This is a genomic window from Streptomyces canus (genome assembly GCF_030816965.1).
Classification (GTDB): domain Bacteria; phylum Actinomycetota; class Actinomycetes; order Streptomycetales; family Streptomycetaceae; genus Streptomyces; species Streptomyces canus_E.
Genome location: NZ_JAUSYQ010000002.1, coordinates 1,080,338 through 1,138,008, shown reverse-complemented (window position 1 = coordinate 1,138,008; position 57,671 = coordinate 1,080,338). Strand labels below are relative to the sequence as shown.

42 protein-coding genes and 1 pseudogene (2 of these 43 running past the window's edge) are annotated in these 57,671 nt (G+C 70.6%); 15 read left to right on the top strand and 28 right to left on the bottom strand.

The features are described from left to right. On the bottom strand, nucleotides 1–704 hold the start of the coding sequence (locus QF027_RS49525; RefSeq protein WP_373432075.1) for an NlpC/P60 family protein. Its footprint begins 1,057 nt before the window's first position; 704 of the gene's 1,761 nt are visible here — the first part of the coding sequence; it begins with the start codon at nucleotides 702–704; its stop codon lies off the left edge, out of view. Nucleotides 705–841: 137 nt separating this feature from the next. Next, complete coding sequence (locus tag QF027_RS06155; RefSeq protein WP_307073176.1) at nucleotides 842–1,897, bottom strand: NAD-dependent epimerase/dehydratase family protein; 1,056 nt, start codon at nucleotides 1,895–1,897, stop codon at nucleotides 842–844. Nucleotides 1,898–2,102: 205 nt separating this feature from the next. On the opposite strand from QF027_RS06155, the gene QF027_RS06150 reads away from it, so the two are divergent. Beyond that, entirely contained in the window at nucleotides 2,103–3,341 is a 1,239-nt protein-coding gene (locus QF027_RS06150) for an MFS transporter (RefSeq protein ID WP_306986794.1), read from the top strand. A 122-nt stretch (nucleotides 3,342–3,463) separates the two neighbouring features. Here the strand turns inward: QF027_RS06150 and QF027_RS06145 are convergent, their stop codons facing one another. Genes QF027_RS06145 through QF027_RS06125 form a run of 5 tightly spaced genes read right to left on the bottom strand, consistent with a single transcriptional unit; the run spans nucleotide 3,464 to nucleotide 8,842 of the window. Then, nucleotides 3,464–4,717: a glucarate dehydratase family protein gene (locus tag QF027_RS06145; RefSeq protein WP_307073174.1), complete on the bottom strand. Its 1,254-nt coding sequence runs from the start codon at nucleotides 4,715–4,717 to the stop codon at nucleotides 3,464–3,466. Further along, a complete protein-coding gene (locus QF027_RS06140; RefSeq protein ID WP_307073172.1) occupies nucleotides 4,714–5,622 on the bottom strand; it encodes a 5-dehydro-4-deoxyglucarate dehydratase in 909 nt (302 codons plus the stop codon). The genes QF027_RS06145 and QF027_RS06140 overlap by 4 nt, the downstream gene beginning before the upstream one ends. Before the next feature lie 27 nt (nucleotides 5,623–5,649). Next, complete coding sequence (locus QF027_RS06135) at nucleotides 5,650–6,594, bottom strand: carbohydrate ABC transporter permease (RefSeq protein WP_307073170.1); 945 nt, start codon at nucleotides 6,592–6,594, stop codon at nucleotides 5,650–5,652. Then, nucleotides 6,591–7,511 carry a carbohydrate ABC transporter permease gene (locus QF027_RS06130; RefSeq protein WP_306985226.1) on the bottom strand — a complete coding sequence of 307 codons (921 nt, stop codon included), beginning with the start codon at nucleotides 7,509–7,511 and terminating at the stop codon, nucleotides 6,591–6,593. The genes QF027_RS06135 and QF027_RS06130 overlap by 4 nt, the downstream gene beginning before the upstream one ends. Continuing rightward, a complete protein-coding gene (locus QF027_RS06125) occupies nucleotides 7,508–8,842 on the bottom strand; it encodes a sugar ABC transporter substrate-binding protein (RefSeq protein ID WP_307073167.1) in 1,335 nt (444 codons plus the stop codon). The genes QF027_RS06130 and QF027_RS06125 overlap by 4 nt, the downstream gene beginning before the upstream one ends. Nucleotides 8,843–9,219: 377 nt before the next feature. On the opposite strand from QF027_RS06125, the gene QF027_RS06120 reads away from it, so the two are divergent. Both QF027_RS06120 and QF027_RS06115 read left to right on the top strand, forming a co-directional pair. After that, on the top strand, nucleotides 9,220–10,446 hold the full coding sequence (locus QF027_RS06120) for an RNA-guided endonuclease InsQ/TnpB family protein (protein ID WP_307082300.1): 1,227 nt from the start codon (nucleotides 9,220–9,222) through the stop codon (nucleotides 10,444–10,446). Between the two features lie 108 nt (nucleotides 10,447–10,554). Then, complete coding sequence (locus QF027_RS06115; protein WP_307073166.1) at nucleotides 10,555–11,421, top strand: fructosamine kinase family protein; 867 nt, start codon at nucleotides 10,555–10,557, stop codon at nucleotides 11,419–11,421. 263 nt (nucleotides 11,422–11,684) lie between these two features. Here QF027_RS06115 and QF027_RS06110 read toward each other — a convergent pair whose 3' ends face one another. Continuing rightward, nucleotides 11,685–13,856, bottom strand: coding sequence for a hypothetical protein (locus QF027_RS06110; protein ID WP_307073163.1), 2,172 nt, complete (start codon nucleotides 13,854–13,856; stop codon nucleotides 11,685–11,687). A 75-nt stretch (nucleotides 13,857–13,931) separates the two neighbouring features. Further along, nucleotides 13,932–14,315, bottom strand: coding sequence for a DUF5997 family protein (locus tag QF027_RS06105; protein WP_306985234.1), 384 nt, complete (start codon nucleotides 14,313–14,315; stop codon nucleotides 13,932–13,934). 58 nt (nucleotides 14,316–14,373) lie between these two features. On the opposite strand from QF027_RS06105, the gene QF027_RS06100 reads away from it, so the two are divergent. Further along, the gene (locus QF027_RS06100; RefSeq protein ID WP_307073161.1) at nucleotides 14,374–15,162 is read left to right on the top strand and encodes a LysR substrate-binding domain-containing protein; all 789 of its coding nucleotides are present in this window, start codon (nucleotides 14,374–14,376) and stop codon (nucleotides 15,160–15,162) included. Nucleotides 15,163–15,180: 18 nt separating this feature from the next. Here the strand turns inward: QF027_RS06100 and QF027_RS06095 are convergent, their stop codons facing one another. Together QF027_RS06095 and QF027_RS06090 are read right to left on the bottom strand one after the other, a co-directional pair. Then, nucleotides 15,181–16,350 (bottom strand): GDSL-type esterase/lipase family protein, encoded by a 1,170-nt coding sequence (locus tag QF027_RS06095; protein WP_307073159.1) that lies wholly within the window; start codon nucleotides 16,348–16,350, stop codon nucleotides 15,181–15,183. A gap of 4 nt (nucleotides 16,351–16,354) precedes the next feature. Beyond that, on the bottom strand, nucleotides 16,355–16,936 hold the full coding sequence (locus QF027_RS06090; protein ID WP_307073157.1) for a TetR/AcrR family transcriptional regulator: 582 nt from the start codon (nucleotides 16,934–16,936) through the stop codon (nucleotides 16,355–16,357). Nucleotides 16,937–17,006: 70 nt separating this feature from the next. Between QF027_RS06090 and QF027_RS06085 the strand changes: the two genes are divergently transcribed. The 3 genes from QF027_RS06085 (at nucleotide 17,007) to QF027_RS06075 (ending at nucleotide 21,969) form a co-directional block, all read left to right on the top strand. After that, nucleotides 17,007–17,504 (top strand): FBP domain-containing protein, encoded by a 498-nt coding sequence (locus QF027_RS06085; RefSeq protein WP_307073155.1) that lies wholly within the window; start codon nucleotides 17,007–17,009, stop codon nucleotides 17,502–17,504. A gap of 270 nt (nucleotides 17,505–17,774) precedes the next feature. Then, entirely contained in the window at nucleotides 17,775–20,453 is a 2,679-nt protein-coding gene (locus QF027_RS06080) for an ATP-binding protein (protein ID WP_307073153.1), read from the top strand. A 100-nt stretch (nucleotides 20,454–20,553) separates the two neighbouring features. Next, on the top strand, nucleotides 20,554–21,969 hold the full coding sequence (locus QF027_RS06075) for an FAD-binding oxidoreductase (RefSeq protein ID WP_307073151.1): 1,416 nt from the start codon (nucleotides 20,554–20,556) through the stop codon (nucleotides 21,967–21,969). A 40-nt stretch (nucleotides 21,970–22,009) separates the two neighbouring features. Here QF027_RS06075 and QF027_RS06070 read toward each other — a convergent pair whose 3' ends face one another. Both QF027_RS06070 and QF027_RS06065 read right to left on the bottom strand, forming a co-directional pair. Then, a complete protein-coding gene (locus tag QF027_RS06070) occupies nucleotides 22,010–22,699 on the bottom strand; it encodes an HAD family hydrolase (RefSeq protein WP_307073150.1) in 690 nt (229 codons plus the stop codon). A gap of 20 nt (nucleotides 22,700–22,719) precedes the next feature. Further along, nucleotides 22,720–23,196: an Lrp/AsnC family transcriptional regulator gene (locus QF027_RS06065; protein ID WP_057609780.1), complete on the bottom strand. Its 477-nt coding sequence runs from the start codon at nucleotides 23,194–23,196 to the stop codon at nucleotides 22,720–22,722. Between the two features lie 199 nt (nucleotides 23,197–23,395). On the opposite strand from QF027_RS06065, the pseudogene QF027_RS06060 reads away from it, so the two are divergent. Together QF027_RS06060 and QF027_RS06055 are read left to right on the top strand one after the other, a co-directional pair. Beyond that, nucleotides 23,396–24,885: pseudogene (locus tag QF027_RS06060) on the top strand (FUSC family protein). 112 nt (nucleotides 24,886–24,997) lie between these two features. Further along, nucleotides 24,998–26,029, top strand: coding sequence for a lactonase family protein (locus QF027_RS06055; protein ID WP_307073147.1), 1,032 nt, complete (start codon nucleotides 24,998–25,000; stop codon nucleotides 26,027–26,029). Between the two features lie 79 nt (nucleotides 26,030–26,108). Here the strand turns inward: QF027_RS06055 and QF027_RS06050 are convergent, their stop codons facing one another. Further along, a complete protein-coding gene (locus QF027_RS06050) occupies nucleotides 26,109–27,032 on the bottom strand; it encodes a sirohydrochlorin chelatase (RefSeq protein ID WP_306985257.1) in 924 nt (307 codons plus the stop codon). Nucleotides 27,033–27,127: 95 nt separating this feature from the next. Beyond that, nucleotides 27,128–28,120 (bottom strand): N-acetylglucosamine kinase, encoded by a 993-nt coding sequence (locus QF027_RS06045; RefSeq protein ID WP_307073145.1) that lies wholly within the window; start codon nucleotides 28,118–28,120, stop codon nucleotides 27,128–27,130. A gap of 151 nt (nucleotides 28,121–28,271) precedes the next feature. On the opposite strand from QF027_RS06045, the gene QF027_RS06040 reads away from it, so the two are divergent. Continuing rightward, entirely contained in the window at nucleotides 28,272–28,949 is a 678-nt protein-coding gene (locus QF027_RS06040) for a uracil-DNA glycosylase (protein WP_057609776.1), read from the top strand. 93 nt (nucleotides 28,950–29,042) lie between these two features. On the opposite strand, the gene QF027_RS06035 is transcribed toward QF027_RS06040, so the two are convergent. The 11 genes from QF027_RS06035 to QF027_RS05985 all read right to left on the bottom strand — a co-directional run bounded on the left by QF027_RS06035 (nucleotide 29,043) and on the right by QF027_RS05985 (nucleotide 50,858). Beyond that, nucleotides 29,043–32,141, bottom strand: coding sequence for an alpha-N-acetylglucosaminidase (locus QF027_RS06035; RefSeq protein ID WP_307073143.1), 3,099 nt, complete (start codon nucleotides 32,139–32,141; stop codon nucleotides 29,043–29,045). Nucleotides 32,142–32,161: 20 nt separating this feature from the next. Then, on the bottom strand, nucleotides 32,162–33,067 hold the full coding sequence (locus tag QF027_RS06030) for a beta-glucosidase (RefSeq protein ID WP_307073141.1): 906 nt from the start codon (nucleotides 33,065–33,067) through the stop codon (nucleotides 32,162–32,164). After that, complete coding sequence (locus QF027_RS06025) at nucleotides 33,064–34,008, bottom strand: hypothetical protein (RefSeq protein ID WP_307073139.1); 945 nt, start codon at nucleotides 34,006–34,008, stop codon at nucleotides 33,064–33,066. The genes QF027_RS06030 and QF027_RS06025 overlap by 4 nt, the downstream gene beginning before the upstream one ends. Nucleotides 34,009–34,013: 5 nt before the next feature. Then, entirely contained in the window at nucleotides 34,014–35,462 is a 1,449-nt protein-coding gene (locus QF027_RS06020) for an alpha-L-fucosidase (RefSeq protein ID WP_307073137.1), read from the bottom strand. 26 nt (nucleotides 35,463–35,488) lie between these two features. Next, nucleotides 35,489–37,636, bottom strand: a complete 2,148-nt coding sequence (locus QF027_RS06015; protein ID WP_307073135.1) for a GDSL-type esterase/lipase family protein — start codon at nucleotides 37,634–37,636, stop codon at nucleotides 35,489–35,491. A 9-nt stretch (nucleotides 37,637–37,645) separates the two neighbouring features. After that, on the bottom strand, nucleotides 37,646–38,866 hold the full coding sequence (locus QF027_RS06010) for an SGNH/GDSL hydrolase family protein (protein WP_307073133.1): 1,221 nt from the start codon (nucleotides 38,864–38,866) through the stop codon (nucleotides 37,646–37,648). A gap of 10 nt (nucleotides 38,867–38,876) precedes the next feature. Continuing rightward, nucleotides 38,877–40,895 carry a glycoside hydrolase family 31 protein gene (locus QF027_RS06005; protein ID WP_307073132.1) on the bottom strand — a complete coding sequence of 673 codons (2,019 nt, stop codon included), beginning with the start codon at nucleotides 40,893–40,895 and terminating at the stop codon, nucleotides 38,877–38,879. Beyond that, on the bottom strand, nucleotides 40,895–44,551 hold the full coding sequence (locus tag QF027_RS06000; RefSeq protein WP_307073130.1) for a beta-galactosidase: 3,657 nt from the start codon (nucleotides 44,549–44,551) through the stop codon (nucleotides 40,895–40,897). Before QF027_RS06000 ends, QF027_RS06005 begins: the two co-directional genes overlap by 1 nt. Beyond that, nucleotides 44,548–46,416, bottom strand: a complete 1,869-nt coding sequence (locus QF027_RS05995) for a DUF4091 domain-containing protein (protein WP_307073128.1) — start codon at nucleotides 46,414–46,416, stop codon at nucleotides 44,548–44,550. The genes QF027_RS06000 and QF027_RS05995 overlap by 4 nt, the downstream gene beginning before the upstream one ends. 153 nt (nucleotides 46,417–46,569) lie before the next feature. Further along, on the bottom strand, nucleotides 46,570–49,542 hold the full coding sequence (locus QF027_RS05990; protein ID WP_373432492.1) for a TIM-barrel domain-containing protein: 2,973 nt from the start codon (nucleotides 49,540–49,542) through the stop codon (nucleotides 46,570–46,572). Nucleotides 49,543–49,958: 416 nt separating this feature from the next. Next, entirely contained in the window at nucleotides 49,959–50,858 is a 900-nt protein-coding gene (locus QF027_RS05985) for an SIS domain-containing protein (protein WP_306985285.1), read from the bottom strand. 173 nt (nucleotides 50,859–51,031) lie between these two features. On the opposite strand from QF027_RS05985, the gene QF027_RS05980 reads away from it, so the two are divergent. From QF027_RS05980 to QF027_RS05970, 3 genes are read left to right on the top strand one after another with little or no spacing between them, the layout of a single operon-like run. Further along, nucleotides 51,032–52,312, top strand: coding sequence for an extracellular solute-binding protein (locus QF027_RS05980; RefSeq protein ID WP_306985287.1), 1,281 nt, complete (start codon nucleotides 51,032–51,034; stop codon nucleotides 52,310–52,312). A 5-nt stretch (nucleotides 52,313–52,317) separates the two neighbouring features. After that, entirely contained in the window at nucleotides 52,318–53,283 is a 966-nt protein-coding gene (locus QF027_RS05975) for a carbohydrate ABC transporter permease (RefSeq protein ID WP_307073126.1), read from the top strand. A 56-nt stretch (nucleotides 53,284–53,339) separates the two neighbouring features. Next, nucleotides 53,340–54,167 carry a carbohydrate ABC transporter permease gene (locus QF027_RS05970; RefSeq protein ID WP_307073123.1) on the top strand — a complete coding sequence of 276 codons (828 nt, stop codon included), beginning with the start codon at nucleotides 53,340–53,342 and terminating at the stop codon, nucleotides 54,165–54,167. A gap of 62 nt (nucleotides 54,168–54,229) precedes the next feature. Here the strand turns inward: QF027_RS05970 and QF027_RS05965 are convergent, their stop codons facing one another. Beyond that, nucleotides 54,230–55,018: a DeoR/GlpR family DNA-binding transcription regulator gene (locus tag QF027_RS05965; RefSeq protein WP_266377085.1), complete on the bottom strand. Its 789-nt coding sequence runs from the start codon at nucleotides 55,016–55,018 to the stop codon at nucleotides 54,230–54,232. A gap of 158 nt (nucleotides 55,019–55,176) precedes the next feature. On the opposite strand from QF027_RS05965, the gene QF027_RS05960 reads away from it, so the two are divergent. Beyond that, on the top strand, nucleotides 55,177–56,064 hold the full coding sequence (locus QF027_RS05960) for a class II fructose-bisphosphate aldolase (RefSeq protein WP_307073121.1): 888 nt from the start codon (nucleotides 55,177–55,179) through the stop codon (nucleotides 56,062–56,064). A gap of 129 nt (nucleotides 56,065–56,193) precedes the next feature. Here QF027_RS05960 and QF027_RS05955 read toward each other — a convergent pair whose 3' ends face one another. Then, nucleotides 56,194–57,336 carry a WD40/YVTN/BNR-like repeat-containing protein gene (locus QF027_RS05955; protein ID WP_306985297.1) on the bottom strand — a complete coding sequence of 381 codons (1,143 nt, stop codon included), beginning with the start codon at nucleotides 57,334–57,336 and terminating at the stop codon, nucleotides 56,194–56,196. Between the two features lie 229 nt (nucleotides 57,337–57,565). Between QF027_RS05955 and QF027_RS05950 the strand changes: the two genes are divergently transcribed. Next, a protein-coding gene (locus tag QF027_RS05950) for an Rv1733c family protein (protein ID WP_307073119.1) crosses the window boundary here: on the top strand, nucleotides 57,566–57,671 show its beginning. Its footprint extends 482 nt past the window's final position; only the first 106 of its 588 coding nucleotides appear in the window; it begins with the start codon at nucleotides 57,566–57,568; the stop codon falls past the right edge of the window.

Genomic DNA, 57,671 nt, shown 5'->3' with positions numbered 1-57,671 from the left:
GTCACAGGCTGGGTGGTGTACTCGGGGACCCCGGCGACGGATCGCGGCGTGTACTCAGGCACCCCGGTGACGAGTTGGGGGCTGCCCAAGGCGGGCATTTCGCCGGTGCCGGTGAGGTTCTGCGAGGCCCGTTCCGGTGCCCACGAAGGTGACTGGGCCGGCGCGGCGGTGAGCGCGGCCGGTGCCGTCTCCGGTGCGCTCGGCAGGGCGAGCATGGGCGCGGCGGTCAGTTCCGGCATGGCGCCTTCGGCCGGCTTCGGTTCGCGTGCCGAGGGAGCGTCCGACGGGCGCTGGCGACGTGTCTCGGCAGGGCGGGCGGCAACGCGGTCGGAGGGCAGGGTCGCCGCGATCGTCGGGCCCGTCTTCGCGCGGGCCGCGCCGTACCACTGCTTGGCGATGTCGTCGAGGGCGGGATCGCCGCCGGTCCTGCGCCCGCCGCCGGTCGCCGGACCGGTACGGCCGCGGGTGCTGGAGGCCGTTCGGGCCGCGCGCGTGGCGTTGTACGTACCGGAGTCGGTCTCGGCCCGGTCGTAGAGATTGGTGACCCGTCGGCTCACCTCGTCGTGGCTCGGCCCCTCGTCCGCGGCGGCGTTCCCGGTCTGCGAGAGGAGGGCCGCGGAAGCGATGGCGGCCGTCGCGAGTGCGGAGTTGCGCTTGGCCGGGAGGCTGAACCCTCCATTGCGCGAAATTCGATCCGGCGCCATGAAAGACGTGCCCCTTCCGTCGTGCTGCTCGCCGTCAACTTAGCCAACTTGTGTGGCTCCCGTGAAGGTTGAAGTGTGAAAAGCGTGAGATGTAACTGTGACCTTCGTCGCGTGCGAGCGGGTTCTCCCGGTGCGGATCAGCGTTTTGCCTGGTGGGAGAGCCACGCCTCGTAGTGGTCGAGGATCGTCTCCTCGACCGGGCGGTAGACGAGGCCCAGTTCGTTCACGCTGCGGCTGTTGTCCACCTTGAAGCGGATGCCGAGGTGTTTGCGGATGTAGTCCTGGGTCAGTCCGAAGGCGGGGCCGAGGATGCGCACGGGCCAGTGCGGGAGCGCGGTGCGCGGGATGCGCAGGCCGCGGGGGTGGCGGGTGCGGATGATGCGGGACATCTCGTGGAACGACGTCATCGTCGGCGCGGCCAGGATGTAACGGCCCTTCGCGTCGGGCTTCTCCGCCGCCGAGATGTGCGCGTCGGCCACGTCACGGACGTCGACCGTGGTGAAGCTGAAGTCGGGGGCGCCGTAGAAGAAGTAGCCCTTGAAGAGTTCCTCCAGGAGGAAGAGGCTGCCGGACTCGGAGGCGGGCGCGAGTGAAGGGCCCAGGATCAGGCCGGGGTTGACGGACACCATGCGCCAGCGGTCCTGCGCGGCCTCCGCGTCCCAGGCCGCGCGCTCGGCGACCGTCTTGGCGTAGTGGTACGGGTTGTTCTCGACCGTGCTGCTGGTGTTGAAGTACTTCTCCGACAGGACCTGCCCGTCCATGTCCCGCACGTCGGAGTAGTCGCCGAAGATCGCGCCGACCGTGGAGGTGAAGACCAGCCGTTCGACCGTCGGCGTCCGCTCGATGCCGGCCAGGACGTTGCGGGTGCCGGTCAGGGCCGGGTCGACCATGTCCTTCTGGCCGTCCTTGATCTTCTCCGGCATGAAGAACGGCGAGGCGACATGGAAGACGACGCGGCAGCCTGCCATCGCCTCGCCGAAGGAGCCCTCGTCGAGGAGGTCGGCCTCGAACAGCGTGAGCCGGCCGGGGAACTCCGCTTCCATCTGCCGCAGCGGCCGCACCTTCGCCGCGTTCGCGAGACTGCGCACGGTGGCGTGCACCTCGTAACCCCGCTCCAGCAGCCGCCGTACCAGATGGCTGCCGACGAAACCGCTGCCGCCGGTCACCAGGACGCTGCCCGACTCCGCACCCATGCCCTCGCTCCTCCACCCCGGGGGTGACATTGAAGCACCGGTGGATCTTCAAAGGGAGCCCTTATGCAGCCGATCCGTGGGGGCGAGAGGGATGGCGGAACGTCATGCGACGCCTGCTGTCTACCGTACGTTCTGTACATCCTGTACGTTCACACCGTTCGCTTTCCTCTCCGGCCTCCATCCCCAGGAAACGGTCTTGTTCAGTGTGCTGCGGATCCGGGATTACCGGTTTCTCGCGTCCGGTCAACTGCTGTCCAACCTGGGCGACTGGTTCCTGCTCCTCGCGGTCCCGTACTACGTCCTGGAGCTGACCGGCTCCGCCATGGCCTCGGGTTTCTCGCTGGCCGCGGCAACGGTCCCAGCACTGGTCCTCGGTCCGCCGGCCGGGGCGCTCGTCGACCGCTGGAACCGGCTGCGCGTCATGATCGCCGCGGACCTGGGCCGCATGGTGGCGGTCTCGCTGATGCTGTGGGTGGACCGTCCGGGCGAAGTGTGGCTGATCTACGTCGCGTTGGTCCTGGAAGCGTCCCTGAGCCAGCTGTTCAACCCGGCCTCCGCCGCCCTGCTCCCGCAACTGGTGGGCCGGGAGGGCGACCTCCACTCGGCGAACTCCCTGAGCGCCCTGATCGCCGGCTCCATCCGGCTCGTCGGCGGCCCGTTGGGCGGGGCCGTGTACGGCGGCCTGGGTTTCACGGCAGTCGTCGCCATCGACACGATCAGCTACGCGTGTTCGGCACTGTGCCTCACGATGGTCCGCTACCGGCCGCGGGCGACGGTGTGCCGAAGCACCGGAGCGGGGCGCGGGCAGGTACGCAGGCTGGCCGCCGAGATCGGCGACGGAGTCGCCGAGATGCGCCACAGCCCGTGGCTGGCGGCGCTGGCGGCAGCCGGTGCTCTCTTCGCGATCGCCACGTCCGCCGTGAACGTCGGCCTCATCCCGTACATGGACCAGGTCCTGCACGCCTCACCACAGATCCTCGGCCTGCTCTTCGGGGCTTTCGGTGCGGGGTTCCTGCTCGGGGTGCCGCTCAGCCGCGCACTCGCCCGGCGGTACGCCGACCGGACTGTGCTGGTGGGCTCCCTCGCCGCGCTCGCCGTGGCCTTCGCGGCGACCTTCAACACCCCTGTGATCGGGTGGAGCGCCGTACTGTTCCTCACCATCGGGGCGCCCATGGTCTGTTTCGCCATCACGAGCGGGACGTTCGTCGCCCGTCACACCCCTGACGCCGTGCTGGGCAGGGTCAGCGCCACCAACGGGTTTCTGCAGGCGGCGGCCTCCTTGTCGGGCATGCTGGCCGGCTCACTGCTGAGCGAGGCGCTGGGTGTCGTGACGATGATGAACCTGTGCTGCGTCACCGTCGCACTGGCCGCCGGAACGGTGCTGCTCATGCCGCGGCGTCAGCCGCCCGTCCCTGAGGATGTGCCCCTCAAGGAAGCGGCGTGACCATCGGCGCACCGCCTGGCCGCAGACCCTGGACCCGCTTCGCCCGGTGACACCATGAACCACGCTCACCACCGTTACAGGCCGCCCGTGTTCGCCGGGCGGCCTGTCTCACGCAGGGCCTGTCACCAACGGGGAAGCCTGAGCTCGTAGTCGGGCTGGAACCGCTGCATGTATCCGGTGTCGTCGCGGCTGCGTACACCGGAGTCGAGGTAGAGGCGGTGCAGCCGGGCCAGGGCCTCGTGGTCGAGTTCCACACCGAGGCCGGGTCCGGTCGGCACCTTGACCTCGCCGTCGCGGAACTCCAGGACACCGGGGAGGACGACGTCGTCCGCCGAGTTCCACGGGTAGTGCGTGTCGCAGGAGTGGTCGAGGTTCGGGATCGCCGCCGCCACATGGGTCATGGCGGCCAGGCTGATGCCCAGGTGCGAGTTGGAGTGCATGGACAGGGCGAGCCCGAACGCCTCGCAGACGGCGGCCAGTTCACGGGTGCGGCGCAGGCCGCCCCAGTAGTGGTGGTCGGTCAGCAGCACCTGGATCGCGTTCTGTTCGATCGCGGGCCTCAGGTGCTCCCAGGCGATCACGCACATGTTGGTGCCCAGCGGCATGGGAGCGTCCTTCGCCACCGCCGCCATGCCCTCGATGCCCTTGGTCGGGTCCTCCAGGTACTCCAGGACACCGTCGAGTTCACGGGCCACGTACCTCGAAGTCTCCACCGTCCAGGCTGTGTTGGGGTCCAGGCGCAACGGCTGCCCGGGGAAGGCCGCCGCGAGTGCCTTGATCGCGGCGATCTCCTCGTCGGGCGGGAAGACACCGCCCTTCAGCTTGAACGACCTGAACCCGTACCGCTCCTGCATCAGCCGGGCCTGCTCCACGATGCCGGCCGGGTCCAGGGCCTCACCCCAGTCGTCGCCGACGGCGGCGCGGCCGTCGAGGGCCGGGTGCTCAGCCCACTTGTAGAAGAGATACGCGGCGAACGGCACCGACTCCCGGACCGTCCCGCCGAGCAGGTCGCTGACCGGGCGGCCGAGCAGCTTGCCCTGCGCGTCGAGACAGGCCACCTCCACCGCCGACGTGGTCCAGCCGCGCTCGTGGGAGCTGGGCACGGTCGGCAGCAGAGCGGCGTCGATCGCGGCGCCGAGGGCGGTCGTGTCGAAGACGTCCATGCCGGCGACGACCTTCGCGGCGGCCTCAAGTCGTTCCAGGCGGGCCACGCCGCCGGGGGACTCGCCGAGGCCCACCGTGCCGTCCTCGAGGACGAGTTGGAGGATGGTGCGCAGGGCGAGGGGCTCGTGGACGCCGTTGGAGTTGAGCAGCGGCGGGTCGCGGAAGGCGATCGGGGTGACGATCAGCTCCTTGATCCGAGTCGGGTCGCTCATGCGCCGACCACCTCCAGGCCGTGGTCGATGAGCTTGGACAGGCGCGCGATGTGCTCCGGGGCCGGATCGACCAGGGGCGCCCGTACGCCACCGACGTCCAGTCCCCGCAGAGCCACTCCCGCCTTCACGAGCGCCACGGCATACCCCGGCACCTCGTCGCGGAGCTGGACGAGGGGGCCGTAGAACTCGTCGAGGAGGGTGTCGAGAAGCGGTCGGTCGCCCGCGGCGAGTGCCCGATGGAAGGCGAGGGCGATCTCGGGCGCGAAGGCGAACACGGCGGAGGAGTACAACGGGACGCCGATGCCCTGATAGGCGGGCGCGGTCATCTCCGCCGTCGGGAGGCCGTTGAAGAACTGGAAGTCCTCCGTGCCCGGCACGGCACGCACCGCGCGCACGATGCGGTGCATCCGCTCGATGTCGCCGAGGCCGTCCTTGAGGCCGACGACCCTGGGCAGTGCGGCGATCTCGGCGGCCGTCTTTTCGGTAAGTCGGGCGGTGCCCCGCTGGTAGAAGATCACCGGGAGCTCGCTCGCGGCGGTGACCTCCTCGACGTAGCGCACCAGACCCTGCTGCGGAGCCGTCACGAGGTACGGCGGGAGCAGCAGGATGCCGTCGGCGCCGGCCTGCGCCACGCGGGCGGCCTGGTCGCGGGCGACCGGGGTGGGGCCGCCGGCCGCGGCCAGGACGGGCACCCGGCCCGCGGTCGTCTCGACCGCGACCCGGGTGGCCCGCTCGATCTCGTCGGGTGTCAGCGCGTGGAACTCACCGGTGCCGCAGGCGACGAACACGCCGCCCGCACCCGCCGCGACGCCGCTGTCGATGTGCTGGGCGAGCCGTTCCTCGTCCAGCGAGCCGTCCGCGGTGAACGGCGTCACCGGGAAGAACAGCACTCCTTGGAACTTCATGTCTCCCTCAAACGTGGGGGGTCGGGGTCAGCCCTTCGTGGCACCGGCGGCGATGCCGGTGACCAGGGAGCGCTGGAGGAGCAGATAGACGATCAGGCTGGGTATCAGGGCGATGACCGCACCGGCCAGGACCACCCCGGAGCCGACCTCGGGGTCGGTGCGCAGGATGGACAGGGCGACGGTGACCGTGTAGTCGGTGGGGTCCTTGGAGGCGATCAGGGGCAGCAGGTACTGGTCCCAGATCATGATGAAACCGAGCACCCCGGCCACGCCCAGCGCGGGCTTGCACAGCGGCAGGATGATCTGCCACAGCATCCGCAGTTCGCCGACGCCGTCGAGGCGGGCCGCCTCCTCGATCTCGGCGGGGATGTCCCGCATGAACTCGGTCAGCATCATCACCGAGAAGCCCCAGGCGCCCAGCGGCAGGATGACACCCCAGACGGTGCCCTTCAGGTCCAGGTGGACCACCGGGACGTCACCGAGGACCAGGGACAGGGGGATCGCGATCACCTCCTCGGGCAGCATCAGCGTCATCATGAACAGCATCATGATCAGTGCCTGGCCACGGAACCGGTGCCGCGCCAGCGCGTACGCGGCCAGCGTGCACACCACGAGCTGGAGCAGCAGCCCGCCGCCCGCGATGACCAGGGAGTTGCCGAGGTAGTCCCAGATACCGCGCTCGCCCGCCACCCTGAAGTTCAGCAGCGTGCTGTCGTGCGGCAGGAACGACAGCGAGGATCCGCTGGGGTTGGCGGTGAAGGCGCCCGAGAAGATCGTCAGGAACGGCGCCGCGAAGACGGCGAGGGCGATCAGACAGAGCAGGATGCGCAGGGCCCAGGCGAGACCGGGCCGGTCGTTCCAGCCGAGGGCGGTGTCGAAGCGGGCCGGAATGGTCCGCTGCGCCTTGGTGATCCGTCCGGCCGGGGTGTCAGGTGCCGCCGGCCGGACGGGGTCGATGACGGGGGCGCTCATCGCGCTTCTCCCCTCGTGCGGAGGTGGTTGACCAGGACGGTGAGCAGCAGCGTCACGCAGAGCAGGACGACCGAGGCCGCCGAGGCGCCGCCGATGTCGTTGCGGGTGAAGCCCAGGGTGTAGGCGCGCGTCATCCAGACATCGGTGGACCCGGCGGGGCCGCCGCCGGTGAGGACGTAGACCTCGGTGAACACGCGCAGCCCGCGGATCGTGGCGAGGGTGAGCACGATCATGAGCGCCGGACGGATCGCGGGAAGCGTGACGAAGCGCAGCCGCTGCCACAGCGAGACACCGTCCATCGCCGCCGCCTCGTACAGCGAGCGGTCCACGCCCGCGAGACCGGCGAGGAAGATCACCATGTTGTACGGCGCCCAGATCCAGATGCCCATCACCATCGTCGAGTACAGCGCGATGTCGGGGTTGTCGAGGAACTGGACGGTCCCGAGTCCGAAGAAGTGCAGGCCGCTGTTGAGCAGGCCGTCGGAGGTCGGGTAGTACATCAGCCGCCACAGCTCGCCGACGACCGCGGTGGCCGTGACGGCGGGCAGGAAGACCGCGGTACGGAGGAACTTCAGCGAGCGGGCCTGGCCCTCGAGGAGCAGCGCGAGGGCGAACCCGAGCAGGATCGCGCCGACCGACTGGCCCATGCCCAGGATCAGGGTGTGCCCGATGGCGTCCTGGAAGCGGTGGTCGGTCAGGACCCGGCTGTAGTTCTCGAGGCCGATCCACTTGTCGCCGAGGAAGGGCCTGACGTCGAAGAAGCTGAGCCAGATGCCCTTGGCCATCGGCCAGAACTTGAAGACGAGGGCGAGCAGCAGACCCGGAGCCAGGAAGAGCCAGGGGACGACGGCCTTCTTGTCGAAGGCCCTCCTGCCCATGCCTTTGCGCGCCGCGGGGGCGGGAACGGTAGCGGTCATTTCAACAGGTCCTGGTCCTTGAGGTCACCGGCGAGGGTGTCGTTGAGCTCCTTGAGCTGTGAGCGGACGTCACCGCCGCAGTACGTGAAGATCGCGTTCAGCGCGTCGGCGGTGTCCTGCTTGATCGGGGCGAAGTCCGGCGCGTTCGGGAACTGCTCGGAGGCGTCCTCGTAGGCCTTCTGTACGACACTCCAGCGGGCGTCGTTCCTGACCTTCGCCGCGTCCAGCGTGGAGTTCACGGGGATACGGACGACGGGCTGGTGGCCGTCGACGCTGGTCATGGCGATCTTCTGGCCCTCGGCCGAGACCAGGAACGAGGCCAGCGCCAGCTCCTGTTCGTCCTTGCCGGTCTTGGCACCGAGGTAGACGTTCTCGCCGTCGGCCAGCACATCGCCGCCGGCCGGGCCGGCGGGGGCCGGGACGACCTCGTACGTGTCCTTGCCGGGCGTGGCGTCGAAGGTGGTGATGTTGTACGGGCCGGTCATGTACATCCCGGCGTTGCCGTCCTGGAAGTTGGTGGCCGTCGCCGTGACGGCGGTGATCGCGCCGGGCTGGACGACCCCCTTCTTGCCGCAGAAGAGGTTGTCCTTCATCCAGGTCACGGCGTTGACCGCGGCGGCCGAGTCCATGGCCGGGGTGTACGTGCCCTTCCCGTCCGCCTCGATGATCTGCGCGCCGCCCTGCCACAGGAAGCTCGCGCCCCACCAGGCGGCGTAACCGTTCTGGGCGCTGGCCGGTGCGACGATGCCGTAGGTGTCGGCCTTGCCGTCGCCGTCCGGATCCTCGGTGGCGAAGGCCTTGGCGACGGAGAGCATCTCCTGCCAGGTCTTCGGCGCCTTCAGCCCGAGCTTCTTCAGCCAGTCGGTCCTGATCATCAGGGCCTGGGCCTGACGGGAGTACGGGATGCCGTAGTGCTTCCCGTCGATGCCGACCGTGGAGGACCAGGACTTGTCGGTGATCCGGTCGCCGCCCGCGATCGAGGCGGGGTCGATCGGCTTGAGCAGGCCCTGGCTCTGGTAACTGCCCATCAGCGCCGTGTCGTTGATCATGACGTCCGGCAGGTCCTTGGTGGACGCCCGGCTCTGGAGCTGCTGGTCGAAGTTGATGACCGGCTGGTAGTCGATCTTGATGCCGGTCTTCTTGGTGAAGGCGGCGAAGACCCGGTCGTAGGTGGCGGCCGAGTCCGGATTGCTCCGGGTCCAGACCTCCAGCGTGTTCGGATCGCTGCTGCCCGCGCGGTCGGAGCCGGAGCCACAGGCGGCCGTCGCGAACATCAATCCCGCGACGGTGGCCGCCGCGGCCAGGCAGCGTCGTCGTCGGCGATCGCCCATGGACACTCTCCGTTCATATCCGTGAACCCGCTTCACGAATCTAAATGATCGGCCAAGCTACGGATCGTTTCTTCTGTATGTCAAGACATGGCTGGGAGTCTTCACCTGACTCTTGCGAGGATGCGCCGGCGTTCACGCCGGGGAGGGATCGCATCCCGTGGCGGCGACGCTGAGCGTCGCCGTGTCCGGTCTCCTGGGGCGCGGAGCGCCCGCAAGGCCGCCGACGGAGACGGAAAGCGAACGGGTGTGCCGGTGTTCGCCGGTTGGGGTGGCTTCGCCGTAGTGCAGGTACGGGTGTGCGCATATCGCACGTACGGTCTCTTTGTCGAAGCCGGGGCGATCGGGCCGGGTGCGGGAGGGGGGATGTCGTGTCGGTAGTGAAGGGGGCCGGGGCCGGGGATGCCGGGCATGCCCGGTGGACGTTCCGGCTGCGGGTGTCGTCGACCGCCGAGCGTGCGCTGCTGGCGGAGTGGGACCGGTGCCGGTGGATCTGGAACGAGTGCGTCGCCAAGTCCAAGCAGACCCACCTGTGGAACAAGAACCGACCCGAAGACGCGGACCAGGCGACGTGCGGTCCGGCCCGGCTCGACACGATGCTGACCGAAGCCCGCGCGACGACGCTGTGGCTGCGTGAGGGCTCATCGGTTCCCCAGCAGCAGATCATCCGCGACTTCGGCACGTCCCGCGCGAAGGCGCACAAGGACATCCGCGAACGTCTGCCGCAGCATCGCCGGGCCGGGATGCCGAAGTACAGGAAGAAGCGTGAGGCCGACCCGAGCCTGAACTACACCAAGCGCGGCTTCCGGCTGAAGGACGGCCGTTTGCACCTGGCCGGGAACATCGCCCTGACGGTCGTGTGGTCGCGGGACCTTCCCGCCGAACCGTCCTCGGTGCGCGTGTTCCGCGACAGCCTCGGGCACTGGTACGCCTCGTTCGTCGTGCCCGCCGAAGTCCAGCCGCTGCCCGAGACCGGCCAGGTGATCGGGATCGACTGGGGCGTCAGCCAGACCGCGACCACCACCAGCGACACCCACGATCTCCCCCACGCCGGGCACGGGAAGAAGGCCCAGGCGAAGCTGTCGCGGTACGACCGCATGATGGGCCGCCGCCGACCCGCCAGGGGACAGGCAGCCTCCAAGAGCTACCGCGAGGCGAAGAAGCTTCGGGCCAAGGCGTACAAGAAGGTGTCGCGGCAACGCCAGGACACCGGCCGCAAGTGGGCCAAGCGCGTGGTGGCCGACCACGACGCCATCGCCGTGGAGGACTTCCGCCCGAAGTTCCTCGCGAAGTCGACCATGGCGAGGAAGGCAGCCGATGCCGCCATCGGCGCCACCAAGAAGGCCCTGCTGGAGATGGCCCGCAAGCACGGCAGGATCGTGCACCTGGTCCATCCCGCGCACACCACGATGGACTGCGCGCAGTGCGGAGCGAGAACCAAGCACGCACTACCACTGTCCGAACGAACCTACGCCTGCGCCGCGTGCGGAACCGTCTCGCCCAGAGACAAGAACTCCGCCCGCGTGATGCTGGCCCGGGCTGGTCTCAACCCGGCTGGTGCTGACGGCGCAAGACCTGACGGAACGCTGTTCCGCCAGGCAGCCTGAGCCAGAAATCCCCCTCGCCCACGAGGGGGAGGATTCAAAGAGGCTGTGCACGAGCCCCTCGGGCACGCTGGTGGGAAACCGGTGGCGTGAGTGATCAGGGAGACGCAGGTGTACGACGACAGCGACGGCCCGGGTACGGCGGCAGAGCGGCTCACCGGCCGTACGGCGACGGATGAGCGTCCGCTGTCCGGCGCGCTGGCCGAGGTGGTCCTCGATGACGGCCGGACGGTGATGGTCAAACGCGCCGACAGTCTCGAGGAGGCCCGGGCGGAGGCGGCGGGGCTGTGCTGGCTGGCCGGGGCAGGCACGGTCCGGGTACCGGTCGTGTACGGCCAGGACGGCCACTGGCTGGTGACGGACCTGATCGCGCGGGGGCGGCCCGACCGGGAGGCGGCGCTCGACCTGGGCCGGGCGCTGGCCGGCCTGCACCTCGCCGGGGCGCCGGCCTTCGGCTCGGCGCCGCCTGGTGGCCCACGGGACGCGTACATCGGGCGAGCTCCGATGCGGAACGTCGAAGGCTCCGAGTGGCCGGAGTGGTACGCCGGGCACCGGGTGCTGCCGTATCTGCGGAGTGCGGTGGACGACGGCACGATGACGCTCTCGGAGGCAGAGGTGATCGAGCGGCTCTGCGCGCGGCTGCCCGACCTCGCGGGCCCCGCCGAGTCGCCCGCCCGGCTGCACGGCGACCTGTGGAACGGCAATGTCCTATGGGGCGCCGACGGCCACGCCTGGCTGATCGACCCGGCCGCGCACGGCGGCCACCGCGAGACCGACCTCGCGATGCTCCACCTCTTCGGCTGCCCGCACCTGGACGAGGTGCTGCGCGGCTACGCACAGGTGGCACCGCTCGCCGAAGGCTGGTCCGACCGCATCGGGCTCCACCAGCTCTTCCCGCTGCTGGTGCACGCCGTGCTGTTCGGGCGGGGCTACGCGGAACAGGCCCTCAGCACGGCGAAGGCGGCCCTGGAACGGTGAGCGCACCGGTCCGGGCCGCCTGAGCCTGTGACATCGCAGGCGAGGAAAGCGAGGGAGCTGATTTCAAGCCCCGAGGGGCAGTCGCTGAGGAGGAAGCTTCCTCATGGCCTCGCCACGGGCGGCACGGCCGCGGTGACCCGCGGGTGCTTCCCGGTGCGATGTCGGCGGCGAGGAAAGCGAAAGGGCTGGAGCTTTGGAGGCCCGGTGATGAAACCGGTGAGAAGGAAGCCCCTTCATGGCCTCGCCGCGACACACGCTAACAGTCACTCGGGGATCAAGTCGCGCAGATTTTCCGGGGTGATGACCACCGAGTCCGGGTGCAGCCCCTCGGGACGCTCCAGTCCGATGTACGTCACGGGCTCGTCCGGCACCGACTCGGCGTCCCAAGCCGCCACGTCCGTACCGCCGTTCGCCATCAGCCTGGTCAGATACCCGACCGTCAGCTGCTCACGCTCCACGATGGCACGCAGCAGCGTCGCCACCGACGCCTGGTTGCCCTCGACGCGGTTGTACGCCGGACGCCCCTTCAGGTACAGGTGCAGCCACTTGGCGTGCCAACTCCCGTCGTCCGCACGCCGGAACGCCAGCGGCAGCGCCACCCGGCCCGGCCCGCGCAGCTCCGACTTCATCCGCACGGTACGCGCCTCGAAGGGCTGCCCCTTCTGCTCGGCCTCGCGCAGCATGAATCCGAAGAACGACTCCTCGGCCTCCTCGAACTTCTCCCCGGAGAAGATGTTGACCTCCGGCACGATGTACGTGCCCCGCACCGCACCGAGCCGCAGATTGATGAACTCCGAGGCGCCGTCAGGGGCGTTGATGATGTCACCGGAGTGCTCGCCCTCCACCTCGCTGAGATTGGTGTACGACAGCCACGACACCGAGTCGTAGTTCGCGTCCAGCAGCAGCGCCGACAGGTCGTAGTCGGTGACCCGCTGCGCCTGCTTCCAGTACACGAAGAACCGCAGCAGCTCCCCGTCGACCGGCGAGACGGAGCCACGGGGCAGCACACCGAGCCCGGCCGAGGTGGCCCGCCCGCTGAGCGGAAGCGCCACGTCGAGGACGTCGGGGCCAACCAACAGCCGCTCCGGGGACGGGAGTCGGCGGCCGATCTCCGCGTCGAGCGCGGCGATCAGACGCTCCCGGTCCGCCTCCGGTACGGCCGCACGCGTGTCGTCGGCGACGTGCGCACGGCCGAGACGGTTGATGAACACCCGCTTCCGGCCCGTCTCCGCGGCCCGGTTCTGCAGATACTCACGCACCGACAGCACGACCCGCCCGGAGACCTCCGAGGCGGTCTGCTCGACGGCGGCCACCACGGCGTCCCGCTCCTCCTGCGTGCGCGCGGTACGCAGCAGCCGGTCCAGCGCACGGAACAGCCTGCCGGGCGCGGACCTGAGCAGCTCCGCGGCCCCGGTGACGTCGTCCGCACCGAGCAGTGCCTCGATGCGCGCGTCGAAGGTGTACGCCTTCATCTCGCCCCGGGCGACGGCGAACACCTCGGCGGCACGCGGCCACTGGGGGTACTCGTGCGGGTGCAGACGCTCGCCGAGCCGCTTGAAGGCCTCGCGGTGCGCGAGGACGTCGGCGAGCTTGGCCGGGGCCGCCGCGACGACCGAGTCGAGCCCCGCGAGCAGGGCCCGGCGGACCGGCCGCGACAGCGCGCGGAACCGGGTCGGCTCCTGGAGGGACACATCCCCGTCCGACAACGCGCAGGCGAGCCGCAGCACATCGGTGACGGTGTCCAGCAGCAGGCCCGAACCCGCCTTCAGCCGGGCCTCGTTGACGAAGGCACGGTTCTCCCGCACCGGGATCTCGTCCGGCTGGGGCCCGTCGGCGCAGTACTCGGCGAGCACCTTGAGGTCGGCCAGGTGCTCGTCGCCGAGCGGCGTGGTGCTGCCGGCCAGCGCCAGATACAGGGCGGTGACCTCGTCGTCCAGGGCGCCGCCCAGGTGCAGGACCGTCAGCCGGTCGCCCACCGCGGTCGTCAGCTCGTCGTGCGCGGCGAGCATCTCGTCGTACGTGTGCTGGTAGTTGCCGTACGACGGCAGCGTGAGCAGGTTGATCACGCCGTTGCGCAGCTGGGCGAGGACGCCGGCGCGGGCTTTGCCGTCGTCCAGGGCCTCGCGCACGCAGCGCATCCAGAACTCGAAGGTGTCCGGGACGTTCGCCGGGAAGTCCTTGAAGTAGACGTTGTGCCGCACATGGTCGCCGGCCATCTCGCGGACGGTGGCGAGCGTGCCCACGGCGGTGTCGACGACCGTGGCCTCCGACAGCCCCGACAGGTGCCTGAGCGCGTCCGCCGACAGCTTGAAGCCGACGGACATCAGCGCGGCGTCGAACTGCCGCGCCGCGACGGCGCCTTCCCCGGCGGGACCCGCGGGGGAGGGGAGACGGAGGGTGTGCCGGATGACCAGGCGTTCCAGACGGTGGACCATTCCGGAATGGTCGCAGAGGTGTTCGACCCGGCGCACCGTAGTTTTCGGGGCCCTGGTCTTCCGCGGGCCCTGGTGTCAGGACTCCTGGCCCTGCTTCTTCTCCTTGACGCGCGCCGCCTCCTTGCGGACCTCCGCCTGCGTGGCGCGCTCCTTCTCGAGCCACTCGGGACTGTCCTGCCGCAGCGCCTCGATCTGCTCGGTGGTGAGGGGCTCGGTGACCCCGCCGCGCGCGAGGCCCGCGATGGAGACGCCCAGCCTGGCCGCGACGACCGGGCGGGGGTGCGGGCCGTTCTGGCGCAGGTCCTGGAGCCACTGCGGCGGATTGGCCTGAAGTTCGTTCAGCTCGGCGCGCGAGACCACGCCCTCCTGGAACTCCGAGGGGGTGGCGGGGAGGTACACACCCAGCTTCTTCGCCGCGGTCGCGGGCTTCATCGTCTGGGTGCTCTGGTGCGACTTCATGGAGTCCAGACTATCGGCCGCGCACGAGGCCTCCGACCACAGTGGGTAACCTTGCCGCGTGACAGACTCGCCAGAACCCCCCTCCTTCCGGCTCGCGTACGTCCCCGGGGTGACGCCCGCCAAGTGGGTGCGGATCTGGCACGAGCGCCTGCCGGACGTCCCCCTGGAGCTCCTCCAGGTGAGCGCCGCGGAGGCCTCCGACGTGTTGCGCGACGGCGGCGCGGACGCCGGTCTCGTACGGCTGCCGGTCGACCGTACGGTGTTCAGCGCGATCCCCCTCTACACCGAGACGTCGGTCGTCGTGGTCCCCAAGGACCACGTGGTGACCGCGGCGGAGGAGGTGACCCTGGAGGACCTGGCCGACGAGGTCGTCCTCCACCCCCTCGACGACGTCATCGGCTGGGACCAGCCGCCCGGCGAACCGGCCTTCGAACGCCCCGTCACCACGGCGGACGCGATCGAGCTCGTGGCGGCGAACATCGGCGTCCTCGTCGTCCCCCAGTCGCTGGCCCGCCTCCACCACCGCCGTGACCTCACCTACCGCCCGGTCACCGACGCCCCGCAGTCCGACATCGCCCTGTCCTGGCGGGAGGACGCCACGACGGACATGGTCGAGGACTTCATCGGCATCGTCCGGGGGCGGACGGTCAACAGCTCACGGGGTCGCACCCAGCCTGAGCCGGAGCGCAGGCAACGGCCCGAGAAGGGCGCCGGCCGCAAGCCCGCGGCGGGTGCGGGGAAGGGCGCGGCACGGGGATCCTCCGGCGCCGCCAAGGGTTTCCGAGGCGGGTCCGGCGGCTCAAAGGGCGCGGGCGCCCGACGCGGCAAGCCGAAGCGCAGGGGTTAGCTCTCTCGGCCTGCCGCTTCAGTCGCTGCCGAACACACCGTCGGACCCGAACACCGCCCCCGCGAACCGTTCCCCCATCCGCCGGTGCGTCGCCGCGTCCGGATGCAGGCCGTCCGGTAGCGGCAGCTCCGCCGAGTCGTTCTCCCCGTACAGCTCGCGCCCGTCGAGGTAGTGCAGGTTCGGGTCCTCGGCGGCCCTCTGCTTCACGATCCGGGCCAGCTCCTCGCGGATCACCTGGAGGGTCAGCTTCCCGCTCGCGCGTTCCGCCGGGTCGCCCAGCGTCCTGAATCGCAGCCTGCCCTCGCCGAGCTCGCTGAAGTCCGGGAAGCAGGGCCCCGGGGTGTCCTCGTGCATCGGGCACAGGATGGGCGAGACGACCAGCAGCGGCGTGTCCGGGTGGCCCTCGCGGATCGTGTCGAGGAAGCCGTGCACCGCGGGACCGAAGGCGCGCAGCCGCATCAGGTCGTGGTTGACGATGTTGATACCGATCTTGACGCTGATCAGATCGGCGGGTGTGTCCCGTACGGCCCGCGCGGTGAACGGGTCGAGCAGCGCACTCCCGGCCAGGCCCAGGTTGATCAGCTCCACCCCGCCCAGCGTCGCGGCGACCGCGGGCCAGGTGTTCCTGGAGCTCGCCGCGTCGGAGCCGTGGCTGATGGAGCTGCCGTGGTGCAGCCACACCCGGCGATCAGTGGGCGGCGCGGTCTCGACGGGGGCGTCGGTGCGCAGGGCGATCAGCTCGGTGGTCTCGTTGTGCGGCAGCCAGATCTCGACGTCCTTGACCTCGCCGGACAGCCCGTCGAAACGGACGGTGCCGTGCGGCCCGGGCCGCGTTTCGGACGTCCCCGCGGCCATGTCGACGGTGATGACATTGCCGCTGAGCACCCTGCCCTGCCCGGCCGGCCGGCCGTCGACAACCAGGTCGTACACGCCGTGGGGCCGGGGCGGCGCACCCACGTAGGTCCGTTTGGTCGGCAGCGCGTCCAGCTCCACCGCGGTGGCCCGGGTCCGGAAGACCAGCCGTACCCCGGAGGGCTGGGACTCGGCCATCGCCAACTGCCCGTCGGTGTTCTGGGCACGGGCGCGGGCGGGCAGCCGGTGCGGCAGCACACCGTGCTCGGTGTGCTCCACGTCGAGGGCGCCGCGCAGCAGGTCGGCGGTGACGGGTGTGGTGATCCAGTCGTGCATGTCCTCAGCCTGTCGAAGGAGGGGTGGGCCAGTTGCGCAGCAGCGCGTCGAGGGCGTCCAGGATCCGTGTCCAGGACTCCTCGGAGTCGGGGGAGCTGTGGCTGAACCCTCCTGCCCCCTCGAGGCTCGCGTAGCCGTGGAAGGTGCTGCCCAGCAGCCGTACGGCATGGGTCTGGTCCGGTTCGGGCAGGTCGTAGCCGCGCAGGATCGCCCGCGTCATCTGCGCGTGCCGTACGCCCGCACTGGCCGCCGCGGTCTCGGGGTCGAGCCTGAGCCGGGCGGCGGCGGCACGGCCGGGGTGTGCGTGGGCGTAGTCGCGGTAGACGTTCGCGAAGGCGGTGAGGGCGTCCTTGCCGGCCCGTCCGGCCACGGCGTCGGCGGAGAGGTCGGCGAGCTCCTCCAGGGCGAACAGGGCGATCCGGGTCTTGAGGTCCTGGGAGTTCTTCACGTGCGAGTACAGGCTCGCGACCTTGACGCCGAACCGCCGGGCCAGCTCCGAGACGGTCACCTGCTCGAAGCCCACCTCGTCGGCCAGCTCCGCGCCCGCTCGGACCAGTCGCTCCGCGGTCAGCCCAACCCGTGCCATAGCAGTCCTCTCGTTTGCCGGGAACGATTATGCATTTGCCTAAAGTGTTTAGGCAAACTAGCGTGAGGCTATGGAACCGCTGACCGAGCAAGAGATCCGTGCCGCCTTCGTGAACTGCACCAAGGGCGAGGCGAAGCGACTGTCCGTGCCGCGTGACCTGGCCGAGCGTCCGTGGGAGGACCTGGACTTCCTCGGCTGGCGCGATCCGCAGGCCCCCGACCGCGGCTACCTGGTGGCCGCGCTGGACGGCCGTCCGACAGCCCTCGCGCTGCGCGGCTCCACCGCCGGTTCCTGGCAGACGCGGCGCAGCATGTGCTCGTTGTGCCTGACCACCCACTCCGGCGGGGTCTCCCTGATGGTCGCGCCGAGGGCGGGCAAGGCAGGGCAGCAGGGCAACTCGGTCGGCGCCTACATGTGCGACGACCTCGCCTGCTCGCTGTATGTGCGGGGCAAGAAAGACGCGGGCGCCGGCGCGCGGCTGCACGAGACGCTCACCCTGGACGAGAAGATCCGGCGGACGGTGACGAACCTCGCCGCCTTCGTCGCCAAGGTGACGGGAGCCGTGTAAGACGCCCGCGCCCTGGGGGAGCTCACTCGACCGTTCGCCGGGGTGAGCGGCCCCGGCGCCACCCAGGATGCGGCACATCGTGGCTGGTCGCGGAGTCGCGGAGTCGCGCTCCCCGCGCCCTCGCGCCGAAGCCGTACGCCCATACAACCCGCCCCCTCCGTCCCTGCCGAACCACAGCCGACCTCGACGACGTGCTCGGAGTCGCGCCCAGGGAATCGGAAGGTCGGTGGAGCAGGGCCTTCCGGCGTCCCCGGTGGCAGAATCGGGCGCGTGGAGTGGGGGATCCTCGAGCGGGAGCCCGAGCTGGCGCGACTGGCCTCGGCCGCGCGGGAGGCGGCGGACGGGGCCGGATCCGTGGTGCTCGTCTTCGGAGAGGCCGGTATCGGCAAGTCGAGCCTGGTCAAGGCCCTTCCCGGCCATCTGCCGGACGGCACCCGGATCCTCGTCGGCGAGTGCGACGACCTCGCCACCCGCAGGCCGCTGGGCCCCTTCCGCGACCTGATCGGCAGCGTCGGCGGCGAACTGGCCGGTGCCGTGACGGCGGGCGGCGACCGCCATCGCGTCCACGAGGCGCTGCTCGAAGAACTACGCGGAGCGGTACTCGTCGTCGAGGACGTCCACTGGGCCGACGAGGCCTCCCTGGACGCCCTGCGCTTCCTCGTCCGGCGGATGGAACGGCTGCCCGCCCTGATCGTCCTGACCTACCGGGACGACGAGTTGAGCCGTGAGCATCCCCTACGGCAGCTGCTCGGCCAGGTGTCCCGGGCGCCCCGCGTGCACCGGCTGCCGCTGTCCCGCCTGTCCCTCGACGCCGTACGCACCCTCAGCGCCGGCCGCGCCGACCCCGCCCAGGTGTACGCCGTCACGAACGGCAACCCCTTCTTCGTCGCCGAGATCGTCGCCGCCGGTGGCACCGGGAGGGTGCCCCCGACCGTCGTCGACGCCGTGCTCGCCCGGCTGCGAGGTCTGCCCGGCGCCACCGTGGACGCGTTGGAGCAGTTGGCCGTCGTTCCCTCGGCCGTGGAACGCTCGCTGGTCGACGCGCTGCTCACGGACGGGACGTCCCTCCCGGCGCCGCAGGAACCCGGTCCGTTCGCGACCGGGGTGTCCGCCCTGGCGGCGGACCGGCACGGCCCGCTCACCGACGGCGTGTCCGTCCTGGCCGCCGCCGAGCAGCGCGGCCTGCTCACCGTCACCCCGGAACGGGTGGCGTTCCGGCACGAGCTGATCCGCCGGGCCGTGGCCGACTCCCTGCCCGCCGCCCGCCGCATCGGCCTCAACCGGGCCGTTCTCGCGGCTCTCGTCGCCCGACCCGGATCCGACGCCGCCCGGATCGTCCACCATGCGGCCCAGGCCGGCGACCAGGACGCCATCGCCCGCTACGGCCCCGACGCGGCGAAGGACGCCGCCTCCACGGGCGCCCACCGCGAGGCCGCCGCCCAGCTCCGGCTCGTCCTGCGCGACCGGCACCGCTACGCCCCCGCCGAACTCGCCGACCTGCTCGAACGCTACGCCGTCGAGAGCTACACCATCGCCGACTCGGCCGCCGCCGTCGCCGCCCAGCGCGAGGCCGTCGCCCTGCGCCGCGCCCTCGGCGACACCCTCGCCCTCGGCGCCGACCTGCGCTGGCTGTCCCGCATCCACTGGTGGGCCGGCAACGCCGACCAGGCCCAGGAAGCCGCCCGAGAGGCGGTGGCGGTGCTTGAACACGCGGGCGACGACCGCCTGTTGGCACTCGCCGTCAGCAACACCGCCCAGCTGCGCATGCTGTCCGAGCGTTACGCCGAAGCCGTCGAACACGGCGAGCGCGCCATCACCCTGGCCCGCAAGGCGGACGACCCGGCGATCCTCGCGCACGCCCTCAACAATGTGGGCACCGCCCGCTGGCGCTCCGGAGACCCGGGCGGGCGGGCCGAGTTGGAGGAGAGCCTCGACGTCGCGCTCGCCGCCGGCGAGGTCGAGCACGCCTGCCGTTCCTACGCCAACATCATCTGGACCCTGCTCGACAACCTCCAGTACGACGAGGCCGACAGGTTTCTGCCCCCGGCGATGGAACTCGCCGACCGCGCCGAGCACTTGGGCTTCCTCAACTACCTCCACGTCGAACTCGCCATGCGCAGACTCGCCGCCGCCGACTGGGACGACGCCGAGAAGCACGCCGAGTACGGCATGCACGACTTCATCCCGGCCCGTTGTCCCGCCCTGACCGTCCTGGCCCGGGTCCGCATCCGCCGCGGCTTCCCCGGCGCCGACGATCTCCTCAGCGAGGCCTGGGAGATCGCCGTAGGGACGAAGGAGCTGCAGCGCACCGGACCGGTGGCGGTGGCACGGGCGGAGTCGGCCTGGCTGCGCGGGGACGCGAAGGGGGTGATCGAGGCGGTCGCGCCCGTCCATGCCCAGGCGAGCCGGCTGCCGGGCGCCCCCCACCGGCCCGAACTCGGCTACTGGCTCACCAAGGCGGGTCATCGCGTCCCACCGGACGACTCCGACCATCCGTACGCCTTTCAGGCGCGCGGGCAATGGCGTCGGGCCGCCGCGCTCTGGCAGGCCGCGGGCTGTCCCTACGAACATGCCGCCGCGCTCGCCGAGAGCCCGGACGCCGCCGTCAAGCTCGAGGCCCTGGCCGCCTTCGACGCACTGGGCGCCGAACCGGCGGCCCACCTGCTGCGCGTCGAGCTACGAGAGCTCGGCGTACGCCACGTCCCGCGCGGCCCCCTCGCCGCCACCCGCGACAACCCCGCGGGCCTCACCGACCGCCAGCTCCAGGTCATACGGCTGCTCGCCGAAGGGCTCACCAACGCGGAGATCGCCGCCCGGCTCGTCGTGTCGGTCCGCACGATCGACAACCATGTGCGCGCGGTGCTCGACAAACTCGACGCGCCGGGCCGCCGCCAGGCCGCCGTGCGCGCGGCGGAACTCGGATTGCTGCCCGGCGGCTCCCCGAGCTAGGTACCCCGGAGTGCCGACCTGGGTGACGGTCACGGATACCCACTGCGGTGTGACGCGAGTAGAACGGACGAATCTACCCGATTCGGAAACGGGGGACTTCATGTCCAGCACGCCCGCCCAGGCCGCACGTCGTGAGCTGACCGGATTCACCGGGGAGCTCATCGGCCCCGAGGACGCCGGCTACCAGGAGGCCCGTACCGTCTACAACGCGATGATCGACAAGCGCCCCGCCCTCGTCGCCCGCTGTGCCGACGGCGACGCGGTGTCCCGCACGATCGGCTTCGCCCGTGCCCACGGCCTTCCCCTCGCCGTGCGGGGCGGCGGGCACCACGGCGCCGGACTCGGCACCGTCGACGGGGGAGTGGTCGCGGACCTGTCACCCATGAAGGACATCCGGGTCGACCCCGAAGCGCGCACCGTGCGGGTCGGCGGCGGCTGTGTCTGGGGCGAGGTGGACCGCGCCACCAACGCGCACGGCCTGGCCACACCCAGCGGCATCGTCTCCACGACCGGTGTCGGCGGCCTCGCCACCGGCGGCGGGCTCGGTCACCTCACCCGCAGCTGCGGGCTGACCATCGACAACCTGCTGGAGGCCGACGTCATCCTCGCCGACGGCCGCCGGGTACGGGCGAGCGCCGACGAGAACAGCGACCTGTTCTGGGCGATCAGGGGCGGCGGCGGCAACTTCGGCGTCGTCACCTCGTTCGTCTTCCGGCTGCACGAGATCAGTACGGTGATCGCCGGGCCGACCTTCTGGGCCGTCGAGGACAGTGCCGAAGTCCTCTCCGCCTACCGGGAGTTCATCCTGAACGCGCCCCGCGAGCTGGGCGGGTTCTTCCTGCACGGCACCGTCCCGCCCGCCCCGCCGTTCCCCGAGGAGATCCAGCTCCGCAAGACGGCCGGCGTGGTCTGGTGCTACACCGGCGACGACACCGAGGCCGCGGCACGCGAGATGGCCCCGCTGCTCGACGCCCTGCCCGCGCCGCTGCTGCACGCCCCCATGGTCATGCAGCACCCCGACCTGCAGGCCATGTTCGACGGGCTCTACCCGCCCGGCCACCAGTGGTACTGGCGGGCCGACTTCGTCGAGACCATCCCGGACGAGGCGGTCCGGCTGCACGCCAAGTTCGGCGCCGAGGTGCCGACCGTCCAGTCGACCATGCACCTCTACCCGATCGACGGCGCCGCCCACGACGTGGGCCAGGACGAGACCCCCTGGGCCTACCGCCACGCCAACTGGGCCTCCGTCTACGCCGGAGTCGACCCCGATCCGGCCAACGCCGAGCTGGTCAAGCGGTGGACCGTCGACTACTTCGACGCCCTGCACCCGCACTCGGCGGGCGGCGCCTACGTCAACATGATGATGGACGAGGGCCAGGAACGCGTCCGCGCCAGCTACCGCGGCAACTACGACCGCCTGGCCCGCATCAAGGCCGACCGGGACCCGGACAACGTGTTCCGCCTGAACCAGAACATCCAGCCGGCACCGAAGCCCTCGCACGGGGCGCGGCCGTAGGACGGCTCGCTCGGCGGAGCCGGGGACGGGCGCTGTGCCGTCAGCCCCGGTTCCGCACCAGCCAGTCATGAGCCGCCCGTGCCGTGAACTCCTCCTGGCCTCCCCGCAGGAGCAGAGCGGCGCGGGCGAACTCAGGGGCGTCGGCCTGCGCCGCCACGTACGGGATCGCGATGCAGCGCATCCCGGCGGCGTGCGCGGCGGCGGCGCCCGGGGCGGCGTCCTCCAGGACCACACAGTGGGCCGGGTCGGCACCCAGTCGGCGGGCGGCCTCCAGGAAGACGTCCGGCGCGGGCTTGCCGTGGGCGACCTCGTCGGCCGAGACGGTCGTACGGAGATACGCGTCGAGGCCCGTCCCGGCCAGGATCGTGTCGATGGCTTCCGGAGAGGACCCCGAGGCCACGGCCATCGGTACGGCCTCATCGGCGAGCAGCTTCACGAACTCGCGCATCTCCGGGTACACGCGCGTGGAGGTGCGGGACAGCTCCAGATAGCGCCGGTTCTTGTCCGCGAGGAGTTCCGGCACGGACGCCCGCAGCCCGTACAGCGACTTCCACCGCGTGACCGTCTCCCGCGTGCTGATCCCGACGTACCGCTCGTGGTCGGTCCAGGTGAAGTCCGGGACGCCGTGCGCGGCGAGGGTCTGCCGACCCGCTTCGTAGTAGTTCGGCTCGCTGTCCACGAGCGTACCGTCGAGATCGAAGATGACCGATATATCGCTGAGCCTGCTCATGGCTCCCAGGATGTCAAAGATCAACTCCGGGCAGCGCGCCCGACCGACTCCACCAGCGGCAGCAGCCGGTACGCGACCCGCTCCCGCAGCGCCACCTCGGTGCGGGTCCGCACCACTCCCGGCAGGCTGATCACCTTCTGGATCACGTCCTCCAGATGCGCGTTGTCCCGCGCCACGACCCGCGTGAGCAGATCCCCGCCGCCCGCGATCGAGAACGCCTCGACGATCTCCGGCACGGCGGCCAGCGCGTCCCCCACGTCGTCGAGCCGCCCCTGGGTCACCTCGATGTGCACGAACGCCAGCACCGGATGACCGAGCGCGCCGGGCGACAGCGAGGGCCCCGTACCGGTGATCACGCCGTCCCGCTCGAGCCGGTCGAGCCGCGCCTGCAAGGTGCCCCGCGCGACCCCGAGAATCCGCGCGTACTCCCGCACGCTCGTCCGCGGCCGCTCCAGCAGCAGCCGCAGGATGCGGGTGTCGAGTTCGTCCACGGCCATGGCGTACGGCCTCCTCGTCCTTGGTCCGTTGGCCCGCCGGTGGACGCTCCAGGACCGCTTTCACTGTGCCGATGGCCCAGCATATTCGACCTCACTTGAGCCGACAGCGGTGAGGATGCTGCAATGAGCCCGTCGATGGCGCTGCGGACTCCGCGGCGCCTTTTCCATGCCGGTGTCCAAGGGTTTCAGGGGGCGGTACGTGCTGAAGAGGGTGTTCATGGCGGCGGACCCGGGCCGGGCCCGGTTGCGCTTCGCCGCGCGGGCGGTGCTCGGCATCGGCCTCGCGGTCCTGGTGTGCGGCCTCGCGGGACACTCGCTCGCCGGTGCCGTCACCGGCGGCCTCGCCGCGCTGCTCGCCCTGTTCACCGTCACGGACGCCACCGTCCGAGGGCAGGCGCTCACCACCGCCCTGCTGCCCGCCGTCGGCCTGCCCGTCCTCGCCGCCGCGGCCGGGCTCCACGACCACCCCGTCGCCCGCGACCTCCTCCTCCTCGCCGTGGTCGGCGCGGGCGTGTACGCCCGGCGCTGGGGCCCACGCGGGCACAGCCTCGGTGTCTTCGCGTTCATGAACTTCTTCGTGGCGCAGTTCCTGCACGCGACCACCGACCAACTGCCCGAGCTCTACGCCGCCGTCCTGCTGTCCCTGCTCACCGCCGCCGCGGTCCGCTTCGGCCTGTGGTGCTACGAGCGCCGGCTCCCCCCGGCACCCGCGCCCGCCCCGCCCGCCGGGACCGGCCTCGCCCGAGCGACCACCCGCCAGGCGGTCCAGGCCATGGCCGGCGCGGGTTTCGCCCTCGTCGTCGGCCAGCTGATCTCCGGCCAGCGCTGGTACTGGGCCGTCGGCGCCACCTGGTGGATCTTCGTGAACACCACCTCGCGCGGCGAGACCCTGGTGCGCGGCTTCCGCCGGGTCCTCGGCACGGTGATGGGCATCGGTCTAGGCCTGCTCGTCGCCGTACCGCTGCACGGGGCGCCCGCGCCCACGGCCGTCCTGCTCGCCGTCTGCGTCTTCGGCATCTTCTACACGGCCGCCGTCTCGTACACATGGATGATGCTCTGGGTCACGCTGCTGGCCGAGCTCCTCTACGGCCTTCTCGGCGTCCTGAACCCCGGTCTGCTGGTCCTGCGGTTCGCGGAGACCGGCGTGGGCGCGGTCGGGGCCGTCCTCGCGGTGCTGTTCGTCCTGCCGATCACCACCCACGCCGTCACCGACGCCTGGATCCAGCGCGCCCTGCGCTGCGTCCACGCCTGCACCGCCGAGGCCGCGGCCCGCCTCGCGGGAGTGCCGGGGGCCGACCCGGCCGTCCGTGTGTGACCGAACTGGAGCAACTGCTCGGCAGGGTCCGCCTCTCGGTGGCCCCGCTCGTCCATCCCCTCAACCCCATGCCGGCCCGCAAGCGCCGCGCCCGCCGCGTCCTCGCCCTCCTCGACGACTGCGCCCGGGAGATCCGGGGCCTGGTCACCGTCGCGGCCGACCCCGAGGCCTCGCACGACGCCCGCCTGACCGCCGTGTGCCGACGGGTGGAGGCCGCTGTGGAGGCCCTCACGGGCGGCACGGACCTCCCGGTGGCGGACCGCCCCCTCGCCGAGGAACCCGCACTGGCCCATCTGCACGGACTGGAAAGGGCGCTCGCGGAGCTGGCCGCGCCCTTGCGCACGCCGAGCGGCTCGCCGCTGGTGGGAGCCTGAACCCACGCCGCCAGGTCCGTGGCGGCCTCGTGAAGGTGACGGGGTTGGTCTAGACCGGTGCTGATCGACTGCTACCGTCGCCCCGAACGGCACAGACCGAGAGGGGACGACTGTGGCAGACGGCGGCAGGGGCGGACGGGCCTACATCGGGTCGTTCACGGCGGCGGGAGGCCCCGGCATCGTGACGGCGACGGTGGCCCCGGACACGGGTGCGTTGAAGGTGCTGAGCGCCCTGAACGGCGTACCCGATCCGTCGTATCTGGCCCTGTCGGCCCGCGGGGACGTGCTGTACACGGTCAGCGAGACGGCCGAGGGCGCGGTGGCCGCGTACCGGGTGAGCGGCGACCGGCCCGAGCCGGCCGGCCCGCCGGTGCCGGTCGACGGGAACGGGCCCACGCACCTCGCCGTGCACGCCGGACACGTCCTGACCGCCAACTACGGCTCCGGCAGCGTCACCACCGTGCCCCTGCGCGCCGACGGCTCCCTCGCGGGTGTCCCCTCCGGCGTGCTGCGCCACACCGGCTCGGGCCCGCACACACCCCGCCAGCACGGCCCGCACGCCCACCAGGTGCAGCCCGACCCGAGCGGGCGGTGGATCGTCAGCGTCGATCTCGGCACGGACTCGGTGCGGCTGTGCACCCTGACGGACGGCGCGCTCGACGTGCACCGCGAGGTCGCCCTGCGTCCCGGCTCGGGCCCGCGTCACCTGGCCTTCCATCCCGACGGGACCCGTGCCTACGTCCTCAACGAGCTCACCCCGACCCTCATCAGCTGCCGCTGGGACGCCGAGGAGGGCTCCCTGAAGCCCCTGAGCGAGATCCCGGTGCTGGCGGGCGCCCCGGAGGGCGACGCCTACCCGTCGGGCGTCGTCACGTCCCCCGACGGCCGTTTCGTGTGGACCGCCACCCGGGGCGAGGACGTCCTGTCCACGTTCGCCGTCGAGGGCGACGACCTGCGGCTGGTCGGCACGGTCATCTGCGGCGGCCGCTGGCCCCGGGCCCTCGCGGAGTCCGGCGGATTCCTGTACGTGGCCAACGAGCGCTCCGGCGACGTGACCTGGTTCGCCGTGGACCCGGCCACCGGCCTGCCCAGGTACGAGGGCTCGATCGAGGTCCCGGCCGCGTCCTGCGTGGTCTTCGACTGATCCGCCGCCTTGCACACCGAAGGGCCCGCTCCGATGGATGGAGCGGGCCCTTTCGGTGACGCGGTCGCAGGAGGCACGCTCAGCGCACCGGTGCGCCCTGCGCCTGCTGCGGGGCGATGCCCAGCGCGGTCGTGTACTTGGCGAGGACGAGCTTGCCGATCGCCGGGTAGGGGCCGAGCGGCTCGGCGGCGGAGCAGCCCGCCTCCTTGGCCGCCTCCTCGATCACGGCGGGGTCGATCTCCGGCCCTATCAGATACGGCGCGAGCGCCAGCTGCTGCGAACCGGAGGACCGCAGCTGATCGGCGATGGACGCGATCGAGCCGTCCTGGTCGAGCGCCGCCGCCATCACCGGCACGGCGAGACGCGCGGCGAGCAGCATGCCGGTGATCCCGGCCGCCTGCACGGCCTCCTCGCCGCCCACCGCGCCCAGGATGATGCCGTCCGCGGCGGTCGTCACGGCGAACAGGCGAGCGCGGTCGGCGCGGGCCAGCCCGGCCTCCGACAGACGTACGTGCAGCGCCTCGGCGAGCAGCGGGTGCGGGCCCAGCACATCGGTGAGGTCGGCCGCGATCCGGCTGTCCATCACCGCCTGGCGGATCCGGCGCAGCAGCGCGCTGTCCGGACCGGCGAGCAGTGGCACCACGACGGCGACGGGGCCGTCGGGCTCCTTGACGTCCAGCCCGGCGGCCTTGGCCTGCTCGTAACGGGCGGTGCGCTCCTGGGCGGCATGGGTCAGGACGGCCTGAAGCGTGGGGAACTCCGAGTCGTCCCCGTCGAGGTACCCGATCCGCGCGTCGAGGCCGGGGAGCTCGGAGCGGGCGATGCTCACGACCTCCTCGGCGAGGCTGCGCGTGGCGGCCGCGGGCGTGCCCGGAACCGCGAGGACGAGCGCGGGCGCGCCCTCGGGAGCCGCCAAGGGCTCGGGTCGGCGGTGCCGCCCGGGCTGGCGAGGTCGCGGCATTCGTACTGGCAGGCCGGACGCGGGCCCAGTGGGGGAGCTCATGGCGACGCATGTTACTGGCTTCCGGGGCTCCCCTGTTCGGGGAGGGTGCAGGTGAGCGGTATCCGTCCGGTTTTGTCTGATGAGTTACGTCCGCTTCAGCCCCTCTTTGGGGTCACGACATACAACATCGACTCGTCGCTCGGAAGAGTGAGCGAGCCACGCGCCAGTTCTGTGGCGATCTGTACGGATCCCTCCAACGGCCCGCCCGCCGCCGTGACCCGCCGGGCGTGCGGCAGTCGCCGCCTCAACTCCTCCTCCAGCGGTACGACGAGGGCGGCACCCATCCTGAACAGGCCACCGGTGAGGCTGACATGCGCCTCGCCCTCCGCCGGACAGACCGCGGCCGCCGAGTCCGCCATGTGCCGGGCCGCCTCGCGCAGGATCCTCCCGGCGACCGGGTCGCTCCCGGCGCAGGCCGCCACCTGGGGCGCGAAGGAGGCGAGGACGGCGGGCCGGTCCGTACGCGGGTACAGCCTGCCGGGCAGCTCCCGCACCGGTCCGAACGACTCCTCGGCCCGGGCCAGCAGCGCCGCCGAGCCCCCGGACCGCCTGTCGTGGGCACGCAGGGCGGCCTCCAGCCCGGCCCGCCCGATCCACGCCCCGCCCCCGCAGTCGCCCAGCAGATGGCCCCAGCCGTCCGCCCGGCGCCAGCTCTCGAGGTCGGTGCCGATCGCGATGAGACCGGTACCGGCCGCGACGACCGCACCCGGGCGCGGACCGAGAGCGCCGGTGTAGGCCGTCACCGCGTCCGCGACGAGCGCGACGGTGCGGACCCCGAACTCCCTTACCAACGCGGTGGGAAGCTCGGCCCGCAGCGCATCGCCCAGGGTCGCGAGGCCGGCCGCCCCGACGACGGCGGTGTCCAGTCCGGTCACCCCCGCCTCGGGCAGCAACGCCCGGACCATGGGCGTCAGTTGCTCCATCAGGTGCCCCGGGTCGATCCCGCGCGCACCCGTCCGCACGGGTACCCGGGACTCCCGCGGGGCCGTGTTCCCCCGGCCGGGGGTGCCGACGACGACCCGCAGGCCGGAGCCGCCGGAGTCGACGGCGAGAAACCCTTCCCCCGTACTGGTCCCGTGAAGTGACAAGCTCCTCGCCTCCCCGGTGACCGATGCGTGGTCTGCTTGGCCGGCTCCAAGATCTCGACGAGGAGGAAGAGTAGCGCCGGGAGCGGCGTCCGTGGGCGAGGGCTTCTGCGTGGGTGCTGTGCCCCGGCGCCTGCCAGTAGAGTGACACGCCGTGGCACCACGACCCTTGCACGAACTTGTTGAAGCGGGCTGGGCGAAGGCTCTCGAGCCCGCGGCCGAACGCATCGCCGCGATGGGGGACTTCCTCCGGGCCGAGATAGCGGCGGGCAGGACCTATCTGCCGGCCGGGGCGAACGTCCTGCGGGCCTTCCAGCAGCCCTTCGACGACGTGCGCGTTCTGATCGTCGGTCAGGACCCCTACCCGACGCCGGGGATGGCGATCGGGTTGAGCTTCGCGGTCTCGCCCGAGGTGCGTTCCCTGCCGGGCAGCCTGGAGAACATCTTCCGGGAGATGCACTCCGACCTGGGGCTGCCCCGGCCGTCGAACGGGGATCTGACGCCGTGGGCCGAGCAGGGTGTGCTGTTGCTCAACAGGGCGTTGACGACGGCCCCGCGCAAGCCGGGCGCGCACCGCGGTCAGGGCTGGGAGGAGGTCACCGAGCAGGCGATCCGGGCGCTTGCCGCTCGGGGGAAGCCGCTGGTCTCGGTCCTGTGGGGGCGTGACGCGCGCAATCTGCGGCCGCTCCTGGGGGATCTTCCGGCGATTGAGTCCGCTCATCCCTCGCCGATGTCGGCGGACCGCGGATTCTTCGGCTCGCGTCCGTTCAGCCGGGCCAACGACCTGCTGCTGCGGCAGGGTGCCCAGCCGGTGGACTGGCGACTGCCGTAGGCCCCCTCCACCGTGCGGTGGAGGGGGCCGGGCCGCTGTCTCGTGACCGCGTCCGCCCGGGCACGCTGACCGCGGGCGTCGCGGTCACCGCGATCAGGTCACCGTGAATCCGTCGAACGTGGCGATGCCCCGTCCGTCGGTCCAGCCGTTGGCCGCGGTCATGAAGACCCCGACGTCCTGTGCGGCGGCCGCGCCTGACGGCGTGGCCGTGCCCACCGTCGTCCAGGTGACGCCGTCCGTGCTCGCCTCACCGGTGTACGAGGCGCCGGACCGGGTCAGCCGCAGCCGCACCGGCGCGGTGAAGGAGCCCGCCAGTTCGATCGAGTCGAAACGGCCGTCACCGTCCGCGTCCCAGCTCAGCGCACAGCCGTTGGACGGGGTGATCGCCAGATTCACGTAACCGGCGCCTCCCTGCGTACCCAGGTCGTTGCGGACGATGAGGCCCGCCCGTGCCCAGCCTCCGGACGCGTCCTGGGACGTGACCGTGACCTGGGCCACCGTTCCGTCCTTGTACCCGCCCGCCCGGTACACCGCCCCGAACTCGTTGGTGCCGCCCCACAGGTCGGCCCCCGCGCCCTCGATGGCGATCTCGTCGCCGGTCTGGCCGAACACCGCGTCGTTGTAGGAGGCGGTGCGGTACGGGTCGCCGACCCCGGCCGCGGCCATCAGCCGTACCGGCGCCACCGCCTTCCCACCCCCTGCGTACGACGCCGTGGCGACGACCTGGCCGACCAGTTCCGTAAGCGCACCCGCCAGCGAGACCTCGAAGTGAGCGGCGAACGTCTCGCCGGACGCCACCGACGCCTTGCTCACCGGATCGAGCGCCTTCACTGCCATGCCCTTGGGAGCGGTGACGGAAAGGGTCACACCGCGTGCCGCCGTGAACCCGTTCCTGTTGGTGAAGGTGACCGTCACCGTCGCGGGCGTGCCCTCGGCCACCGCTCCCCGGTCGGCCCCCGCCGTGAGGGCCGCCTGGTAGGGAGTGGTGGCGAGCAGGTCGCGCACGCTGCGGGCCAGGGCGTACGGGGAGCCGTGGGGATCGGTCGAGTGCGTCTCGTGAGCGTGCGCCCAGCGGTCCTCCAGGGCGAACCAGTCGATCGTCGCCGGGTCCTTCCCCGTGGCGAGCGTGTCGAAGTACGTCTGCCAGCGGGTGCGGTACAGGCCGCCGACCAGTCCGGACCACTCCCGGTTCGCGTAGTCGTGCAGGCCCTCCTCGCTGCTCTGGCGTCCGCCCCAGGTGGTGATGAGGGAGCGGACGTCGTATTCGAGGCGGTCCTTCTCGGGCCGGTCGGCGCCCCAGGAGCGCGCGTCGCTGAGCCACCGCCCCAGTAGATGCGGGCCGGAGGTGGCCAGCAGGTCGTCGAGGAGGTCCATCCAGCCCAGCCAGGTCTTGGTCAGCCTGCCGAACAATGCCTTGTCCCCGGCGTCGTGCGCGGCCTTGATCTGCGGCAGCAGGACCCGGCTGCGGTTGGACAGGACCTGCCGTGCCACGTCGACGACGTCGTACCGGTAGGCCGAGCTGCCCCTCAACTCCGCTCGTACCGCGAGCAGTTCGGTGAGTGCGGCGTCGAAGGCCGTGGTGTCGTAGCGGTCCTTCTCCGGCCCCCAGGCGGCGGCCTTGTTCGCCGTCAGGCTCGGACGGGCGCCGAACAGGCCGTCGGGCGCCTCGCTCCAGGAGTCCGCGCGGGACATGTTGTACGCGGTGTCGCGGATCGTCTGCCAGGCCGCCGCCGCATGCCGGTCGGGGCCGCCGTAGCGGGAGAGGGCGTACGCGGCGAACCAGTCGTCCAGGTCCACGGAGCCGGGCGTCCAGGCCAGGTCGGTGAGGAGGGCCAGTGCGGGCGCGTTGTTGTCCGCCCCCTCGGGCATCGCGGCGATACCGGCGAGCGCACTGCCTTCCTTGTCACGCCACTTGGGGTACTGCTCCACCCAGTCCGGGGCGTTGGCGCCGATCGGGGTGTGGCCGCCGAAGTTCCAGATGCTGCCGAAGGCGTACGGGGTGCCGCCCCAGTCGCTCTCCCGGTCCGTGACGGTGGTGTAGCGGTCCGACAGGCCGTCCACGATCAGCATCCGGCTCTTGTCGACGCCGTCGAGCAGCTCCTTGGCCGGGTTGTTCTGCCAGCCGAGGATCGCCCAGACGGCCCCCGGGTGGGCCTTCTGCAGCGCCGCCTCGACGGCCCCCGCGGCCTCGCCCACCGGCACGTCACCGGCGTTGCCGCCCTCGTGCAGCAGGTCCATCTTGTACATCGTGCTCTCACCGAACCGCTCCTTCTGGGCACGGTAGAAAGTGGCGGCCACGTCGTCGAAGGCCGTGGTGCGCGGGTCGAGCCAGTCGGGGCGTTTGAAGGCGCCCCAGGTGCCCTGCGCCACCACGGTCGCGTCCCCGCCGTGCTTGGCGGGGAAGTCGTCCGGGACGCTGCCGTAGTAGCCCGGCAGCACCGGCGTCATGCCCAGGTCACGTACCCGGTCGATGATCTTCTCGGCGAGCGCGGCACGCTTCTCGATGAGCTGCCGGGAGACGGGCCCGCCGAAGCCCGACATGTTCTGCAGCAGCCACCAGGGCTGACGGGCGGGGGCCGGGATCCAGGCGCGCATCTCGGCGTCGGTGTAGCCGAACTGACGGAACGTGTCGTAATAGACGGCGTCGCCGCCGATGTAGACGAGGACCCGGTTGACTCCGTGCACGGCCAGCACGTCCAACTCGTACTGCCAGGCGTCCCAGCCACGGTAGGCGCCGGTGTAACCCTCGTTCGTGTCGTTGAAGGCGAAGCGGTGCGGCACGTTGGCCGTTCCGGTGATCTCCGCGGCGGGCGCGGGGAGGATGCGTGGCAGGTCCAGCTGCTCGCCGGTCCAGGAGACGGAGGCGTGCGCGGTCCGCCGCAGGTAGGTGTGGAGGCCTGTCAGCAGCACGGCGGGGCTCGTGCCCTCCACCGTGATCTGCCCGGCCCGGCCGGTGACCCGGAAGCGGTCGGCGACGTCGGCGACGGCCCGCAGAGTGAACTGCCGGTAGTGGTCGGGAAGCAGCCGCTTCAGCGCTGCCGCGGCGGGCGCGGTGTCGAAGAGGGCTCCGTCGGCCGCGTACGCGCCTTGCGGGCGGGCCAGCAGCGCGGCGCCGCCCAGCGCGACCGCGCCCGTGAGGATCCGTCTGCGCGTGACGCCTGGGAGGGCGAGGTCGCCTCGGTTGTCGTGCATGAACGTCCTTCCGGCAGAGCTCAGTTGATCGTCGTGATCGTCATGGCGAAGATGTGCAGGGCGGCGGCACCCGCCTGGATGCCGTCGCTGACCTTGGGCAGGACCACGGAACGCAGTTCCTTCCCGGCTGTCAGATCGACGCCGAAGGTGAACAGGCTGACGGGGCTGTCGTCCCGGCCGGTGCTGATGTGCCGGTAGGGCAGCACCACCGCGGCGGAGGAGTTCGCGCCGTACCAGTCGGGGACGGCGACCGAGAACGCCTGCTCGGTGCCGTCGGCGTAGACGACCTTGCCGTCGCCCTTGCCCTCGCCCCAGGTGCTGGTGCCGAGGAAGGACAACCGGGAACCGGATCCTGACAGCAGCACGGCCTGACCGGAGGAGATGACGTTGTCCTGGCTCCCGGGCCGGGTGTCCGGCCAGGTGAAGGGCACCCCTTCGTAGGCGACCGTGGCGCCCGGGGTCAGCCCCACCGACGCCAGCGCCTCGGCGGACAGGCTGGAGTTCGAGCCGTCGATGTTCGCGGCGGTGGGGGCCTCCTCGGTGGAGATCCCCGCGTTGTCGAACGCCTTGGGCAACGAGCGGTACGGCAGCAGGACGGGAGTGGTGGCGCGGGTGCAGTCGGAGCCGTGGCGGTGCACGTCGAAGAGGGCGTGCGCGGTGAACACGATCCGGCCCTCGGCGTCGTCGGCCAGCTGGGTCCGCCAGGTGCGGGTCACCGACCGTCCGGGCGCGAGGTCGCCCAGGCCGTCCTCTGCGGCGGAGTCGTCCACGGCGAGATAGAGCACGGTGCCGCGCAGCGCGATGGGGGCGGTGTTGGTGAGGGTGGCCGTCAGGGTCACGGCCTTGCCGGCCTCGGGCGCCGAGGGGGTGACGGTGAGCGAGACGGGCGGCGAGAGGAAGTCCTCCTCGGGACGGTAGGCGGTCACGACTCCTCCACGGTGAAGTGGTCGAACACGGCCTGGACCGTCGTGCCGGGGTAGTTGAGGTTCACGGCGCTCGCCACCACGCCCGCGTCCAGGGCCCCGCTCGCGGAGGGCACGGTCACGCTCGCGATCTCGTTCCAGGAGAGGCCGTTGTTGGTACTGGTGTAAGCGGTGTAGGTGGTGCCGGAGCGGACCAGGCGCAGCAAGGCGGGGTGGGCGGAAACGCCGCCGCCGGCCCAGGTGTCGAGGTGTCCGTTGCCGTCGCTGTCGGTCATGAACTCCACGCCGTACGACTTCGACATGGTGAGGACGGCGTAGCCGCCCTTCTCCGGCGCGGTCAGGTCGTTGGCGACGGCGATGCCGTACTTGGCGGTGGGGTTGTCGCTGCCGGTGAGGCTGACCGTCTCGACCTGCACCACGCTCGACTCGGCGGCGGAGCCGGGAAGGAGGATGCCCCCCTTCTCGTCGGTGCCGCCGGAGAAGTCGCGGCCGCCCGCCCAGATCACCAACTGGCCGCCGTACTGGCCGAACTTGGCGTCGTCGGTGGTGGCGAACGTCCGGTACGGGTCCCGCACCTCGTTGGGCTCGTAGGGCACCGTGAACGTCTTCGCGGTCCGCGCGCAGTCGCTGCTGTGCTCGTCGACGTCGAAGACCAGGTGTGCGGTGAACGACACGTTCCCGGCCATGTCGGCCGGGATCGCCGTCTGCCAGCGCCGGGTTGTCTTCGTGCCGGGCCGCAGGTCGCCGAGCGGGATGGTCTTCGCCGCCGTGGTGGCTCGGGGATTGATCAGATGGAGCACGGCGTTGAGGAGTGGGAAGGGACAGTCGTTGGTGAGGACCGCGGTGGCGGTGACCGTGTCACCGCCGGCCGGCTCGGCCGGCTGCGTGGTGACGGAGAGGGTGGGTCCCAGGGCGTCGAACTGGGTGCCGTTACTGATTCCCATGCCGTTCACCGGGCCCAGTCGACGGTGAAGACGTTGGCGATGTCGCTGGGCAGGGAGGACGGGACGGTGATGTTGATCTTTCCGTCACGGCGGGTCCACCGCAGACTGCCGCTCGTGCCGAGCAGCCGGACCCGGGACGTGGCGCTGATGGGGATGTCGCCGGGCACCGAGAGGGTGCCGCTGGGCGCGCCCAGCACGATGATGTTGAACTTGCCCGGGGAGACGGTGTAGCGGATGCCGAGCGGGCCGCCCTCCTCCTCCGCCCGCACCCCGGGCGTCGACCCGTAGATCGCGGGGCCGTTGACCTTCAGCCAGGCGCCGATGTCCCGCAGCCGCTCCTGCATGATGTCGGGGATCGTGCCGTCCGGTTTGGGGCCGATGTTGAGCAACAGGTTGCCGTTCTTGCTGACCACGTCGGCGAGCAGCTGGATCAGGAACTCGGAGGTCTTGTAGTCCTCGTCCGGCTCGTGCTTGTTGTAGCCCCAGGAGTAGCCGATGGTCATGCAGCACTCCCACTTCTGGGGGTCCATCGTGGGGTTGGTGCGCTGCTCGTACGTCGCGAAGTCGAAGTGGGTGTCGAACCGGTCGTTGATCACGACGCCCTTGGGGCGCGTACGGTTCTTGGCCTGGTTGTAGTAGTGGGCCATGGGTTCTTCGCTGCGCCACGGCGGGTTGCCGGTGGGCCGGAACCACTGCCCGTCGGCCCAGAGCAGCTCCGGGTCGTAGCGGTCGATGATCTCGTACAGCTGCTTGAGCTCGTAGTCGCCGACGTAGTCCTGGACCGGCTTGTAGCCGGTCATCGGGATCTCCTGGCCGGTGTAGAAGTTGCGCATCGGTCGGCCGATCGCCGGGTTGAAGAACTCCCCGAGCGAGTAGTACAGGCCCGGCCGCACGGTGCCGCGCCTGCGGGCCGCGCTCATCAGCTCACCGACGAGGTCACGCTTCGGGCCGTACGCCACGGAGTGACGGTCCGTCACCTGGCTCGGGTAGAGGGCGAATCCGTCGTGGTGCTTGCTGGTCAGTGCGAAGTACTCGGCGCCCGCCTGCTCGAACAGCCGCACCCAGGAGTCGGGGTCGTACTTCTCGGCCTTGAACTGGGGGATGAGGTCGTCGTAGGTGACGTTCTCGCCGTAGGTGTCGCGGTGGTACTTCCACTCGGCGGTGTCCTTGGTGCTCTGGTACCACAGGTACCACTCGGAGGCGCTTCTCGGTGTCGCGCCGCCGATCACCGAGTAGATGCCCCAGTGGACGAAGATGCCGAACTTGGCGTCCTTGTACCAGCGCGGCACGGGATGGGTGTCGAGGGACGCCTTGGTGGGCTGGTAGTCGGGGAGGCTCGAGGCGACGGGCGACGCACCTTGGGTGAGGGCCTGGGCGGTGCCGGGCGGGGCCAGCAGCACCGCGCCGCCGAGGGCGGCCGCGGTGGTCATGAAGTGTCTGCGGTTGACTGCCATATACGTGCCTCTCACTGGTACGTCGATCAGGCGTGCGTGGAGAAGGAGTCGAAGAGTGCTGTCGTGATCTGGTCGGGGTAGTTGAGGTTGACGGCGCTCGCGACCATTCCGGCGTCGCCGGTACCGCTCGCGGACGGCACGGTGGCGGTGGCCACCTGCTGCCAGGCGGTGCCGTCGGAACTGGCGTACGCGGTGTAGGCGGTGCCGTCGCGGACGAGCTTCAGCCAGGCGGGGTGGTACGAACTGCCGCCGCCCGCCCAGGTATCGAGCTTCCCGTCGCCGTCGGTGTCGGTGAGGAACTCCAGGCCGTACTGCGCGGACATGGTGAGCACCGCGTAGCCGCCCGCCTCGGGCGAGGTGAGGTCGTTGGCGACGGCGATCCCCGCCTTGGCGGACGGGCCGCTGCCGGTCTGACCGACGACCCGGGCGGTCACGGTGCCGGACGGCGGCGCCACGTCGGCGAGGTAGACCGCCGCCTTCTCGTCCTTCCAGCCGGACAGGTCCTGACCGCCCGCCCAGATGGCGAACTGGTCGCCGTTCTGCGCGTATTGGGCCTTCTCGGTGGTGGTGGCGGTCGTCAGATACGGCGCCCGCACCTCGGACGGAGCGGGAGTCACCGTGGCGTCCACGCTGTCGAAGTCGCGGCGTGTCCGGCCGTCCTGGAGGAAGGAGGTGCGTACGCCGATCTGGTGGGTGCCCCAGGCCGCGTCGGCCGCCGGGGTCACCGTCCAGGTGACCTTGGCGCTGCCGCCGGGGGCGAGGGAGCGCACCCGCGCGCTACCGGACGGTTCGGCGGACCAGCCGTCGGGGAGATCGAGGCGAGTACTGACCTCGGTGACCGCTTTGGTTCCGCTATTGGTGACGGTCGACGTGATCTGTGTGCCGTCGCCTCCGGCTTGCAGGGTCGGCCGGTACGGGGTGAGCCGGACGCGGGCCGAGGGGCAGTCGCGGGCCACCCGCAGGCCGGCGAGGTCGACCGCGTCGGCGAAGGCCTTCATCCCGACGTCGTTGGGGTGCAGATGGTCACCGGAGTCGAACGCGGCGGCGTAGCGGGTGGGGTCGTCCGGGTCCCGTACGGCCTTGTCGAAGTCGGCGTAGCCGTCGAAGACGCCGCCGTCGCGGACGAACGTGTTGACCTTCTGCCGGTCGGCCTCCTTGGCCTCGGTCCACCAGTCGCCCCAGCCGCGATACGGCACGACCGTCGCGCCGATCACGCGCAGCCCGCGTTCGTGGGCGCGGCGCACGATCTCCTTCATGCCGTCGATCACCTGATCGCCGGTGGCGCCGCCCCAGCTGAGGTCGTTGACGCCCTCGAAGAGGACCACTGTCGTGGCGCCCGGCTGCGACAGCACATCGCGCTCCAGCCGGGCCGGCGCCGACGGGTTGCCGTCCACGCCGGCGGTGATCCGGTTGCCGCTGATGCCCTCGTTCAGCACCCCGGCGGTGGTCGAGCAGGCCGACAGCCGCCCCGCCAGGTAGTCGGGCCAGCGCCGGTTGGCGTTCGAGGTGGAGGCCGCGCCGTCGGTGATGGAGTCGCCGAGCGCCACCACGGCGCCCGCCGCGTTGCCGCCCTGTACGTCGACACCGGTCAGGAACGGGAAGGTGGAATCGGTCCTGGTGAAGGCGTCCCCGTCGGCGTCCGAGGCGTGGTCGCCGCCGCCGTCGGGCGTCCAGTAGACGGTCTGCAGGCCCATCCAGTGCTGGCTGATGTGGGTGAGCCGGCCCGGGAAGTACAGGCTGACGACCAAGTCGCTGCGGGCGGGCACGGTGAGCCGGACCTGATCGCTGGCCGCCTGCCCGCCGGCGGGGATCGTCACCTTGCTCTTCCCGCCGAACCGCAGCTTCTGCGGCTTCGTGACGGCGGAACCGCCATCCCGAAGTCCGACGGTCGCGTGTCCGATGGTCACCGGCTCGGTGGTGAAGTCGTTGGTCAGGCGGATGCGTACGCTCGACCCGCCGGCGCTCACCCGCACCGGTATCCGAACCGTCACCTCCGAGGTGCCGGGGTCGTACGCGGCGTGCTGGGCGGTCGCCCACGTCCCCGTCCACCCCTGAGGTGCGGTCTCGGCCGCGGCCGGCGCCACCGGAAGCAGGGCTGCCACGGTGGCCGCCAACGCTGTGGCCAGGAGCGCGAATCTTCCGTGCCCCCGCAGGTGTTCAAGCCGTCTGGACACGGTTCCTCCTCAGGAACAGCCGCGGCCGAGGCCGAGCGACGTCAGGTCGATGGAGTCGGCGAATGCCTTCATGCCGGCGTCATTGGGGTGCAGATGGTCTCCGGAGTCGTACGCCGCGCCCAGCCGCCGCGGATCCGCCGAATCCCGGACCGCCCGGTCGAAGTCGGCGTAGTCGTCGAAGATCCCGCCGGAGTCCCGGACGAACGCGTTGACCTGCTGTCGCCGCGCCTCCGTGTCCTCGGTCCAGCCACCCCAGGTGAAGTCCTTGTACGGGGTGATCGTGGCGCCGACGACCCGCATCCCGCGCTGGTGGGCCCGGGCGGCGATCTCCGTCATCCCGGCGATGATCTGCTCGGCACTCGCCCCGCCGAGATCGTTGATCCCCTCGAAGAGGATCAGGGTCCTGGCGCCCGGCTGGGAGAGCACATCCCGTTCGAGCCGGTCGAGCGCCGAGGGGTTGGTCGCGGTCCCGGCGGTGATCCGGTTGCTGGTGATGCCCGCGTTGAGGACCCCGGCGCCGGGCAGACAGGTGTTGAGGCGGGCGGAGAGCAGGTCGGGCCAGCGCCGGTTGGTGTCGGCCGTCGAGAAGGACCCGTCGGTGATCGAGTCGCCGAGCGCCACCACCGATCCGGTCCTCGGCGCGGTCACGTCGACGCCGCTGAGGAACGGCCAGCTCGTGGTGGTCCAGGTGTAGGCGTCGCCCGAGGTGTCGGCGGCGTGGTCGCCCGCCCCGTAGTCCGTCCAGTACACCGTCTGCTGCGCCCACCAGTGATCGGTGATGTGCGTGACCTGACCCGGCAGATGGAGACTGACCACCAGGTCGGTCAGGGCCGGCACGGCGAGTCCGACCGGATCGCTCACAGCCTGGCCACCCGCCGGGATCGTGACCGCCCGCTTCCCGCCGAACCGCAGGTCGTACGGGCGCTCCACGGCGGAACCGCCGTCGCGCAGGCCCACGGTCGCGTGCCCGATCGTCACCGGGTCGGTGGCGTAGGCGTTGGTCAGCCGGATGCGTACGGATGAGCCGCCGACGCTGGTGTGCACCGGCATCCGTACCGTCACCTCGGACATCCCCGAGACCTCGTAGTGCTCACTGGCCGACGTCGCCCAGGTACCTGTCCAGCCGCGCCGATCGTCTTGCTGACCGGCCTCGGCGTGCGCCACCGTCCCGGCCACGACCGCCGAGACCGCCAGGAGCAAAGCCGCGAGCCTGCCGCGTATCCCATGCATCCGACGCCCCTTACTGTTCCGCTTGCTGTTCCGCGCCGGTGCGCGCGAGCGCCTGGTACGCCTTGGTGGCGCCCTTGGCCTTGAGGTTCACGAATGCCGGGGTCACGCCGAGTGGCGCCGCGTACCCCTTGAGCGTCACGGGGCCGTGGACGACCTTGCCGGTGGTGACGTCACGCCACGTTCCGGTCGGCAGGAAGATGTCCCGGGTGGTGCCTTCGTCGAGCTTCGGCGCGGCGAGCACGGCCGGGCCGAGCATCCACTCGTCGGAGACGGTGTAACTCGCCTCGTCTTTCGGGGAGTCGAAGAACAGCGGCCGCATGATCGGATCACCGGTCTTCAGGGTGCTCTGCACCTGGTCCCAGATGTAGGGAGCGAGCTTCTCGTGCGTCTTGATCGCCTGCCGGTAGAGGGCGACCGTTTCGCGGTCGTAACCGACCCATTCGCCGGTCGTCGCGTCCCGTACACCGGTGGGTGAGGTGGAGGCGTACATCAGCGGCATCAGGGAGGCCGCCTGTGCCCAGCGGGCAAGGACCTGTTTGGTGGGCGGCGGGTAGCTGAGCGAGCCGCCGATCATGTCGGTCTCGACGAACGGGTAACCGATCGTCGAGACCGCCAGGTTGGCCGAGACCGCGGCGCGCAGCCCCGCGAAGGTCGTCGGCTTGTCGGCCGTGCGGGTGGCGAAGCCCTTGGCCTGCGCGGCGTTCCAGGCGACCCGTAGCCCGGCTCCCTGCTGGTCGAACTCGTCGGCCAGCTCGGTGCCGTACTTGATGTAGTCGGCGCGGGTGGCCCCCGGGTAGGGGGCACAGCGGTCGTCGAAGAAGGCGGTGTCGAACTTGAACCCGGCGACGCCCAACTGCGTTGTCTGCGCCTTCAGATCGTCGGTGTACCACTGCCGCGCGGCCGGGTTCGCCAGGTCGATCAGCCCGGTCTGGCGGCCGTTCCACCAGGTGAAGAGGCACGGCTTGGACGGGTCGGACGGCTCCTTCAGCAGATAGCCGTTGTCGACGGCTTCGGAGAAGGTGGCGGCGGTCTCGGGCATGTACAGGCCCGTCCACATGCCGAGGTCGAAGCCGAGACGGTCGAGTTGCCTGGAGAGGGCCGGCACATCGGGGAAGCGTTCGGCGAAGTCGGCGGCGATCACGCTCTCCTCGATCTGCACCGCGTGCCCGCCCAGCCCGGCGCCGGCCAGCGCGCGGGCCCAGGCGAGGACGTTCTGCTGGGTCTGCTCGCCGTAGAGCTGGGCCCAGGAGTTCCAGAGCGGGGTGGCGTACTGCTCGTAGGGAGTGTCGGAGCGTTCTGGCTTGCCGACCAGCGCGATGTGGTCGCGGTACACCTCGGCCGGGGTCTCCTCGACGAACACCGTGGAGGCGGAGGGCCGTTGGCCGGTGACGGTGAACTCGCCGAGCCCGTTGCCGCCGGAGTTGATCCGCACGTCCATCGGGTCGTTCGTGTCCGCCCACAGTCCGGTGGCGCTGGAGGTGTACCAGAAGGGGGAGACCACCTGGTAGGACGCCGGACTGAACCCGGTGTCCACCACCTGCCCGGAGTCCAGCGGCCACGGCTGAACCGTCTGGTCGCTGTTCTCGCCGTGCCCGTACCAGTGCCCGGCGCTGCTCAGGTCGTACGCCGTGCTGAGCGCGTCGGCCTGTGCGCCCGACAGGGACCAGTTCATGTCGTACCGGTCGGAGCGCAGGGTGATCCGCAGATCGACGGTGACGTCCGGCAGGTCGGTGGCGGCGGTGAGGCGCAGGGTGTCGCCGTCACGGGTGCTGTCGGTGACCTCGCGGACGATGTGCCAGTCGGCGCCGATCCGGAACCGGAACGCCGCGGGCGCGGTGGCCAGGACGGTCCGGCCCGCCCGCACGGTGGTGACGGTCAACCGGTCGGTGGCGACACGCAGTTCGTAGCCGGGTGTCGAGAAGGTGACCGGCCCGGAGTCGGCGGCCGCCGGCGCCGCGCCGAGCAGCGGGGCGGCCAGGGTCAGTGCCGCCGCGCCGCAGCGTACGGTTCGTCTCGCCGTGGGGGGCATCAGGCACCACCGCCGCACGTCAGCTTGGCGTCGGCCCAGTCGGCATGGTCCGAGGAGACATCGCCGTCCCCGTCGACCAGCAGATCCAGCCAGCGGGCACCGGTCACCTCCACGTCGACCTCGGTGCCGCCGTCGGAGCCGCGCACCACCGGGGTCGTGGTGAGCGAGCGGCCGTCGGCGGTCACCTGGAAGGAGACGCTGCCGCCGTCGCCGACCTCGTCGTCCACCCCGGCGGTGGCGGTGAAACGGGTGCAGCCGCCGCCGAGATAGACCCGGACCTGGCTGTTGGCGTGCACGCCGAGGCCCTTGGTGTACGTGGTGCCGCCGATGCTCAGGGGGCGACCGTCACCCGCCGCGTCCTCCCCGTTGGAGGAGTCCTTCTCCACCGGCCCCCAGCCGTTCACCGCCTTGACCAGGGTCAGGTCGCTCACATAGGCGTCGGCGGACAGCGCGGGCGGTGGCACCTGTACGGCGCGTACGCCCGTGACGGTTCCCGGACGGCCGGGCTGAGTGAGCTTGGCGGTCGCGGACAGGACGGCGTAGAGGACTGGGTCACCCGGCGGGGTGACGGTGTAGTCGGCGGTCACGGTGGCGCCGGGCCGGACCCGGTCGAAGCGGGTGGTGTCGTCGGTGGTCGCGGTCCAGCCGTCCGGGACCTTCAGCGCCAGTTGGGCGTTCCAGGCGGCCGGCGCGTCCTTCGGCACGCTGAGGGTGACGGGAACCTTGGCGGCGGTGCCGGTGGCCAGGAACGGCTCGGCGTCGACGGTGACCTGTGCGCCCGGGGCCGGCAGGGCGTAGGTCTTGGCGTCGTACGAGGGGGCCGCCACCGTACCGACCTTGATCCCGCCCGCCGAGGCGCCGAGGTCGACGAGCCTCGCCGCACCCGGGCCCGCGCCGGCCTCGGTGGACCACACGGCCAGGGCGATGCTGTTGCTGCCCTGCTCGCGCAGGAGGCCCTTGGGGATGACGAACCGTGTCTGCGGTCCGGTGTCCGGCAGGTAGCGGCCGATCAGCCAGCCGTTGACGAAGATCTCGGCGCGATAGCCGGTGCTGCCGCCTGCGGGTTCAGCCAGATCCAGCGCGAGCGCGTTGTCCTGGCCCTGCGGCAGGTCGAGCCGGGCGGAGGTGCGGTACCAGCGCACGCCGGGCTCGGTCTTGCCGCTCTGCTCGGAGAGAGTCGTGCTCTTCCAGCTGCCGTCGGGGAAGCCCGGCAGCGACCAGCCGGCCCGCTCTCCGTGCAGCCCGCCGTTGTTGTACGGGCCGCGTGCGGTGTCCACCGGGTCCTCGCCGCCCCGGTTGCCCTGGATCTTCCAGGTGAGGGTGGAGGCCCCGCCGATCACCTCGGCACTGAGCAGACCGCGCGGCTCCTTGGAGTAGTCGTGGCCCCATTCCTCGTTGTGGCCCGCGTTCTCCACGAGGACGGACAGGACGTTGTCCGCGCTGTCTCCACCGGCCTTCAGCGTGCCCGCCGGGATGTCGAAGGTGTGCGCGCCGTCGCCGGAGCTGCCGAGGTAGCGGCCGTTGAGCCAGGCCGCGTACTGGCCGGTGTTGCCGGTCTTGGCGTCGAGTGCGAGCGCGGTCGCGGCACCGGTGGTCCTGAACCGGCCGCGGTACCAGACGTTGCCGTGGTGGAAGCCGTACTCGTCCATCGCGAGGACCGGCAGCGACCCGGCCAGTGCCGCGTTGTTGGCGGTGAGGTGGTCGGCGGTGGTCCAGGTGGAGTCGTCGAAGCCGGAAGCGGATTCGGGCGCCTCCTCCTTGTACTTCCAGGTCGTCAGCGCGGGCAACTGGACCGGGAGCGGCGCCTTGGTGACGGCGGTCTCGCTGCCGTTCCAGGTCACCTTCGTGGCGTCCGCGATGACCTCGACCTTCGTGGCCTTGGTCGAGTCGCCGGTCAGTTTCAGCGTGCCGCCCGCCTGTTCGGCCGTACGGACGAGGGACGGGCCGCGTACCAGAACCGGTCCCGAGGCTGTGTCCTGCCGCCACCAGCGGGCGGTCTCCGCGGTGTCGGCGATCAGCAGTTCCATGCCGTTGACCAGCACGCGGGCCAGGCCCTTGTGGGTGTAGTTCAGGCGCAGGTCACCGCGTGCGGCGTCCCAGGTGGTGGTGACATCTCCGTCGAGGACGGTCACCTTGGGCCGCTCGGCGTACCGCAGCACGGTCTCGCCGGTTTCGCCCGCACGCCCGTACAGCAGCGCCACCTCCCGGTCGCCGATCTTGGCGTGCGTCATGATCTCCGAGGTGGAGTAGACGAGCCGCTGGTTCTCGCCCAAGTCGTAACCCGCTACGAGGAGTTTGGCGTCCCGGCCGTTGATGGTGATCTCGCCCTGCTGCGGGACGCGCGGGTAGTCGCCGTCCTTGCCCGAGAGGGACAGGGTGGTCTCGTCCTTGTCCTTCACGCGGGTGTCGGCGTGGCGCACGGTGAAGAACTGGGTGCCGTCGTCGGGGTTGACGCGCCGGTCGATGCGCAGGGCGTCGTCGGAAGGAGTGCGGGCCTCGGCCTTGTCGGTGCGCGCCAGCGAGGTGACGGAGTTGACCATGTAGCCGAGGCGCTTGAACTCCTGGTACTTGTCCGTCAGTTGGCGGGACTCGTTGATCGGGGCCCCGTAGTCGTACGACGTGTAGACCGCGTTGGGGTCGGCGAGCCAGCCCCAGTTGGTGCCGCCGTACGTCATGTAGAAGGACTGGCCGCTCACCCCGGCGGCGATGTTCATCTTGCTGAACACCCGGGTGAAGTCGGTGCCGGTGAGCTTCGCGCAGTCCTGGTATCCGGTGCCGCCCCAGGGGTCGAAGGCGCCGCCCTGGGCCTCCGGGATGATCAGCGGGGACTCGGGCTTCCAGTCATTGACGTACGAATAGTCGGGCAGGTTCTTCCAGGTATCGGGGTCCTTGCAGTCGAAGCCCTGCGGGTAGGCGTCGAAGCCGTAGATGTCCGGGGCGCCCTTGCCGCTGACCCAGTTCTGGTTGGCGCCGCCGTCGTTGACGAAGGTGGGCACATCGATGCCGTCCTCCTTCGCCCAGTCGATGAGGGTCTGCATGTAGTCGGCGTCGTGCCGGCCGCCCTGGTACTCGTTCTCGACCTGGTAGAGGATCACCGACCCGGTGCCACGGGTGAGTTGGTGGCGCGCGATGATCGGGTTGATCCGGCTCATCCACTCCCGGGCCGCCTTCAGGTACTCCGGCTCGGAGGTACGGTTCACGCCGGCCTGTGTCGAGCGCCAGGCGGGCATGCCGCCGCCGGAGACCTCCGCGTTGATGTACGGGCCCGGTCGGGCGATCACGTACAGGCCCGCGCGCTCGGCCTCGTCGAGCAGCCGCTCCACGTCACGGGTGCCGGTGAAGTCGTACGAGCCCGGCTTGGAGGAGTGGTAACCCCAGTCGAAGTAGAGCGAGACCGCGTTGAATCCGCCCGCCTTGATCTTCTGCAGGACGTCGCGCCACGCGTCGGGGCTGGGCAGCCGGAAGTAGTGGAACTCGGCGCCCCATATGTACAGGGGTTTTCCGTCGACCCGTACGGAGTACTGGTCGTAGGTGACGGTGTGCGGGGCCTGGGCCTGCGGGTCGGCCTGGGCAGGTGCCGCGACGACGGCTGTGCTGGTCAGGGGCATGACAGTCAGCGCCGCGGCGAGCAGCAGGGACTTCCACTTCACCCTCATGACGTCAGCCCCTTCACGACGGCCGCCCGCGCGGTCTCGATGTCGCCCACGTCCTTCGTCCGGCCGTCGAGGTTCCGCGTCGCGGTGGTGAGGGCCTCGGTCAGCGCGTCGCTGTCCGTGCCGCCGTCCTTCTTCCGCAGCTCGGCGATGAGTTCGTAGTCCTCGATGCCCTCCTTCAGCTGCTCCCAGCGGATGCTGGACATCGGGCCGTCCTTGCCCGGGTAGACCAGGTACTCGTCGCCCTGCGTGAAGATGTGCACCGGCAGCTTGAAGGGATCACTGGTCCAGCTGTTGTACGACCAGCGCAGGAAACCGTCCAGATCCCGCTGGGCGGAGATCCAGGGCAGCATCCGCGACTCGACGGCGGGCGAGTAGGACAGCGTGTTGGGGTGGGCCGGCGAGCCGTACACGTAGAAGGTCGTGATCTTGCCGGCCTTGCGCCGTTCCGCCACCTTCTCCTTCGTCATCGCGTCGATGCCGCCCCAGTCGACGGACAGGTTGGACGCGACGCCTTCGGTGTTGATCGAACCGGCCACGGAGATGCGGTCGTCGAAGGCCGGCGCGACCTCGTGGACGAAGTTCCTGACGACCGTCATGGTGTCGATGGGCCGCTCGTCGAAGGACAGCCAGGTGTGGTCCAGCCAGCCCTTCGCCTTCACGTGCTTCTCGAAGGCCGGCAGGAACGTTCCCCACGCCTGACGCCAGCGGTCGCCGCCCAGATCGACGTTCTCGTAGACGGTCTTGCCGGTGCCGGTGTCCGTGTAGGTCAGGTGCTCCTGGTCCTGGAACGCGAGCATCGAGAAGGCACCGATGTCGGGCCCGAGACCGGCACGTCTGGCGGTCTCGACGTACTTGTCCCAGCGGCTGAAGTCGAAGGAGAACGTCTTTCCGTTCCAGGCCCAGCCCACCATGCTGGTGTACGGCGTGGCGGTCTGCGACGCCCGCGTGCCGAGCGACCACTGGTGGTGCCACGGGTTGTCGACGATGGTGGTGTTGATGACCTTCTGGCCACGTGAGGCCAGGTCACGGTTGTACTTGTCGATCAGCTTCCAGTGCTCGTCGGACCAGAGCCTGACGCCGTGGTTCTTGGCGATCGTCTCCGGCTGCGCCCACACGTCGAGGAAGAAGTTGTAGTCCTTAGGGTCGGGCACGCTCGCGTCCGCGACCTCGATGGTCAGCGGGTACGTGCTCTGGGTACGGCCGTCGGCGTTGACCTTGACCGTGCCGGTGTAGGCGCCGGGCTTGGCCGTCTTGGGGATGCGGAAGGTGAACCACAGCGGCTGGGCCGCGTACGCGGGCACGTCGACCGAGTCCCGCTCCTCCAGCGGGTCGCCGACCACGTCGGGGTTGCGGTCGCCGGACACCTCTTTGCCGGAGCTGACCTGGTCGATGGTGGCCGACCAGTCGACCTCGCTCTTGGAGCGCTGCACGGGCACGTACTTGACGAACCGGACCTGGGTGTCGGCACCGGACAGCTTCGTCCCGCCGGGCCCGGTCAGGTCGCCGACCACGGCCTTGACGTCGTCGAGGTTCTGGCCGGAGGCGATTGCCAGCTGCGCCGAGACCTGTTCGTTGCGCACGGCGGAGAGCTTGAGCTCCTTGGTGTCCTTGCCCTGGATGGGGGTCATCGGATACCGCGGGACCCGTTCTTCCGCGGAGCCGGCGAAGGAGCCGGTGGGGACCCAGGTGATGGTGTCCCTGGTGCCCATGGCGTCGGCGACCTTGACGGTCAGCCAGGTGGTGGTGGCCTTGGAATTGAGGTCGGTGCTGGTGGTCGCCGTACCGGTGACGGCGATCGCGGTGGTACTCGCGGCCACGACGACACCGGCGACGAAGCCGGCGACGAGTGAGGACGTACGTGCCATGGGGCTGGGGTCCCTCTCTCACGGAGGTGCAGGGAGTTGTCCCCGGCGGGTCCTGGGGGGGCGGGAGGACTGCCGGGAGGCGGGGATGGCCCCCGGCAGGCCCTCAGGGGGAGGAGGGGCCTGCCGGGCAACCGGGAGGGTGAAAGCGGTGTGTCAGGAGGTGACGGTGAAACCGCTGAAGACGGCTTCGATGTCCTCGCCGGGGTAGTTGACGTTGGCCGCGCTGGCGACCATCCCGGCGTCCTCGGTGCCTGCGGCCGACGGCACTTCGGCGGTGCCGACCTGCGACCAGGTCTGGCCGTCCTTGCTGGCGTACGCGGTGTAGGTGGTGCCGTCCCGGGTGAGCTTGAGGTACGCCGGGTGGTAGGTGGCGTTGCCGCCCGCCCAGGTGTCGAGCTTCCCGTCGCCGTTGCTGTCGGTCATGAACTCCAGTCCGTAACTCTGGGTCATGACCAGCACCGCGTAACCGCCCTTCTCGGGTGCGGTCAGGTCGTTGGCGAGGGCGACGCCCGCCTTCCCGACCGGCGAGGCGCTGTTCTGGGAGACCAACTGGGCCTGCACGGTGGACTTCTCGCCTGCCACGTCGTCGCGGTAGATGACGCCCTTCTCGTCCTTCCAGCCGGACAGGTCCTGGCCGCCCGCCCAGATGGCGAACTGGTCGCCTGCCTGGGCGTATTGCGGGTCGTCGGAGGTGGTGTCGGTCGTCAGGTAGGGCTCCTGCACGCTGCCCGGGGCGGCCTTCACCTGCGCCTGCACGGTGTCGGACATCTTCGTCGAGCCCTTGGATCCGGTGTAGGTGGCGGTGCCGGTGAGGTCATGGCTGCCCCAGCGGGCGTCCTCGGCCGGGGTCACCGTCCAGGTGGTGGTGAGTGTGGCGCCGTTCTTGAGGGAGCTCGCGGTGGTCGGACCGGCCGGCTCGGCGTTCCAGCCGTCGGGCAGGTCCAGGGCCGCCTTGACGCTCTTGACGGTTCCGGTGCTCCAGTTGGTCACGTCGGTGGTCACCTCGAACGGCTTGCCCGCGTCGGTGGCCGGGGCGTCCGGGGTGATCAGGACGGAGGCGGCAGGCGCGTCGTCGCGCTTGAGCGCCTTGATGGCTTTGTCCGCGCCCTTGGCCTTGAGGTTGACGAAGGCCGGGGTCACGCCGAGCGGCGCCGCGTAGCCCTTCAGGGTCTTGGGTCCGCGGATCACCGTGCCCTGGTTCACGTCGTACCAGGTGCCCGGCGGCAGATGGACGGAGCGGGTGGCACCGGTGCTCAGCTTCGGCGCGGCCAGTACGGCCGGACCGAGCATCCACTCGTCGGCGACCGTGTAACTCGCCTCGTCCTTCGGGAAGTCGAAGAACAACGGCCGCATGATCGGATCGCCGGTCTTCAGGGTGCTCTGCACCTGGTCCCAGATGTAGGGGGCGAGCTTCTCGTGCGTCTTGATCGCCTGCCGGTACAGGTCGACCGTCTCCTGGTCGTAGTCCACCTTCTGCCCGGTAGTGGTGTCGTTGGTGTCCACCGGGGAGGTCGAGGCGTACATCAGCGGCATCAGTGAGGCGGATTGCGCCCACCGCACCAGTACGTCCTTCGTCGGTGCGGGCTGGCCGCCGGAACCGCCGATCATGTCGGACTCGACGAACGGGTAGCCGATGGTGGAAATCGCCAGGTTCTGGGAGGCGGAGGCGCGAAGAGAGTCCCAGCCGGTGCCCTTGTCGACCTGACGGGTGACGAAGCCGGCCTCGTGGGCCGTCTTGTTCCAGTGCACGCGGATACCGGCGCCCTGGAGGTCGAACGCGTCGGCGAGCTGCGTGCCGAGCTTCTGGTAGTCCGTGACCTCGGACCCCTCGCGCGGCGCGCACCTCTCGTCGAAGAAGCGGGTGTCGAACTTCAGGCCGTCGATGTCGTACGTGTCCATGAGGGACTTGAGGTTGCCCTCGTACCAGGCCTTGGCCTCGGGGTTGGCCAGGTCGATGATCCCCGCCTCGCCGTTCCACCAGGTCACGTCACACGGCTTGGTCTTGTCCTTGGCGTCCATGAGCAGATAGCCGTGGTCGACCGCGTACTGGTAGTTGGCGGAGTCCAGGTTGATCCACAGGGTGACCCAGACGCCGAAGTCGAACCCCATGTCGTGGATCTTCTTGGAGAGGCCCTTGGGATCGGGGAAGGTCTTGGGATCCCAGGTCAGATTGCCGTAGTTCGACTCCCACTTGTCGTCGAGCTGGATGGTGTGCCCGTCCAGCCCGTTGTCGTGGAGATCGGTGGCGTAGTCGAGCAGTTTCTCCTGGTCGACCTTGGTGTAGAACTGCGCCCAGGAATTCCACAGCGGCTTGGCGTACTGCTCGTACGGGGCGTCGGACTTGGTGGGCTTGCCGACGATGCCGATGTAGTCGCGGTAGACCTCCAGCGGGGTCGACTCGACGAACACGGTGGCCTTGTAGGTGTCGGGCGACTCGACGACGAAGCTGCCGAGACCGTCCTTGCCCTTGTTGAGCGACACGTCCATGACGTTCCCGGTGTCGACGCGCAGACCGGTCGACTTGGACGTGTACCAGAACGGGTCGATCATGTGGTACGACGCCGGGCCGAAGGTCGGGTGGTCGACCTCGCCGGCGTCCAGCGGCCAGGGCTGGTTGGTGCCGGGACCGCCCTGCGGGGTCTCCGCCTCGCCGTGGCCGTACCAGTGGCCGGCCGACGACAGGTCATAGGTGAGGCCCAGTTGCTTCGGTGCGCCGCCTCGGACGTCCCAGTCGAGCTGGTAGCGGTCGGCGCCGGGAGTGATCCGGGCCTCCACCGTCGCGCCGTCGAGCGTGCTGTCGGCGGTGACGGTCAGGACGCCGTTCTTCCATGTCCAGTCGGTGGCGCCGGTCGCGTGCTGCCAGGTGCCGTCGGCCGTGGTGAAGCGCAGGGCACCGGTGTCGCCGGATGTGGTGGCGAGCACGGTCTTCCCGGCGCGGCGCGTAGTCAGGGCGAGTTTGTCGGTGGCCACGTCGAGGGTGTAGCCGGGGGTGTTGGCGGAGGCCGGCACGGAGACCGTGACGGCGTTCGCGGTGCGGGCCACCTTCGGCCCGTCGGTGGCGGAGGTGGTGGGGCGGGCGGCTGCCGTGGCTGCGGCCGTGGAGCCGGTGAGGGGCGCCATCAGCATGGCGGCGGTCAGTGCGGCAGCGAGCAACAGGCCGCCGGGACTGCTCAATCGGGCGTGCACTCGTGTCCTCCTGTCGGACAGGACGGTGGCTCAGGAGCGGCGGTGCGTGGTGCCGGTGGCGTGCGGAGCGCACGGTCACGAAGAAGCGCGGTGCCCGCCAGAGCTGCGGTCTGCTTGATTCTGCGTACGGATGCAAGATTCGAAGCGATTTCGCACATGCTCTTGCGGGAACCGCCACCTGTCAACATGCGGGGCACGCGGCGTCCCGAGTGCCCCGAGGGCTGTCGTGGAGCGGCTGTTGTCCCTGGTGGCGGTCGGTCCTGGGGCCCGCCGACCGGCCTCGGCGGGCCCGGAAACCTTTCGTAACGGACGCGTAAATTCTGCGGCCCCCGAGATCCTTCCGGGGGAACGCCCGGTCAGGCCAGGATCACGGAACGGCTCAGATGGCGCGGATTGTCCGGGTCCAGCCCGCGCGCCGAGGCGAGGGCGGAGGCCAGCCGGTGCACCACGACGAGATCTGCCAGCGGGTCCCGGCCGAGCGCCACCAACTGCCCGCCGGTGTCCGCGATCTCGTCGGCGAGACCGGAAGGCAGGGCCGCCGGGTCTCCGAACCACCACGCCACGCGGCCGGGCGCGGTGACGCTGATCGGGCCGTGCCGGTACTCCATCACCGGGTAGGCCTCGGTCCAGGCTCCCGCCGCCTCGCGCATCTTCAACGCCGCCTCCTGGGCGATCCCGTAGGCCCAGCCCTGTCCCAGGAAGGTGAACTGCTCGGCCTCCAGCACCCCGGCCGGCAGCGGTTCGTCCAGCGCCGAGTGCCCCTGCTGCGGCAGATGTTCCAGGTCCTCGCCCAAGTGGGCCCGTAGGAGCACCAGTTCCGTGCTGGCGAACCGGGTCTGGACGACCGAGGTCTCGTCGGCGAAGTCGAGCACGACGACGGCGTCCGCCGGCCCCGTCACCGGCGACTGCGCCACCGCGGTCACCGCGGTCGTGGGGGTGTGCCCGCGCAGCCGGCCGAGCAGCTCCAGTACTTCGGTCGTGGTGCCGGACCGGGTCAGCGCGACCACCCGGTCGTAGGCCCGCCCGCTCGGCATCTCAGAGGCGGGGAAGGCATCGGTCTCGCCGTGACCGCCCGACTCCCGCAGTGCCGCGTACGCCTGGGCGATGAACCAGGACGTCCCGCAACCGACGACGGCCACCCGCTCGCCGGGCCCGGGCAGCGAGGCGGAGGCGGGACCGTCGGGCCTCCGGGCCAGTGTCACGGCCTGCCGCCAGCAGTCGGGCTGGGTGGCGATCTCGATGTCGGTCTGACTCATCGGGGACTCCCCTCTCGGGCGCACGGCGTGACCGATACGTGATGCGACGGCCCTTGACACTGTGCGCGTTTCATTGAGCATCATGTCGTTCGATGATTGATAGCACCAGCAATCGAGCATAAACAAGCAAGCGAGCGCGCAATCAGGCGAGCACGCGCTTGACCAAGCACGCCATGCGTGCGGAGAGGTACTCCGTGAAACGGCACCTCGCGGGCCTCGCCGGGGGTACGGCCCTGGCACTGGCCCTCACCGGCTGCGGCAAGGGCAGCTCCTCGGACAGCGGCGGATCCGACGGCAAGACGATCAGGTTCGTCGCGGCGAAGTACGACGACGACACCCAGGCCTACTGGACCGCGCTGATCAAGGACTTCGAAAAGGTGAACCCCGGCTACCGGGTCAACCTCGAAGTCGTCGACTGGGAGCAGATGGACTCCAAGGTCAAGACGTACGTCCAGACCAAGCAGGAACCGGACATCCTCAACTACAACAAGTTCTCCGACTTCGCCCGGGACGGCCTGGTGTACAAGGCGCAGGACGTCGTCTCTCCCAAGGTGCTGGCCGACTTCCTCCCGCTGTTCCGGCAGAAGGCGCAGTACAAGGGGGCCCAGTACGGCCTGCCCTTCATCTCCAGCGCGCGCCTGTTCTTCTACAACAAGGACATCTTCGCCAAGGCGGGCATAGCCCGGCCGCCGTCCACCTGGGCCGAGGTCGAGGCCGACGCCAAGAAGATCAAGCAGGCCGGTTACATCGGCCTCGGGCTGCCCCTGGGCCCCGAGGAGGCGCAGGCCGAGTTCCAGATCTGGGCGATGAACAACGGCGGTGGCTGGACCGACGCCTCGGGCAAGTGGGCGATCGACCAGCAGGCCAACGTCGACACGCTCAGCTATCTGCGGAAACTGACGAAGGAAAAGGTCACCCAGCCCAACCCGGAGGCCACCAACCGCAAGGACGTCTTCAACCAGTTCGCCCAGGGCAAGATCGGCATGCTCAACGGGGCGGTCTTCATGCGGAAGGGCTTCATCGACCCGGTCGACGCCGACCTGAACTACGGCGTCGCGGCCCTGCCCAGCAAGGACGGCAGCACCCACAAGACGCTCGGCGTGCAGGACTACCTCGTCGCGTTCAAGAAGAGCGACGGGTCGAACAAGGCGGCGGTGAAGAAGTTCCTCGACTTCTTCTACCAGAAGGAGAACGCCGCCAGGTTCGTCTCCACCGAGGGGTTCCTGTCGGTCACCGAGTCGGCCGGTCAGGTGCTCAGTTCCGACAGCCAGAACGCCGCCTACTACAAGCCGTTCGTCGACGCCCTCTCCAGCGCCGAGTTCGCCCCCGCCGACGACCCGGCATGGGCCGCGGTCGACGGTGCGGTGAAACAGCGCATCGGCACCGGGGTGGCGGGCGGCGACCCGGCGAAGGTCCTGGGCGAGATCCAGAAGACCGCACAGAAGGGCGACTGACTTCGGTGGCCGTACACGATGTCACCGCAAGCGCCACCGGGGCCGAACACCCGGCCCCGGTGGCGCCGGCGCTGCATCCGCCGCGCCGCCGTCGCAGGACATGGCGCACGCTCGAGCCCCTGTTGTGGCTCGGGCCCGCGACCCTCCTCATCCTGACCATGGTCGTCTGGCCGATCATCGAGATGATCCGTACGTCCCTGACGAAGGTGAGCTCCACCGGACTGTCCGAGGGATTCGCCGGCCTGCGCAACTACACCGATCTGTTCGCCGAGGGCGACCTGCCCGGAGTGCTGCTGCGCACCGTCGTGTGGGTCATCGGCGTCGTCACCGTCACGATCCTGGTCTCCCTGGGCTTGTCCCAACTGCTGAACGCGAGCTTCCCGGGGCGCCGGCTGGTGCGGTGGGCGATGATCGTGCCCTGGGCCTCGTCCGTGCTGATGACGGCGCTCATCTGGCGCTGGATGCTCAACAACTTCTACGGCGTGGTCAACCGGCTGCTCATGGACATCGGGGTGCTCGACGCCCCCGTCAACTGGCTCGCCCATCCGGGGCAGGCCCTGGCGGCGATGATGGGCGTGGCGGTGTTCGTCTCGCTGCCGTTCACCTCGTTCGTCCTGCTGGCCGGTGTGCAGAGCATCCCCGGCGAGGTGTACGAGGCGGCGCGGGTGGACGGCGCGGGCCCGGTCCGCGCCTACCTGAGCATCACCCTGCCGCTGCTGCGGCCCTCGCTGGTGGTCGCCGCGATCATCAACGTCATCAACGTGTTCAACTCGTTCCCCATCATCTGGGCCATGACGCGTGGCGGCCCCGGCTTCAGCACCGACACGACCACCACCTATCTGTACAAACTCGCCTTCGACAACCAGTCGGTGGGGGAGTCGGCCGCCATGGCCGTCGTCAACTTCGGGCTGGTCCTCGCCGTGGTGCTGGTCTATCTGCGCGTCGTCCGCCGACAGGAGGACACCGCGTGAGCAGAACCGCCGTCAGTCCCCGTACCTCCGCGCCGCGCAGGAGGCGGCCACGACCGATGAAACTGCGCACCGTCCTGCTCACCGCGGCCGGCTGGCTGGTGGCACTCGCGTTTCTCGCGCCCTACGCGGAAATGCTCCTGACGGCGCTCAAACCGACGCCCGAACTGATGGAGTCCCCGCCGTCCTATCTGCCCTCCCACTGGCAGTGGTCGAACTTCACGCAGATCTGGTCGCTCACCGACCCGCGCGTCGGGGACGCGCTGCTGTTCTCGCTGTACGTCGCCGGGGCGTCGACGCTGCTGGCCCTGGCCGTCGGGCTGCCCGCCGCGTACTACACCGCACGGCACCGGTTCCGCGGGCGCGGCGCCTTCCTGATCCTCGTGCTCGTCACCCAGATGTTCGCGCCGACCGCCCTCCTGGTCGGCATCTACCGGGAGATGGTCAGCTTCGACCTGACCGACACCGCCGAGGGCCTCATCCTGGTGAACGCCGCGTTCAACCTGCCGTTCTGCGTGTGGATCCTCAACGCGTATTTCGCGAGCATCCCCAAGGAACTGGAGGAGGCGGCCTGGCTCGACGGCACCGGACGGTTCGGCGCCCTCACCCGTGTCATCCTGCCGCTCGCGATGCCCGGTGTGGTGACCGCGCTCGTCTACACCTTCATCGGCGCGTGGAACGAGTACGTGGTGGCGCTCACGATCACCTCGTCCGGCAACCGAATGACACTGACCAGGGCGATCCCCGGCTTCGTCACCTCGTACCACGAGCAGTGGCAGTACCTGTTCGCCACCTCGATCGTCGCGATCGTGCCCGTGGTGGTGCTGTTCGTCTTCGTGGAGCGCTACCTCGTCGCCGGCCTGACCGCGGGCGGCGTGCGCGGATGACACCGGGATCCGCATCGCACCCCGGGCAGCCGCGGGGGCCGATACCGGAGCGACGCGCGGTGTCAGGCGCGGATGACCTCCACACCGGCCGCCTCGAACGACTCGGTCAGTTCGTCCGAGGCGGCCTTGTCGGTCACCAGGACGTCGATGTCCGCCACCGGGCAGATTCGGGCGAAAGCCCGCCGGTCCAGCTTGGAGGAGTCGGCGACCGCGACAACCTGCTGCGCCCGGCGGGCCAGCGCCCGGTTGATGCTGGCCTCGCCCTCGTGGTGGGCGGTCGCCCCGTGGGCCACGTCGATGGCGTCCACTCCGATGAAGACCTGGTCCAGTGCGATCTCCGCGAGCAGTTCGGTGGCCAGCGGACCGATCAGCTCGTACGACGCCGGCCGGGCCACCCCACCGGTCACCACGAGCTTGACGTGACGCCGTACGACCAGCTCGTTGGCGATGTTCAGGGCGTTGGTCACCACGGTGACCGCCGTCTCCGCGCCGCCGGAACTCAGGTCGGCGCGGGTGGCCAGAGCTCGCGCCACCTCGGTGGTCGTGGTGCCGCCGTTCAGCCCCACCACGGCGCCGGCCTTCACCAGCCCGGCGGCCGCGTCCGCGATCCGCTCCTTTTCCGGAGCCTTGCGTGCGGCCTTGTAGCGCAGTGGCAGGTCATAGGCGATGGCGTTGATCACGGCTCCGCCGTGCGTGCGGGTGACCATCTGCTGGCGGGCCAGCTCGTCGAGGTCGCGCCTGATGGTCGCGGCGGAGACGCGCAACTCCTCGGCAGCCGACTCGACTTCGATCCGCCCGTCGCGCGTCAGCATCTCCAGCAGCGCGCTCCACCGGGCCTGCGGTGCCGCCATGTCTCACAACTCTCTGTAGGTGGTGTGCGCCACCAAGTGCGCACCTCAATGAAACCACAGCGCATGATTGGGTGCTTTATGGACGTCAAACGAGCAAAAGCCTGCACTTCCCGCACATCCCTGCCCCTGCCCTCGCACGCCGCGGCAGGAGGCCGTCCGTGCCGCTGACTCCCACCGCCGACGTGGTGAGCTCCGCGTACCGCGACGGGCGGGCCGTCGGCGCGTTCAACGTGATCACCCTGGAGCACGCCGAAGCCGTGGTCACCGGGGCAGAAGCCGCAGGACGCCCGGTCATCTGCCAGATCAGCGAGAACGCCGTGCGATTCCACGGCGGCCGGCTCGCCCCGATAGCCCGCGCCACCGCGGCGCTCGCCGAGACGGCCGCCGTCCCCGTGGCCCTGCACCTCGACCACGTCACCGACGAAGCGCTGCTGCGCCGCGCCGCGGACTGCGGCTTCGGATCCGTCATGTTCGACGCGTCCGCGCTGCCGCACGCCCAGAACGTCGCCGCCACGCGCGCGGCGGCACAGTGGGCACACGCACAGGGTCTGTGGCTGGAGGCGGAACTCGGCGAGATCGGCGGCAAGGACGGAGTGCACGCACCCTCGGCACGTACGGACCCCGACCAGGCGCGCGACTTCGTGTCCGCCACCGGGGTGGACGCACTGGCCGTCGCGGTCGGCAGCTCCCACGCGATGACCACGCGCACCGCCCGGCTGGACCACGGTCTCATCGCCCGCCTCGCCAAGGCGGTCCCCGTGCCACTGGTACTGCACGGCTCGACGGGCGTGCCCGACGAGGAGCTCCGGCAGGCGGTGGCGGCCGGCATGGTCAAGGTCAACATCGGCACGGCACTGAATGCCGCCTTCACCGGCGCGGTCCGCGACACACTCGCCGCGACGCCCGCGGCCGTCGACCCCCGCCCCGCCCTCACCGCGGCACGCCGGGCGATGGCCGATGCCGTGACCTCGGCGCTGCAGACCCTGTCGGACGGTGAGCAGGGGACGGGTTCCGGTGTCGGGGCGCGAGACGATCGTCGGAGTTGAGAGTTCCCAACGTTCAGGCGAGCCGGCGCAGGCCCGTGACCCGTGTCCGACATCCGATTCCCGCATGCCCCGGTGTCGGATACGGGCCCTGACCGACGATCAGCACCCGCACCTCGCCGAAGGGATGGATCACGCGACCACCGCCGCCCGCACACACAGCACGTCCGGCAGATGCGAGGCCAACTGCCGCCAATTGTCGCCGTCGTCGGCCGAGGCGTACACCTCGCCGTTGCGGTTGCCGAAGTAGACGCCGGCCGGGTCCGCGTCGTCCGTGCACATCGCGTCCCGCAGCACCGTGCCGTAGTGGTCCTCCTGCGGCAGCCCCGTCGTGAGCGGCTCCCAGCTCTTGCCCGCGTCCGCCGTGCGGAAGACCCGGCATCGGTGACCGGCCGGAACGCGGTCCGCGTCGGCGTTGATCGGGAAGACGTACGCCGTCTCACCGCGGTGGGGATGGGCGGCCACCGCGAAGCCGAAGGTGGACGGCAGCCCCTCGCCGATGTCCGTCCAGTGCGCCCCCGCGTCGTCGCTTCTGTACACGCCCCAGTGGTTCTGGAGGTACAGCCGGTCCGGATCGGCCGCGTCCCGGGCCACCTTGTGCACGCACTGGCCGAACTCCGGGTTCGGGTCGGGCAGGAACACCGCGGAGACACCGGAGTTGGACGGCTCCCAGCTCGCGCCGCCGTCCTTGGTGCGGAACACCCCGGCGGTCGAGACGGCCACCGTCACCGCGCGCGGATCCCGCTTGTCGGTCAGCACGGTGTGCAGGCCCTCACCGCCACCGCCCGGCACCCACTTCGAACGGGTCGGATGCTCCCACAGCGGACGGACGAGCTCGAAACTCTCCCCGCGGTCCTCGGAGCGGTACAGCGCGGCCGGTTCCGTGCCCGCGTACACCACGTCCGGCTCGGCGGCCGCCGGATGCAGCTGCCAGACCCGCTCCAGGGAGGCCTCGGTGTCCTTCGGGAACTTCACCGCGGGCTGGGCCGGCTCCGTCCAGGTGCGGCCCAGGTCGTCGGAGTGGAACACGGAGGGGCCCCAGTGCGCGCTGTCACCGCCGGCCAGCAGCCGCGGACGCTCGCCCCGGGTGTCGATGGCGACCGAGTACACGGCCTGCGCGTTGAAATACGGGCTCTCGTCGAACTCCCAGATGCCGCCGCGCCCACGCCCGATGAACAGACCTTTGCGCGTCCCCACGGCAAGCAGCTTCTCAGTCATACCGATCACCTCCGTGACGTCTTTGTCCCAGACACCGGCCAGTCTGCACCCCGCCACTGACAGTCACCTCTGGAAAGGCCTTCATCGCAGGTCAGGGCGGGGATGGTAACCGGCTGCGGCGATTGACGGGCGGCTTTCGGCAAGATGCCCGCAGCGGCGGTCGGCACGGTGGGAGCGTCGTGACGGAGAACTCGCCGTGAGCCGTGAGCATCGAGGACGGCTCCCCCGTATGGGAGGTCGGTCCGGCATGTTCGTGCGCCCGTCGCTCATGAGGAGGATGCCTTCGATGGCGTTCCGTGGTCCCAAGGTCTGGCTGTGGCGCTGGCGGCGCAATCCGCTCAGACGCCGTGCCGACACCGTCGAGGCGTGGGTCGTACTCGGTGCCTGGCTGC

Coding starts and splice junctions, on each gene's coding strand:
- QF027_RS06005 (WP_307073132.1), bottom strand. CDS start 40,895: ATGCCCCCCACGGCGAGACGAACCGTACGCTGCGGCGCGGCGGCACTG.
- QF027_RS05995 (WP_307073128.1), bottom strand. CDS start 46,416: ATGGCACGTACGTCCTCACTCGTCGCCGGCTTCGTCGCCGGTGTCGTC.
- QF027_RS06010 (WP_307073133.1), bottom strand. CDS start 38,866: ATGCATGGGATACGCGGCAGGCTCGCGGCTTTGCTCCTGGCGGTCTCG.
- QF027_RS05970 (WP_307073123.1), top strand. CDS start 53,340: ATGAAACTGCGCACCGTCCTGCTCACCGCGGCCGGCTGGCTGGTGGCA.
- QF027_RS06155 (WP_307073176.1), bottom strand. CDS start 1,897: ATGGGTGCGGAGTCGGGCAGCGTCCTGGTGACCGGCGGCAGCGGTTTC.
- QF027_RS06065 (WP_057609780.1), bottom strand. CDS start 23,196: ATGGCCGTGGACGAACTCGACACCCGCATCCTGCGGCTGCTGCTGGAG.
- QF027_RS06020 (WP_307073137.1), bottom strand. CDS start 35,462: ATGGCAGTCAACCGCAGACACTTCATGACCACCGCGGCCGCCCTCGGC.
- QF027_RS06105 (WP_306985234.1), bottom strand. CDS start 14,315: ATGAAGTCGCACCAGAGCACCCAGACGATGAAGCCCGCGACCGCGGCG.
- QF027_RS06130 (WP_306985226.1), bottom strand. CDS start 7,511: ATGACCGCTACCGTTCCCGCCCCCGCGGCGCGCAAAGGCATGGGCAGG.
- QF027_RS06070 (WP_307073150.1), bottom strand. CDS start 22,699: ATGAGCAGGCTCAGCGATATATCGGTCATCTTCGATCTCGACGGTACG.
- QF027_RS06140 (WP_307073172.1), bottom strand. CDS start 5,622: ATGAAGTTCCAAGGAGTGCTGTTCTTCCCGGTGACGCCGTTCACCGCG.
- QF027_RS06025 (WP_307073139.1), bottom strand. CDS start 34,008: ATGGGAATCAGTAACGGCACCCAGTTCGACGCCCTGGGACCCACCCTC.
- QF027_RS06135 (WP_307073170.1), bottom strand. CDS start 6,594: ATGAGCGCCCCCGTCATCGACCCCGTCCGGCCGGCGGCACCTGACACC.
- QF027_RS06095 (WP_307073159.1), bottom strand. CDS start 16,350: ATGCACGACTGGATCACCACACCCGTCACCGCCGACCTGCTGCGCGGC.
- QF027_RS05990 (WP_373432492.1), bottom strand. CDS start 49,542: ATGCTGATGGCGCCCCTCACCGGCTCCACGGCCGCAGCCACGGCAGCC.
- QF027_RS05985 (WP_306985285.1), bottom strand. CDS start 50,858: ATGAGTCAGACCGACATCGAGATCGCCACCCAGCCCGACTGCTGGCGG.
- QF027_RS06125 (WP_307073167.1), bottom strand. CDS start 8,842: ATGGGCGATCGCCGACGACGACGCTGCCTGGCCGCGGCGGCCACCGTC.
- QF027_RS06110 (WP_307073163.1), bottom strand. CDS start 13,856: ATGGTCCACCGTCTGGAACGCCTGGTCATCCGGCACACCCTCCGTCTC.
- QF027_RS06085 (WP_307073155.1), top strand. CDS start 17,007: ATGGAACCGCTGACCGAGCAAGAGATCCGTGCCGCCTTCGTGAACTGC.
- QF027_RS06000 (WP_307073130.1), bottom strand. CDS start 44,551: ATGAGGGTGAAGTGGAAGTCCCTGCTGCTCGCCGCGGCGCTGACTGTC.
- QF027_RS05980 (WP_306985287.1), top strand. CDS start 51,032: ATGCGTGCGGAGAGGTACTCCGTGAAACGGCACCTCGCGGGCCTCGCC.
- QF027_RS06145 (WP_307073174.1), bottom strand. CDS start 4,717: ATGAGCGACCCGACTCGGATCAAGGAGCTGATCGTCACCCCGATCGCC.
- QF027_RS06050 (WP_306985257.1), bottom strand. CDS start 27,032: ATGAGCTCCCCCACTGGGCCCGCGTCCGGCCTGCCAGTACGAATGCCG.
- QF027_RS06035 (WP_307073143.1), bottom strand. CDS start 32,141: ATGCACGACAACCGAGGCGACCTCGCCCTCCCAGGCGTCACGCGCAGA.
- QF027_RS06090 (WP_307073157.1), bottom strand. CDS start 16,936: ATGGCACGGGTTGGGCTGACCGCGGAGCGACTGGTCCGAGCGGGCGCG.
- QF027_RS06075 (WP_307073151.1), top strand. CDS start 20,554: ATGTCCAGCACGCCCGCCCAGGCCGCACGTCGTGAGCTGACCGGATTC.
- QF027_RS05965 (WP_266377085.1), bottom strand. CDS start 55,018: ATGGCGGCACCGCAGGCCCGGTGGAGCGCGCTGCTGGAGATGCTGACG.